Genomic DNA, 55,934 nt, shown 5'->3' with positions numbered 1-55,934 from the left:
CGAGGTGCTCGGCACGGACACGTCGGCCGCCGCCGTCGTCAAGGGCGACGCCCGGATGGCCGAGGTGCTGCGCCGGGCCATCCGTTCACATGTGACGCTGCCGACGGAGCCGGTCATGGTGGTGCGCGGTTCGCGCCGCTGGCGGGTGCCCGCGTACGAACTGGAGGAGATCGTCACCGAACTCCTCGCCCGCAGCATGCGCTACGGCGCCGCCCACGAGGCGCTTCCGCAGCGCATCGCGCACTCCGTCCTGGTCCGGATGGAGGAGGCGGGCGAGGCCCCCGACGACCGGGTGCAGAACGCGGTGGCCCGCACTCCCGCGGTCAAGGCGGCCGTGAAGGCGATGTGGCCCGCCGTCGAACCGGCGAAGCTGGTGCTGCGGCTGCTGTCGGACGCGGAGTTCCTGGCCGCGCACGCGGACGGGCTGCTCACCGAGGACGAGCAGAAGACCATCCTGTGGTCGAAGCCGGCCCGGAGCGTGAAGTCCGCGAAGTGGTCGGCGGCGGACGCGGTGCTGATCGACGAGGCGAGCGATCTGGTGGCGCGTACGCACTCGCTCGGCCATGTCGTCCTCGACGAGGCGCAGGACCTCTCCCCCATGCAGTACCGGGCGGTGGGCCGCCGCTGCACGACCGGTTCGGCGACCGTCCTCGGCGACCTCGCGCAGGGCACGACGCCGTGGTCGACGCAGAGCTGGGCGCAGGCGCTGCACCACCTGGGCAAGTCGGACGCGGTGGTGGAGGAGCTGACGGCGGGCTTCCGTGTGCCGCGCGAGGTGATCGCGTACGCGTCACGGCTGCTGCCGGTGATCTCGCCCGGCCTCGCGGCGGTGGAGTCGGTGCGTGAGTCGCCGGGTTCGCTGGAGGTACGGGAGGTGGGTGATCCGGTCGAGTTGGACGCGGCGGTGCTGGCGGCGTGCGAGGAGTCGCTGACGCGGGAGGGGTCGATCGGCCTGATCGCGGCGGACGCGCGCATTCCGTCGCTGGCAGAGGTGCTGACCGCGGCGGGCCACGCGTATCTGTCCCCCGGCGAGGAGACGACCGCCGAGTCCCGGCTGACCCTGGTCCCGGCGTCGCTGGCGAAGGGTCTGGAGTACGACTACGTGGTGCTGGACGAACCGGCCGCGGTGGTCGACGGCGAACCGGACGAGCGCACGGGGCTGCGCCGGCTGTACGTGGCGCTGACCCGCGCGGTGTCGGGGCTGACGGTGGTTCATGCGGCCGGGGTGCCGGAGGTGTTGGGCTAGAGAGGCGGGGCGGCCCCGAGGACGATGCGCGGGCGGTACGAAGACCGGTCGGCGGAGCCCCCGTAGCCGTCTTCCGGTCCTCTCGACGGACGCGCCAGGATTCGCCACCCCCCGCCAGACTTCTGCGCCAGCGGCCCACGTCCCGGACCTGCGGTGATGTGACCGGCGCAGGAAAATTCGCCACCTGTCGCCAGGTGACGCGACGCCCCGGCGCCATGCTGTGGACCGTAATCCTGACGCCGCACAGCGTCCGCCCGGACAGGCCCTCGGTACAGTGTCACCAACTGCTGCGAAGCACAGAAACTCCCGCGCGGAAGCACGAAAGCCCGGCTCCGGCTGCATCCGGAGCCAGGCCCCTCGCGCGCGGGACCGGTGGGCCCGGCCGACTACTCAGCGGTCGGGCTCACTTCGCCCGATCCATCGTCCGGAACAACCACGGCACGGCACCCGGTTCAGCGCATGAACCGGTCCGCACAGCCCGCGATGGCGGTGACCGCAGCGAGAATTGCCAACACCAACTGCATCCAGTCCCGTGACTGCCTGCGCTGTCGGCGTTTCCCTGAATTCCTCGGTCGTACCATCTGTTCAGAGCTCCATCTCTGTGAGATCCCGATACCTCGGGAGCCGCGCTCGCGCTGAGCGGGCGTCTGGGCAAGACAGAGCTGAACTCCCCAGAACCTATCGCGCGCCATGGCGCGTTGTGTGCTTCGCCAGCGTTCGCCAGCCCCCGCTCAGCGAAGTACCACCCTTGGGTACGAGCCCGTCCCCCGCAGGGATCACGCCCCGCCGCGGGAGCCGCGCAGGAGGCGTCGGACCGTGTCGACGACGAGGTCGTCGGGGTCGTGCGCGGGCGGCAGCGAGCGGCTCGCGGCGAGCGCGGCGATGCCGTGCAGAGTGGCGAGGAGGATCACGCTGAACCGCTCCGGGTCGTCGACCGCCGCCTCACGCCCCGTGAAGAGGCCGAGCAGGATCGCCGCGCACGCGTCCGAGGCCGCGCGCAGCTCGGCCGTCGGCTCGCGGTGCTTGCGCGCGTACATCACATCCAGCAGCACCGAGTGCTGCGTGGCGAACCGGACGTAGACGAGGGCCGCCTCCGTCAGCCGGTCCTCGAACGACTCGCCGCTCGACGCGGCCTTCGCCACCTCGGCACCGAGCCGCCCGAACCCTTCGACCGCGAGAGCGTCGAGCAGCGCCTGACGGTCGGGGAAATGCCGGGCGGGCGCCGCGTGCGAGACCCCGAGGTCCCGCGCCAGCGAGCGCAGCGAGAGCGCCTCGACGCCGCCTTCGGCCAGGACGGTTTCGGCGCGGGCCAGCAGCTCGGCCCGCAGGTTTCCGTGGTGATACGCCATGGCACCACCCTACAAGGCGATGTTGACGATGGCATCATTGTTGTCACTGGCAGCATTGTTGGCATTGACAGCATTGTTGTCGGCGTCTACATTCGCCTCATGAACAGGGCCAGCGCGAACAAGACCCGGTGGACCACTACCGACATCCCCGACCAGACCGGACGCACCGCCGTCATCACGGGCGCCAACACCGGCCTCGGCTTCCGGACCGCCACCGCACTGGCCGAGCACGGCGCACACGTCGTGCTCGCCGTCCGCAATCAGGACAAGGGCAAGGAGGCCGCCGCCCGGATCACCGCCAGGACTCCGGGCGCCGCCGTCACGGTGCAGCCGCTGGACCTGAGCTCGCTCGACTCCGTCCGCACCGCGGCCGGTGAACTGCGCGCCCGCCACGAACGCATCGACCTGCTGATCAACAACGCGGGTGTGATGTGGACCCCGAAGTCCACGACCGCGGACGGGTTCGAGCTGCAGTTCGGTACGAACCACCTCGGCCACTTCGCCCTCACCGGCCTGCTGCTCGACCACATCCTGCGGGTCCCCGGCTCGCGCATCGTCACGGTCAGCAGCGGCGCCCACCGTCTCGGTTCGTCGATCCGCTTCGACGACCTGCAGTCCGAGCGCAGCTACAGCCGGACCGGCGCGTACGGGCAGTCCAAGCTGGCGAACCTGCTGTTCACCTACGAACTGCAGCGTCGGATCGCCGACAGGGGCACGACCGTCTCGGTCGCGGCCCACCCCGGTGGCGCGGCGACCGAGCTGGCGCGGAACTCGAATACGGCCGTGCGGGTGCTCGTCGAGAAGGCCGTCGTCCCCCTCTTCGCCCAGGACGCCGAGCGCGGCGCCCTGCCGTCCCTGCGCGCCGCGACGGATCCGCAGGTGACAGGCGGACAGTTCTACGGCCCCGACGGCATCACCGAAATGCGCGGCTACCCGAAGGTCGTGAAGTCCAACGCGAAATCGCACGACAGGGACGTGCAGCGGCGGCTCTGGACCGTCTCCGAGGAACTGACCGGCGTCATCTACCCGTAAGACGGACACGGACAGACGGACGACCACCCCAGCGAGAGGCGTACAGATGAAGGCCATGGTTTTCGGAGCGACCGGCATGGTCGGCCAGGGCGTGCTGCGCGAGTGCCTGCGGGACGAGGAGGTGAGCGAGGTCCTGGTGGTCGGGCGCGCACCGACCGGCGCCAAGCATCCGAGACTGCGGGAGATCGTCCACCCGGACCTGGAAGAGCTGATGACCGGGGGCGGTGTGGAGGCCGAGCTGTCCGGGTACGACGCCTGCCACATTTCATCCCCGCCCGGCACCACTTCCAGCCCGTCCGGCGATTGAGGACGCAACCGTGCCGGGTGGCCCCGAACCCTCGGCCCTGGGCCACCCACCCCCGCCCCGCTACGCGTCGAGAACCGCCCGCCACTCCCGTACCGCCGCCGCGTCCACCGGGCCCGACCAGCCCGCCGGGCGGGCCGCGCCGCCGATGTGTACGGCGTCGATGCCGGCGGACAGCAGCTCCGGCAGGTGCTCCAGGCGGAGCCCGCCGCCCACCAGAATCTGCGGCTCGTACCCGGGCTCGCCCCTGCGCGCCGCCTCGACGAGCAGCGTCGGGATGCCGTCGTCGACGCCCTTGGGCGAACCCGCGGTGAGGTACGTGTCCAGGCCCGGCATGTCCGCGAGCTGCTTGCGCAGGGTGTCCCGGTCGGCGGCGCGGTCGATCGCACGGTGGAAGGTCCAGCGGCAGCCGTCCAGCTCGGCGACGAGCCGTTCGACCGCGACCAGGTCCGGGTGGCCCTCGGCATCGAGGAAGCCCAGGACGAATTCCTCGGCGCCCGCAGCCCGCAGCTCGTGCGCCCTGGCCACGAGCACCTCGATGTCCCCGGCCGCGAAGCCGTCCGCCAGTCTGAGCATCACGCGCAGCGGAATGTCCACCGCCGCCCGGATCGCCGCGAAGGTCGCACAGGACGGGGTCAGGCCGTCCGCCGCCATGTCGGTGACCAGCTCCAGCCGGTCTGCACCACCCGCCTGGGCCGCGACCGCGTCCTCCGCGTCGAGAGCGATCACCTCCAGGACTGCACGGTTGCTCATGGGATCCCAATCCTCCAGGAAGCGGCAATAGATCGATGGGCCGATAGGTCTAGTCCAATGACCAGCCTACGGGGCGGTCGGCCAGGGGCGCAGCCTCAATGCGACGTGAAGATACGTGAGGTCAGACGCATATCAGGCGATCAGGCGCGCGCACCCCGGGTACAGCGGTGGATCACCCTTGCGTTTAATAGGGGCGGGGGGTATACCTGAATCAGGAATACATACCCCCTAGGGGTATGGCCGTCTCCGCCAGGGAGGACACCGTGTCCACGCACACCGCCCCAACCGGCACAGCCACCGGCACCACCGCCGAGGTCGAGCTAGCGATCGGCGGCATGACCTGCGCCTCCTGCGCGGCCCGCATCGAGAAGAAGCTCAACCGGATGGACGGCGTCGAGGCCACCGTCAATTACGCCACCGAGAAGGCCAAGGTCAGCTACCGGGGCGAGGACATCTCCGTACAGGACCTGATCGCCACCGTCGAGAAGACCGGCTACACCGCGCACGAGCCCGCTCCCCCGGTGCGTACCGGGCAGGAGGCGCACGAGACGGCCGCGGATGCCGATGAGCTGCGGCCCCTACGCCAGCGGCTGCTCACCGCCGTCGTGCTCGCCGTGCCGGTGATCGCCATGTCGATGGTGCCTGCCCTTCAGTTCGACTACTGGCAGTGGCTCTCACTGACCCTGACGGCCCCCGTCGTCACGTACGCCGCCTGGCCCTTCCACCGCGCCGCCTGGACCAACGCCAGGCACGGCGCGGCGACGATGGACACGCTGATCTCGGTCGGCACCTCGGCCGCGTTCCTGTGGTCGGTGTGGGCGCTGTTCTTCGGCACGGCGGGCATGGTCGGCATGACCCACCCGTTCGAGCTGACCATCGGCCGCAGCGACGGAGCCGGGAACATCTATCTGGAGGCCGCCGCCGGAGTCACCGCCTTCATCCTGGCCGGGCGCTACTTCGAGGCCCGCTCCAAGCGGAAGGCGGGCGCGGCCCTCAAGGCGCTCCTGGAGCTCGGGGCCAAGGAGGTGACCGTGCTGCGCGGCGGCCGCGAGGTCACCGTGCCGACCGCCGGCCTCCAGGTCGGGGACCGGTTCCTGGTCCGCCCCGGCGAGAAGATCGCCACCGACGGCACGGTCGTCGAGGGCGCCTCGGCCGTCGACGCGTCGATGCTCACCGGCGAGTCCGTACCCGTCGAGGTCGGCGTCGGCGACTCCGTCACCGGGGCCACCCTCAACGCGGGCGGCCGGCTCGTCGTCGAGGCCACCCGGATCGGCGCCGACACCCAGCTCGCCCGGATGGCCCGGCTCGTCGAGGACGCCCAGAACGGCAAGGCGGCCGCCCAGCGCCTCGCCGACCGGATCTCCGCCGTCTTCGTACCCGTCGTCATCGCCCTCGCGCTCGGCACGCTCGGCTTCTGGCTCGGCAACGGCGCGGGTCTGACCGCCGCGTTCACCGCCGCCGTCGCCGTACTGATCATCGCCTGCCCCTGCGCCCTGGGCCTGGCCACCCCCACCGCCCTCATGGTCGGTACGGGGCGCGGCGCCCAGCTCGGCATCCTGATCAAGGGCCCGGAGGTCTTGGAGACCACCCGCCGCGTCGACACGATCGTCCTCGACAAGACCGGCACGGTCACCACCGGCCGGATGACCCTCCTCGACGTGCACACTGCGGACGGTACGGACGAGGGCGATGTGCTGCGGCTGGCGGGCGCCCTGGAGCACTCCTCCGAGCACCCCATCGCCCAGGCCGTCGCCGCCGGAGCGACCGCGCGCACCGGCGGCCCCCTCCCCACTCCCGAGGACTTCGCCAACATCGCGGGCCTCGGAGTCCAGGGCGTCGTCGAGGGCCACGCCGTCCTCGTCGGCCGTGAGCAGTTGCTCGCCGAGTGGGAGATCCACCTGCCGGTGGAACTGGCCCGGCGCAAGACCGTGGCGGAGGCCGCCGGACGGACGGCCGTCGCGGTCGCCTGGGACGGCGAGGCGCGGGCGGTCCTCGAAGTCGCCGACGCGGTGAAGGACACCAGCGCCGAGGCCGTCGAGCGGCTGCGGGCCCTCGGCCTGACCCCGATCCTGCTCACCGGCGACAACCGCGCTGTGGCCGAGGCGGTCGCGGCCGAGGTCGGGATCGAGAAGGTGTACGCGGAGGTCATGCCGGAGGACAAGGTCGATGTCGTCAAGGGCCTCCAGGCGGAGGGCCGTTCGGTCGCCATGGTCGGTGACGGTGTCAACGACGCGGCCGCCCTCGCCCAGGCAGACCTGGGCCTGGCGATGGGCACGGGCACGGACGCCGCGATCGAGGCCGGTGACCTGACGCTGGTACGCGGGGACCTGCGAGCCGCGGCGGACGCCATCCGGCTCTCGCGCAGGACGCTGGGCACCATCCGTACGAACCTGTTCTGGGCCTTCGCCTACAACGTCGCCGCTCTGCCGCTCGCCGCGGCCGGACTGCTCAACCCGATGATCGCGGGCGCGGCGATGGCGTTCTCGTCGGTCTTCGTGGTCGGCAACTCGCTGCGGCTGCGGGGCTTCAGGGCCACGGCGTAGACGCAACACCGCAGCGCACGACACCCTAGGGTCAAGTCCCATGACCGACAGCTCTCACGGCAGCAGCAGCGCCCACGAAGGCAATGTCCACACCTCCCTCCGCAACCGCTGGCAGGAGGCGCTCCTCGGCGCCCGGGGCGGGGCGGCGGACCCCGATCCCCTGCCGTACGCCGAGAATCTGCTGGTGCGCTGGGCCGAGCCGCAGCGGCGCTACCACACCACCGCGCACCTGGTCGCCGTGCTCGACCGCATCGACACGCTCGCCGGGTACGCCGCCGACGCGGATGCCGTACGTCTCGCCGCCTGGTTCCACGATGCGGTCTACCGGCCCGACCGGTCCGAGAACGAGGAACGCAGCGCCGCCCTCGCCGAGCGCGCCCTGCCGGAGGCCGGCGTACCGGACGGGGTCACGGCCGAGGTCGCCCGGCTCGTCCGGCTCACCGTCACCCACGATCCGGCGGACGACGACACCAACGGCGAGGTGCTGTGCGACGCGGACCTCGCGATCCTCGCGGCGGCCCCGAAGGAGTACGCGGCCTACGCGGCGCAGGTGCGTGAGGAGTACGGCTTCGTGCCCGACGACGCGTTCCGGGAGGGGCGGGCGGCGGTCCTGCGTCAACTGCTCGGACTGCCGAGGCTGTTCCGTACGCCGTACGGGGTGGAGCAGTGGGAACCGCGGGCGCGGCAGAACCTGCTGACCGAGCTGGAACTGCTCTCGTCCTGAACACGCAGGGCAGCGGCGTCCGCGGAAATGTACGGGAATGTAATGGCCTCGATCGCTGTTGGCAGCTGTCATGCCCGACTCCGCCGCTCGCCGCTCACGCATGCCCCTTGCCGTCTACATCCTGGGCCTCTCGGTCTTCGCGCTGGGCACCAGCGAGTTCATGCTCTCCGGGCTGCTGCCACCCATCGCCGACGACATGGACGTGTCCATCCCCCGGGCCGGACTCCTCATATCCGCCTTCGCGATCGGCATGGTGATCGGCGCCCCGCTGCTCGCCGTGGCCACGCTCCGGCTGCCTCGCCGGACGACGCTGATCGCCCTGATCTCCGTCTTCGGCCTCGGCCAGGTCGCAGGCGCGCTGGCTCCGACGTACGAGGTGCTCTTCGTCTCCCGCGTCGTGAGCGCCTTCGCCTGCGCCGGGTTCTGGGCGGTGGGTGCGGCGGTCGCCATCGCGATGGTGCCGGTGAATGCGCGGGCCCGTGCGATGGCCGTGATGATCGGCGGTCTGTCGATCGCCAATGTGCTGGGCGTGCCGCTCGGTGCCTTCCTGGGTGAGAACCTCGGCTGGCGGTCGGCGTTCTGGGCCGTGGGCGCGGCGTCGGCCGTGGCGCTGGTCGGGGTGTCGACGCTGATTCCGCGCATTCCGCTGCCGGAGCAGAGGCCGCGGCTCAGGCAGGAGATCAGCATCTACCGGGACCGACAGATGTGGCTGTCGATCGTGATCACCGCGCTCGCGGCGGGCGGTGTCTTCTGCGCGTTCAGCTATCTGGCCCCGCTGCTGACGGATGTCGCCGGGCTGGACTCGGGCTGGGTGCCGACGGTGCTGGCGCTGTTCGGGATCGGTGCGCTGGTCGGTACGACGATCGGCGGCCGGGTCGCGGACGCGCATCTCTTCGGGGTGCTGATGAGCGGCATCGCGGCCTCGACGGTCTTCCTGGTCGCCCTGGCTCTGTTCGCCTCGAACCAGGCCGCCGCGGTCGGGCTCTCGTTCCTGCTGGGCCTGTCGGCGTTCTACACGGCTCCGGCACTCAACGCCCGGATGTTCAATGTGGCGGGCGCCGCTCCGACCCTGGCCGGTGCGACGACGACGGCCGCGTTCAACCTGGGCAACACGGGCGGCCCCCGGCTCGGCGGCACGGTGATCGACGCGGACTTCGGTTTCGCGTCGACCGCGTGGGCAGGCGCGGCGATGACGGTGCTGGCGCTGGTGGCCGTGGTGTTCTCGCTGCGGCTGCAGAGCGGGGTCAAGTCGCGCCGGGTGACGGGTTCGCCCGCCGCAGCGGTGTCAAAGGCGCCCTCGGAGGCGTGCAGTCCCGCGGTGTGACGGGCACGGCGGCGCGCGCCCCCTCAGCCACCCGGTGCCGGGCGTCCCTTCGGCCGACGCAGACCGGCCTGCGTGATCCGGCGGACGAGTTCCTTCGAGCCGATCTGCCGGGCCCCGGCCCGTACCGCGTCCTCGTACCGCGATTCCGGTACGTCGTAGTGGTCCCGTTCGAACGCTCGCGGCGGGCAGCCGATCGATGCCGCGAAGGCATGCAGTTCCTCGAAGGACACATCGCTGACCAGGTGCGACCAGAGGCGCCCGTGTCCGGGCCAGTCCGGCGGGTCGATGTAGACCGTCACCGCCGCAGTATCCCGCTCAGCGAACCGACCGGTGCCACGGCCACGGCGACCTTGGTGCACACCCAGTGCGGATCCGGGCCCATCTCCGGCTCGACGTCCAGGGCGTGCGGGTCGCCCGCGTCACAGACCGGGCAGAGCGGCCACCGACCGTACCGTTCGAGCAGGGCGTCCTGTACGTCCTGAGCGACGAGCCCGACGACGAACGAGGCGCCGTCGGGCCACTGCTCCACCCACCAGCGGCGGTGGGTCACCGCGTCCTCGACCAGCGAGACGATCCCGGCCTCGGCGACGTCACCTGCGGCGAGATCGGCCATGACCAGCGCGCGGGCCGTGTGCAACGCCTGTTCCAAGGGGTTCATCTCCATGCGCTCCATTGTCACCCGCCCCACAGACCGCTTCTCGCGCCGGTCCCCGGTATTTCCGCGCTGTCGGAAGCCGTGTCCGAAACCGTGTCGGCGGTGCCGCCAAAGGTAGGGGCCAAAGGGGGGTTGACGGGCAACCGGGTTGAAAATATCTTTCAAAGGTGACCAATGACCTGAAGGAAAGTTTCAGCACTGATTCACCGCCCGCCCCGGCAGCTCTCGCAGCCAAGGTGCGCACGCTCGCGCCGTCCATGACCCGCTCCATGCAGCGCGTCGCCGAGGCCGTCGCCGGTGACCCCGCAGGCTGTGCCGCCCTCACGGTCACGGGTCTCGCCGAGCTCACCGGCACCAGCGAGGCGACCGTGGTCCGCACGGCCCGTCTCCTCGGTTATCCCGGCTACCGCGATCTTCGCCTGGCCCTCGCCGGGCTCGCCGCGCACCAGCAGTCGGGCCGGGCGCCCTCCGTCACGGCGGACATAGCGGTCGACGACCCGATCGCCGATGTGGTCGCCAAGCTGGCCTACGACGAGCAGCAGACCCTCGCCGACACGGCCGCGGGGCTCGACACCGTCCAGCTCGGTGCCGCGGTGGCCGCCGCCGCCACCGCCCGGCGCATCGACATCTACGGCGTGGGCGCCTCCTCCCTCGTCGGCCAGGACCTGGCGCAGAAGCTGGCCCGTATCGGCCTGATCGCGCACTCGCACACGGACCCGCACCTCGCGGTGACCAACGCCGTGCAGCTCCGCTCCGGCGATGTGGCCATCGCGATCACGCACTCCGGCTCGACCGTCGACGTCATAGAGCCGCTGCGGGTCGCCTTCGACCGCGGTGCGACGACGATCGCGATCACCGGCCGCCCCGACGGCCCGGTCACGCAGTACGCCGACCACGTGCTGACGACGTCCACCGCCCGGGAGAGCGAGCTGCGGCCCGCCGCCATGTCGAGCCGTACGAGCCAGCTGCTCGTCGTCGACTGCCTGTTCATAGGCGTCGCGCAGCGCACATACGAAACGGCCGCACCGGCGCTGGCCGCCTCCTACGAGGCGCTGGCCCACCGCCACACCCCAAGACCGCGCTGACCCGAGCCGCACCGCCCTTCACCCCCGCACCCGCACCCGCACCCGCTGAACCGTACGAGATCGAGAAAGCAGAGCCGCTCTCCATGACCTCCACCACCGAAGCCGACACCACCACCCCCGACGGATACGGGGAGCTGCGCGCCCAGCTCGAAACGCTCACGACCGAGGCGTTCCGGCCCGAGCTCGCCGAGATCGACCGCCTGGACACGCTTGAGATCGCCCGGATCATGAACGGCGAGGACCAGTCGGTCCCGGCCGCGGTCGCCGCCCGGCTGCCCGAGATCGCCGCCGCCATCGACGGCACCGCCGAGCGCATGGCCCGCGGCGGCCGGCTGATCTACGCGGGCGCGGGCACGGCGGGCCGGCTCGGCGTGCTGGACGCCAGCGAGTGCCCGCCCACCTTCAACACCGACCCCTCCGAGGTCGTCGGCCTGATCGCGGGCGGCCCGTCCGCGATGGTCAAGGCCGTCGAAGGCGCCGAGGACAGCAAGGAGCTGGCCGCCGCCGACCTCGACGCCCTGGACCTCACCGCAAACGACACCGTGGTCGGCATCTCCGCCTCCGGCCGTACGCCGTACGCGATCGGAGCCGTGGAGCACGCCCGTACCAGGGGCGCGCTGACCATCGGGCTCTCCTGCAACGCGGACTCCGCACTGGCCGCCGCGGCCGAGCACGGCATCGAGGTCGTCGTCGGCCCGGAGCTGCTCACCGGCTCCACCCGGCTCAAGGCAGGCACGGCACAGAAGCTCGTCCTCAACATGCTCTCGACGATCACGATGATCCGGCTCGGCAAGACGTACGGGAATCTGATGGTCGACGTCCGCGCTTCCAACGAGAAACTGCGCGCCCGCTCCCGCCGGATCGTCTCGCTCGCCACCGGAGCGTCCGACGAGGAGATCGAGGCCGCCCTCGCCGCCACCGACGGCGAGGTGAAGAACGCCATCCTCACGATCCTCGGCCGGGTCGACGGCCCCACCGCCGCCACCCTGCTGACCGCGTCCGACGGCCACCTCCGTGCCGCCCTCGCCGCAGCCCCCCGTACCACCTGACCCATCTGCTCCACCCCGTCCCCCGCACAGCAAGGCACCACGCACATGGCAACAGAAGACAAGAACCGCGCCACCGCCGCCGCGATCCTTCCGCTCGTCGGTGGCGCCGAGAACATCAGCTCCATCGCCCACTGCATGACCCGGCTCCGGCTGGGCCTGCACGACCGCTCGCTCGTCGACGAGGAGGCCCTGAAGGCGATACCCGCCGTCATGGGCGTCGTCGACGACGACACGTACCAGATCGTCCTCGGCCCGGGCACGGTCGCCCGGGTCACGCCGGAGTTCGAACAGCTGGTGGAGGAGTCCAGGGCAGCGGCCCCCGAAGCGGCGGCCCCCACCTCCACTCCCGCCTCCGCCTCCGCCTCCGCCTCCGCCTCCGCGGACGAGCTGGCCGCTCAGGGCGCGGCGATGAGGGCGGCGCGGAAGGCGAAGAACGCCACCCCGTTCAAGCTCTTCCTGCGCCGGATCGCGAACATCTTCGTCCCGCTGATCCCGGCGCTCATCGGCTGCGGCATCATCGCCGGTCTCAACGGCCTGCTGGTGAACCTGGGCTGGCTGACGTCGGTCACGCCCGCGCTGGCCGCGATGGCATCCGGCTTCATGGCACTGATCGCCGTGTTCGTCGGCTTCAACACGGCGAAGGAGTTCGGCGGTACGCCGATCCTGGGCGGTGCGGTCGCCGCGATCATCGTCTTCCCGGGCGTCGCGAACATCGAGGCGTTCGGCCAGAAGCTCTCCCCGGGCCAGGGCGGTGTGCTGGGCGCCCTCGGCGCGGCGGTGCTCGCGGTGTACGTGGAGAAGTGGTGCCGCCGCTGGGTGCCCGAGGCGCTGGACGTACTGCTCACGCCGACGCTAACGGTCCTGGTCTCCGGCCTGGTGACGATCTTCGGTCTGATGTACGTGGCCGGTGAGGTCTCCACCGCCATCGGTACGTTCGCCGACTGGCTGCTCTCCAACGGCGGTGCGGGCGCGGGCTTCGTTCTCGGCGGTTTCTTCCTGCCCCTGGTGATGCTGGGCCTGCACCAGGCGCTCATCCCGATCCACACCACCCTGATCGAGCAGCAGGGCTACACGGTCCTGCTCCCGATCCTCGCGATGGCGGGCGCCGGCCAGGTCGGCGCGGCGGCGGCGGTCTACTTCCGTCTCCCCCGCAACGAGTCGATCCGCCGCACCATCAAGTCCGCCCTCCCGGCCGGTCTGCTGGGCGTCGGCGAACCGCTGATCTACGGCGTCTCGCTCCCGCTGGGCCGGCCGTTCATCACGGCGTGCGTGGGCGGTGCGTTCGGCGGCGGCTTCGTCGGCCTGTTCAACCAGCTCGGCGACAAGGTCGGCTCCACGGCCATCGGCCCGTCCGGCTGGGCCCTGTTCCCCCTCCTCGACGGCAACCACGGCCTGGGCACCACGATCGCCATCTACGCGGGCGGCCTCCTGGTCGGCTACGTCGCCGGGTTCGTCGCGACGTACTTCTTCGGCTTCAGCAAGGACCTGCTGGCGGAGTTCAACGTCTCCCAGGAACCGGCGGCCTCCCCGATCGCCGCCACGGGCGGCCCGACGACCGGCCCCGACACCCCGGCAAGGGAACCGGCCGGAGTCTGATCCCGACACACGGCCACGTATGAGGGGCGGCACCCGACAACCCGGGTGCCGCCCCTCATCCATGCCCCCTCAGACCGGGAACTCCTCCGTGAGCAGCGTCGTACCGAAGGGCTCCGGCAACGTGAGCGGCTTACCGAACGGCACCGGGTCGGACTGCTTGTACGTCCCGTCCTCGTTCGGCTCCGTGAACAGGGTGGCCATCGCCCCACGCGTGTCGAACCGGTCGATCAGCAAATACATCGGCACACCCGCGCGCGCATAGGCCCGGTACTTCTTCGTGCGGTCCTCCCGGGCGTTCCCCTTCGACGTGATCTCGACGATGAGCAGGGCCTCCGACGCGTCCATCGGATCGCTGGTGTCCGGATCGGCGGCGTCGATGATCTCCGAGGGCATGACCACAAGATCCGGCACGTAGAGCTTGTCGAGCGGGGCCACGTGAATACCGAGGGTCTGGTAGATCTCCAGTTCATCGGGAAGATCTTTGTAGAGCCTGCGCTGCACTCTGGCGGCGATGCCGTTGTGATGCGCATGAGGCGGAGGTACCAAGACGATCTGCCCTTCGTCGATCTCGGCGCGCCACCCCTCGGGCACGTCCAGTTCACGCCATGTCTGCAGCAGGTAGTCCCACGGGCGGCCCTCAGAGGCCTGGTCGTTCTCGACCATCGCGGCGGTCATCGCGCGTCCCTTCTCCTGTGGCCTGTCAGCGGAGCGTAGATCGACGGTTCTGTGGCGGTCTGCCAACTCCCTCAGCGTCCCACGATCGTGTGACGTGCGCACCAACCCTCGGCCACCCCGCCCGGTCGTGGCTTGCCCTCCGGACCGAACAGGGGCTCCTTCTACACGTGCCGCCGGGACCGGTCGCCGCTCAGGTGGTCGTTGATCTGCCGGAGGCGCTCCCAGGCGGCGGGATTCGTTCCGTCGCCGAGCGCATAGTGCAGCAGTGTGCGGGCGGGGAACGTGAGCCGGGTGCCGGGCGGGGTGACGATGTGCAGCTCGCGCCCGGTGCGGACCGTGTTGCGCACCACGTGGGTCAGCCAGGTCGTGGCGGCGACGACGGGACGGCCCTGGATGACGACGGTGGCTCTGTCGGTGAGCATGTCGACTCCCATGGGAGCCGCTGCCGTGCCGGCGTCGACGAGATCGACCACGACATCGGTACGACCCGCCCCGCGCGGCCAGACGCTGCCCCCGAGTACGGCCGTCAGGCGTCCGGCGATGGCCCCGGCCAGCCGCCCGGCCTCCTCCACAGCCGTGATGGCCCGCGCCTCGGTCCACCAGACGGGCGACTCCGCATCCACCGCCGGCCCGAACAACCGGGCCGCCTCGCCCGGCACTTGGACGTACCGTGGCGCTTCGAGCGAAACCAGAGCCTGCCCATTGGCGGTGCACAACTGAGCAACAGCCCCACCCCCCGCCGCATTCACCCGCAACTCGGGACCACCGGCGTGGAGCCCGGCCAACAGCGTCTTGCTATCCGGCGTCTGCGGGGTGAGGGCGATGACGTCCTGGGTCATTGGCTGCTTCCTGGCACACGAGATGAGAGGCGGAGACAGGTGTCAGTACCGACCGGACAGCTCTTTCAAGTCGTCCAAGGACGGCGCCTCCCGAGGAGTGTCCTCAGCGATCACACCGATCCCCGGCCGAGCCGGGCACTTGGCCAGCCAGTCCAGCGCCGCAAGCGGGGACAGCCCATGTCCGTGTGCTTCTCGCAGGCTCAGCAGCCATGCCGCTCCCGCGTCGAATGCCTCGTCTCCGGCTGCGGTCCGAGGTACATGACAGGCCGCGGCATCGCCGACGGCAGCCCAGACAAAGTCGAGCGTCCTCCCGTCCCGCTGAACGGTGAAGTACCGGACCGGGTACTCGGTGATCTGCTCATAATCGTCCTCGGCCTGCGGAATGCGGGAGTCCAGCAGGCTTGCCCGGTTGAGCCCTTCGAACGTCCCCCAGGAATCGTCGTAGGCGGGACCTTCGCTCCGCAGGTCCTTGAAACCAGTCTCGCTCGGTGCCGCGTGACGGTTCTCGTCGCCCGGTGCGGGCGCACTGCCGAGCAGTGTCGAGCAGTGTCGAGATGCCCTGCAGGGCGGCGGCAAGCCTGGGTGCGTTCGCCGCGTACACCTCGGGCTGCTCTCGGTCGCGTGTGTCCATCGTCAGCCACGCGTCGGAGTACGTCTCCAGCGTCACCACGAGCAGGTTGCCGCCCCAGACCTCCAAGTGGATGGCGAACAGCTTCTCCGCGCGGTACGTGAACCCCGGCTCCAACCACAGGCCAGGGCATTCGAGCCGGACGACGACGATGAAGTCCCCATCGAGTGCCTCGGCCTGTGCCACCGCTTGCGCGAGGGCCGATCCGGGAGCCAGAGGGGCCGTCCCCGTACGTAGACCGCTTGCATCGACGCGTACATCACGCGGGTCGTTCCGGTTGCAGACCCGAACGGTGGCCTTCCCCCCGGGCACAGCGAGATCCCGTTCCGCCAGTTCGTTCCAGACTGCCACGGCGGTCTGTGCGGCACGGGTGGGCCGGATCTCACCACCGTCCGTCGTGAGTTCCCACGTCCATTCACCAACGGGGGTCGAGGTGATCACAGCATGTCCTTGGGGTCGGTTTTGCTGCACGGCTCCACCCACAACCCGGAGGCGCCGCTCCGGTGCATTTGCGAGCACATCGCACCTGGTCACCCCGTGTACGACGGTTGTAGCTGCAATCGAATTGTTGTGCCACGGTGGGGTCATGGAGGCGAACCGGCACACCCGCCCACACTCCCATCACCACAGTCACGGAACGGCACGTTCCCGGATTTCCCGACTGCGGCACCAGTTCGCCCACCTGGTCACGCCTCACAGCCATGAGGCGAAGGACAAGGTCGACACGGCGATGGCGACCTCCCGGGAGGGTATGCGGACGCTGTGGCTCTCGCTGGCCGTCCTGGGAGTGACCACGGTCGTCCAGGCTGTGATCGTCTCCCTCTCGGGATCGGTGGCGTTGCTGGGCGACACCATTCACAACGCCGGTGATGCACTCACCGCGATCCCGCTGGGGATTGCGTTCGTGCTCGGGCGGCGGGTTGCGAACCGCCGCTACACCTACGGGTACGGCCGCGCCGAGGATCTGGCCGGCGTCGTCATCGTCGGGACGATCGCGGTCTCCGCGGTGCTGGCCGCATATACGGCCGTCGACCGGCTGCTCAACCCTCGCGACGTCACGCACCTATGGGCAGTCGCCGGGGCTGCGCTGGCCGGGTTCGCCGGCAACGAATGGGTGGCCCGGTACCGCATCCGCACCGGTCGGAGAATCGGCTCCGCGGCCCTGGTCGCCGACGGACTGCATGCTCGTACCGACGGCTTCACCTCCCTCGCCGTCCTCCTCGGTGCCGGCGGGGCCTCGCTCGGCTGGCAGGCCGCCGACCCGATCGTCGGCCTGCTGATCACCATCGCCATTCTGTTCGTCCTCCGGGACGCTGCCCGTGAGGTCTACCGGCGACTGATGGACTCCGTCGACCCAGGCCTCGTCGAGCTGGCCGAGACCGCGTTGCGCTCCGTACCAGGAGTACGCGGTGTGGGCCAGGTGCGTATGCGCTGGATCGGGCACTCGCTGCGTGCGGAGGCCGACATCGTCGTCGATCCGCACCTGACCGTGGTGGCCGCGCACAAGATGGCGGTCGCCTCCGAGCACGCCCTGATCCACGCCGTACCGCGGCTGACCGCTGCCACAGTCCACACCGACCACACCCCTCTCCACGACGGCGACCCGCACGCGGCCCTCGCCCACCACAACAGCTGACGCACGAGCGGACAGGCGGCCAGGGCCCTTCCCCGAACTAACGATTATGACTTTACGTACACGTTCATTTACATTGCGTCACGAGCGGCCATGATCATCACGGCCTGCCATGCACCTATGGAGAACCTCGTGCGACACATGTTCACCAAGCTCGGAAGCCTCGCCGCCGTCGCGATGCTCGCCTTCACCGTGGCCCAGCCCGCCCAGGCCACCCAGCACAGCGAAGGCGCACAGCGGGCCGCCGCGGTCGAGCCCGCGTACTTCGAGATGACCGACATCACCCGGAGCACGTTCGTCGTGAAGCTGGTGGAGGAGCGCGAGATCCAGCACGCCAGGGACCTGGTGAGCGGCGCCACCGACGACGAACCGCACGTCGTCGGCAGGATCAAGAAGTACCCGGCCCCGTACAACACGGGCTGGAGCTACCACTTCGACCCGACGTCGGTGCACTTCTTCAACTACGCCATCGAGGTCTGCGACGCGACGGTGCCGTACGTCGAGGACCACCTCGACGAGGCCGGCGGCGCCTTCCTGCCCGGCCTCTACTTCTGCCCCTGGACCTCGAAGCTCGTACGTGAAGTTCCCGCCCCGTAAGGGCGGTTGACCGGCTCGATCGAAGGGCGGCACCCCGGCCGGGGTGCCGCCCTTCCCCATCACGGCAGCCGCCCCTCCCGGTTGACCTCCCTGACCCGGGCCCTCAGCACCTCCCCCAGCGGGGCCGGGCGCACGGACTCCGGCGGGCAGTCCCACTCCGCCCCACCGCCCGGCGGCCTCAGCTGTACGTACGGCCCGACGTGCCCCATCACGCGTCCCACCCGCCCGTCCCGGGTGTCCACCGCGAACGACCCGGGCTCGGGCGCGCACGGCTGGAGCCCCTCACCCGCCATGACCGGCCGGCCCCTGCGCCTCCAGCACCGCACTCAGCCGCAGCGCCGTGTCGATGTTGCACCGGCCGAGGTCGACCAGCGGCGACACCGGGTCGCTCCCCGCGCACGACACGGGGTCGATCCGCAGCGACGGCAGCGTGATCCCGACGCCCGCGAAACCCTCCCTCAGCCGCGCCACCGCATCCTCCGCCGCCCGCACTCTGCCCTCCGCCGCCCTGCGCCGTTCCTTGATCGTCATGATCCATTCCTTTCCACGCTGAGTAATGACAATGCATACTCAGCGTGGCCAAAGCGCGGCTAGCCTGGAAGAGGCGCAGAACCAACAACCGCACGTGTGTCACAGGGAGTTGCCATGCCGGGCCCCAAGAAACTCGATCCCTCCTCCTCCCCGCGCGCGCTACTCGGCGCCGAACTCCGCCACAGGAGGGAGCACGAAGGCCTCTCCCAGGAGGAGCTGGGCCTCCCACTGTTCGTCAGCGGCTCCTTCATCGGACAGCTGGAGTCCGGTACGCGCCGGATGCAGGTGGATCAGGCCCAGAAGCTGGACGAGATCCTCAGGGCGGACGGGTTCTTCGTACGCAACTGCGCCGCTCTGAAGAAGTCGAAGTACCCGGACCACTTCGCGGAAGCGGCCGACGCGGAGGCCGTTGCGAAGAGGATCAAGGAGTACGCGCCCCAGCTGATCCCGGGGCTGTTGCAGACGGAGGCATACGCGCGAGCGGTGTTCAGGGCGTACCAGCCGACCGCCCCGAAAGACGTCATCAACGATCTGGTCGGACCGCGACTGGAACGAGCGCAGCTCCTGGACGATCCAACAACGCCGTTGTTTTGGGCGGTTCTGGACGAGGCAGTGTTACGTCGACAGGTCGGCGGCGCGGCAGTGATGGCCGAGCAACTCCGGCACATCCTGAAGCTGGCACGCGAACACCGGATCATCGTGCAGGTGCTGCCGTTCAGCGTGGGCGCCCATATGGCCATGGAAGGTCAGCTCAAGCTGATGTCCTTCGAGGACGCGCCACCGCTTGCCTACATTCAGGGCGTGGGCACAGGGACGTTGCACGATGAACCGGCCACCGTCAGGCACTACGAACTGACTTACGATCTGGTGGTGGCCGACGCATTGTCACCGGAATTGTCGCTGGCTCTGATCGAGTCGGTGGCGGAGGATTACGCCCATGAAGATCAGCAGCTCTGACTACGACCTGTCCACAGCGACTTGGCACAAGTCGTCCTACAGCGGCGGCAGTGGCGGAGACTGCCTGGAAGTCGCGACCTGGCGGAAGTCCACCCACAGCGGCGGCGACGGAGGCGACTGCCTCGAAGTGGCCGACGGCCACCCCGGCATCGTTCCCGTGCGTGACTCCAAGGTGGCCGAGGGCCCGACGCTCGTGTTCCGGGCCCCGGCCTGGGCCTCGTTCATCGCGGACCTCAAGCGCGCCTAGCGAGAAGGGGGCTGAAACCCCTTCACGCCCAACTGGTCGGTCAAGGACGACCTTGAGCAGGTGCTCGGCGACCCGACATGCGTCGTGGAACGCCAAGCACCGCCGTCCACGCACTCGATCGGGTGGACGTTTCCGGCCATAAATGCGGTTTGGGTGAAAAATGCCCCACCCGAACGCGATCATTCGGCAGTGATCTCCTCAATTCGGACGGCCCACCGTCCCAAGTCACTGCTCCCGGCCGGACTCGGCCTGCTCACCGTGCTGTCCTTGCTGCCCGCGGTCCCGGCCGCGGCCGCCACCGCACCCGCCGCAGCGCCCGTCAAGGCTGATGTGTCGCCGCGTGCGGTGACCACTGCCGAGCGCAGGACCGCCGCGCACCTCGACTCGCTGCGGAACAGGCCCGCGCGGCTGAAGGCCTTCTTCAAGGCCCTGCCGAAGGGAGGTGACCTCCACAACCACCTGTCGGGCGCGGCCGCGACCGAGTATCTGATCAAGCTCGCGGTCGAGAAGGGGCTGTGCATCGACGCAACGATGACGGCTGTTGCACCACCGTGCGGACCGGGCACCAGGCCCGCCGCCGACTCGCAGACGGACGCCGCGTTCCGGCAGGAGATCATCCGGGCCTGGTCCATGCAGGACTTCCCGGCCGATCAGTCCGGGCACGACCACTTCTTCGACACGTTCAACAAGTTCGGCCTGGCGACCTGGGACCGCGGCAAGCTCCTCGCCAATGTGGCCGACACCGTGGTGAAGCAGAACCAGTTCTATCTGGAGACCATGGTCACCCCCGCGTCGGACAGCGCCAGGGCGCTTGCCGAAGCCGTGGGTTACGACCCCGACTTCGCCGCCTTCCACCGCAAGCTCCTGGCCGGCGGGAAGCTCGACCGGGTCGTGGACGAGGCGGTCGAGGAGGCCGACGACTCCAACGCCCAGTTCCGCGCGACCGCGCACTGCGACACCACGCACCCCGCCCCGGGCTGCCGGCTCCCCGTCAGGTGGATCTCCCAGGTGTCCCGGGGCAGCACCCCGGCACGGGTGTTCACCCAGATCGCGGTCGGCATGCGGCTGGCCGAGCGCGACCCGAGGTTCGTCGCGGTCAACCTCGTACAGCCCGAGGACTGGGACAGCTCGCTGGCCAACTACAGCCTCCAGATGCGGATGCTGAAGTACCTGCGCGGGCAGTACCCCGGCGCCCACCTCACCCTGCACGCCGGTGAGCTGGCCCCCGGCCTGGTCAAGCCCGAGGACCTCACCTTCCACATCCGCGAGGCCGTACTCGTCGCCGGAGCCCAGCGCATCGGACACGGCGTGGACCTGGTCCACGAGGACGACTGGCGGCAGCTCGCCCGGACGATGGCGCGGCGCCACATCGCGGTCGAGGTGCCCTTCTCCAGCAACAAGCAGATCCTCGGCATCTCGGGTGCCGAGCACCCGTTCAACGCCTACCGCCGCTACGGGGTTCCCATCGTCCTGTCCACCGACGACCCGGGCGTCTCGCGGATCGACATCAGCCACGAGTACCAGTACGCCGCGAAGACGTACGACCTCGGCTACACCGAGTTGAAGGACCTCGCGCGCGCCTCGCTGGAGTACGCGTTCCGTAACGGCCGCAGCCTGTGGGCCACCGACTCCTCCCGCTCCGGCTACCGCCTGGTCGCCGCCTGCCGGGGCAACCGGCCGGGCACCGCCCACCCGACCGCGCGCTGCGCCGACTACCTCTCCGACAACCCGAAGGCCGCCACGCAGTGGCGCCAGGAGACGGCGTTCGCCACCTTCGAGAGCCGTCACCGGTAACTGCACAAGCACGCGTACGGGCCCGGGGCTTGAGCCCCGGGCCGTACGTACGCCTGCCGTCCGGCTACCGGGCAGAATCGGCGTCGTAGTCGTGCCGGGCCACCTCGACCTTGTCGAGGTTGGTGGAGGCCCATTCCGCGAGGCTCGCGAAGAGCGGAGCGAGGCTGCGGCCGAGCTCGCTGATCTCGTACTCGACCCGAGGGGGGACCTCCGGGTAGTAGGTGCGCACGACCATGCCGTCGCGTTCGAGTTGCCGCAGCCGCTGGGTCAGCACCTTCGGCGTGATCCTGGCGATCCGTCGTTCCAGCTCGACGAACCGCTGCCGGCCGTGCATGTTGAGCGTCCACAGGATCGGTGTGGTCCACCGGCTGAACACGATGTCCACGACCGGGGCGATCGGACAGGCGAGTTCCGGATCGGTCGGCGCGGACTTCATCCAGGTTGCACTGTCAGTCATACGGATCCCCCGGCATAGTCACTTTCCTATAGGTACCTACTATACCGGCGGTGTTAGCTTCAGCGGGTCGCAGCGAGGTCACCCCGCCCCGCGACGTTCTCGCCCACTCGGGCGTGAACAACCACCCTGAAATGACACGGGAGTTAGGCATGATCGTAGTGACCGGACCGACCGGCAACGTTGGCCGACCGCTCATACAGGCACTCACAGAGGCCGGTGAGCAGGTGACGGCGGTGTCCCGAAGCGTCTCGGACACGGCCGTACCGAAGGGCGTACGGCACCGCCAGGCCGACTTGGCCGATCCCGAGAGCCTGCGCCCCGCTTTCGACGGCGCTGACGCACTGTTCCTGCACGACACCGGCGCCGGTGCTCACCTGCTGAGCCCACGGGACATCCTCGACGTCGCGAAGGCCGGCGGAGTGGGGCGGGTCGTGCTGCTGTCCTCCCAAGGGGTGGCAACCCGACCTGAGTCGGCCTCCCACGGAAGCGTGGGGCTGTCCATCGAGGACGCCGTACGGCAGTCGGGCATGGACTGGACGATCCTTCGGCCCGGCGGCTTCGCCTCCAACGCGTACGCCTGGGCCGAGTCGGCCCGCGCCCGGCGGACCGTCACCGCGCCGTTCGGTGACGTCGGCCTGCCGGTCGTCGATCCGGCCGACATCGCCGAGGTGGCCGCCATGGCCCTGCGCGCGGACGGTCACGCCGGGAAGGTCTACGAGTTGACCGGACCCGCCCTCAGCACGCCCCGCCAGCGGGCCGAGGCGCTCGGCGCCGCGCTCGGCGAGCCGGTCCGGTTCATCGAGCAGACCCGCGACGAAGCCCGTGCGCAGATGCTGCAGTTCATGCCCGAGCCCGTGGTCGAGACCACCCTTGCCATCCTCGGCGAGCCCAAGCCCGCCGAGCAGCGGATCAGCCCCGACGTCGAGCAGGTTCTCGGCCGGGCGCCCCGCGCCTTCGCCGACTGGGCCCGGCGCAACATCGCCGCCTTCCGGTAGGGCGCGCGCAAGGCCCCCGACCGAAGAAACCGCCCCGTGCCGGAAAGGACGTTCCCGGCACGGGGCGGCTGCTCGACCGGCCGAAGTGCCCCTAGCCGAGCCGCTCCAGAATCCACTGGGAGGGGCCCGCGTCGGGGGTGAGGACCGCGCGGCTGCCCTCCGTGGTCAGGAAGGCCGCCCCTCCCCGGCCGAGCGCGATGGGGGCCGGTCCTCCTCCGGGTTCACCCAGGACCGCCCACTCGTCGGGCCGGTTGCCGCACTGCTCGACGTACACGGCCGGCGGGTAGATCCGGACCGGCGAGAGCGCCAGGCAGCGCTCCTCTCCGCGCGCCTCGACGATCCGGACCAAGCCGTCGCCCAGGTTGCGGATCTCCCAGACGGTGCCGGGGTTGCAGGGCTCGATGTGGCCGCCCAGCGGACCTTCACCGCCCGCCAGACACGCGCCGGAACGCGCGTCACGGATGAAGTACGCACCGTCATCGGCCGCCTGGGCGGGGGTCGCCAGCGCCGCCACGGCGACGGCCGACACGGCGAGGGAGAGGAACGAACGAATACGCACGGGACTCCTCGTACGAGAGAAAGAGTGGGGGGACGGGCCCGGAGCGGCCCGGCGCCTCAAGATCACAAACATGTGCGTCCGCCCGCACGCTCCCCGGGCTCCCGGCCCGGCTTTCCACCTCAACAGCGGCGGCGCACGCGAATCACGCACGGCGCACTCACACCGCCCCCGCACGCCCCCACCAGGCGGAATTCCCCGGAGCTCAAGCCGCGAAGTCCGAGCGCTCTTTCCGAGGAACGGGAGGTGGGCCACTTCCCACCCACCCTCCCTGCCTGGTGAGTTGACTTTTCGTGACCGACTTGCCACGGATGGTGGCAACGCTCTAGCGTTCCGAATAACGAACAACCCCTGCCGGTGCTGGAACACCGGACAGGGGTCTGACCACTTCGATCGACAGGAGCTCGATCTGTTGGCTGTCAGTCAGCTTAGTGCCGCCCCGTGCGCACCGCACGTACCCCCGCACACACCCCCGCACCCGATGGCCAACCCGGGTTACGGCAAGCGGTCCGCGCCCGCCCAACACCCCCGCAGCGACCGCGATTTCGCGCATCTGCCGCCGCGCGAGGCGTCCATCGCCGCGTACATCGACCGGCTGCCCGACGGTGCCGACATCTCCGTGAAGACGCTGGCGAAGGTCCTCCCGTACGGACAGTGCGCCCTGCGGACCGCCCTCAACCGGCTTCAGGACGCCGGGCATCTGCGGCGCGGCAGCGAGTGCATCGCCAATGACGAGGCCCTGCTCTGGGTGACGCGTACGTTCTTCTCCCGCACCGCGCGCGACGACGCCTGGTGGGCGGCGTTCACCAGGGGCGACGTACCGCCGGAGCGACGGCAGCACCAACACCCCACCCGCTCCCGGGCGTTCGTACTGCTGGCCGCACTGGGCCGTACCGTACCCGCCCTCACCCTCTCGGCGGCGGACTGCGCGGCGCTGGAACCGCAGGTCACCGACTGGTTCGAGCGCGGCGCCACGGAGGCGGAAGTCCTGCACGCCCTCACCGACGGCCTCCCCACCCCCGTCCACCACGCCGCCGCCCTCCTGCGCAGGCGGCTGACCGACAAGATGCCACCCGAACGGGTCGCTCCAGCCCCACAGCGCACGGTGTTGCGCGCCCTGGAATGCAGCGAATGCCGCGCACCCGGCAGCCCGGAGGCCCTGATCGGCGGCCGCTGCGGACCATGCCGGGGCAACCCGGCCGAGGCACCCGCCGGGCCGGACGGAACCATCCCGTCCACCGGCGTACGCACCCGCATGAGCGAGGTACGGGCGGCGATGATCCCCCGGACCGAGCGGAAACACCGCTGACCGGCAAACTCATCCGGCATGTCCGAAACCGGCTCCCACCAGGGAGTGGTTTGATCCGCTCCCCCCTTCAGGTCAGCTACTCCACGTGCTCTTCTGGGCGCTCACCGTAACTAACCCACTCAAAGGGGAGTGCCCATGTCCGAACCCACCCACGAGCAGATCGTCTCGGAGCTTCTCAGCAAGCCGCCCATCGCTCTCGCCCCCGGACCCCGTCTGGACGCCGAGCCGCACGGTGAACTCCCGCTGCCGCCCAGCACCGTGTGGGACCTGCCGGGCGGTACCGCCTGGGTGTACTACGGCGAGGGGCACACGGGTCTCACGCGGCCCGTGATCTTCGCCGACGGGTTCAACACCGGGCCGAGCAGCCTGGACTTCTCCTGGGAGATCATGGAGTTCGGCGACTACGCGCTCATCAGCGAACTCCGCCGCCGCGGACACGACGTCATCCTTCTCGGCTTCCATGAGCGCAGTGCGTCGATTCTGGACAACTCCAGGACCGCTCAGGCCGCGATCCTGCACGCCATCGCGGAGCGGCAGAGCAACACACCGCTGGCCGTCGGCGGGTTCAGCATGGGCGGGCTCGTGACCCGGCACGCGCTGGCCAAGATGGAGAGCCAGGGCATCGACCACCAGACCTCGCTCTACTTCTCGTACGACAGCCCGCACCGGGGCGCCTGGATCCCCATCGCGCTCCAGGCGTTCGCGCACTACATCAAGGATCTGGACAGCCGGTTCTCCGACCAGATCAACAGCCCGGCCGCGCGTCAGCTGCTGTGGCGGCACATCGACAGGTGGGACGGGACGCCGGACCAGAGCGACGAGCGCGCCGCGTTCCTCGCGGAGATGCGGGCCGTCGGCGAATGGCCGCACCGGCCGCGGCTGATCGGTGTCGCCAACGGCGTGGCCAATGGCACCGGCACCGATGTGCAGCCCGGTGAACTGGCCCTGGAGGGCAAGGGCCTGTCGGTCGTGGGCACCAAGCTCTACACCCAGGCCCCGGGCGACCACGAACTCGTGGCGAAGCTGCGGGTGGTGACGCTGAAGACCAACGAGGTGCACACGTCCGGACTCCCGTCGATCGACGGCGCGCCCGGCGGCTCGCTGGAAGGGTTCGGCATCCTCGCCGACGGGCTCAACGCCCTGAACCCCTTCCTCGGTTTCAAGACCGATGTGCGCATCCGCTCGCACTGTTTCGTACCGGCCGTCAGCGCGGTCGACGTCGGCGATCCGGACACGGACGAGGAGCTGTACAAGGACATCTCCGCACTCCCGCCGAATGCCAGTGGGCTCGACGACTTCAAACTCGCGTCCCGGAACGAGGGCCACACCCTCGTGACCGAGGAGCTCTGCACCTGGCTCCTCGACCGGCTCCCGTAGGGCGTCCCGCGCGCAGAACGACATCGGCCCCCGGGACCAGCTGGTCGGGGGCCGATGCGGCAAAGCTGTACAGGAACTACCGATCCGTCAGGATCAGAAGTCCATGTCACCGCCCGGCATGCCGCCCGGAGCGGCCGCAGAGGCCTTCTCCGGCTTGTCGGCGATGACGGCCTCGGTGGTGAGGAAGAGCGCGGCGATGGACGCGGCGTTCTGCAGGGCGGAGCGCGTGACCTTCGCCGGGTCGAGAATGCCCTCGGTGATCATGTCGACGTACTCGCCGGTCGCGGCGTTCAGACCGTGACCGATCGGCAGGTTGCGCACCTTCTCGACGACGACGCCGCCCTCAAGACCACCGTTGACGGCGATCTGCTTCAGCGGGGCCTCCAGCGCCAGCTTGACGGCGTTGGCGCCGGTCGCCTCGTCACCCGAGAGCTCCAGCTTCTCGAAGACGGCCGAGGCCTGGAGCAGAGCCACGCCACCACCGGCGACGATGCCCTCCTCGACGGCGGCCTTGGCGTTGCGCACCGCGTCCTCGATGCGGTGCTTGCGCTCCTTGAGCTCGACCTCGGTCGCGGCACCGGCCTTGATGACGGCCACGCCGCCGGCCAGCTTCGCGAGGCGCTCCTGGAGCTTCTCGCGGTCGTAGTCCGAGTCGGAGTTCTCGATCTCGGCACGGATCTGGTTGACGCGACCCTGGACCTGGTCGCTGTCACCGGCACCGTCGACGATCGTGGTCTCGTCCTTGGTGATGACGACCTTGCGGGCGCGGCCGAGCAGGTCGAGACCGGCGTTCTCCAGCTTGAGGCCGACCTCCTCGGAGATGACGGTGCCACCGGTGAGGATGGCGATGTCGCCGAGCATGGCCTTGCGGCGGTCACCGAAGCCCGGGGCCTTGACGGCGACGGACTTGAAGGTGCCACGGATCTTGTTGACGACCAGGGTCGACAGGGCCTCGCCCTCGACGTCCTCGGCGATGATCAGCAGCGGCTTGCCGGACTGCATGACCTTCTCCAGCAGCGGAAGGAGGTCCTTCACGTTGCTGACCTTGGAGTTGACGATCAGGATGTACGGGTCGTCGAGGGACGACTCCATGCGCTCCATGTCGGTGGCGAAGTACGCCGAGATGTAGCCCTTGTCGAAGCGCATACCCTCGGTGAGCTCCAGCTCCAGACCGAAGGTCTGGGACTCCTCGACGGTGATGACGCCTTCCTTGCCGACCTTGTCCATGGCCTCGGCGATGAGCTCGCCGATCTGGGTGTCGGCGGCGGAGATGGAGGCGGTCGAAGCGATCTGCTCCTTGGTCTCCACGTCCTTGGCCTGCTCCAGGAGGGCGGCGGAGACGGCCTCGACGGCCTTCTCGATGCCCCGCTTGAGAGCCATCGGGTTGGCGCCCGCGGCGACGTTGCGAAGGCCCTCGCGGACGAGAGCCTGGGCGAGAACGGTGGCGGTGGTCGTACCGTCGCCGGCGACGTCGTCCGTCTTCTTGGCGACCTCCTTGACCAGCTCCGCACCGATCTTCTCGTACGGGTCCTCCAGCTCGATCTCCTTGGCGATGGACACACCATCGTTGGTGATCGTGGGGGCGCCCCACTTCTTCTCAAGGACGACGTTGCGACCCTTGGGGCCAAGGGTGACCTTGACGGCGTCAGCGAGCTGGTTCATGCCGCGCTCGAGACCGCGCCGGGCCTCCTCGTCGAACGCGATGATCTTGGCCATGTGAAGTGGTCCTCCCGGACAGGGGTGGATTGCTCCGGACCGAGTGGCGCCCGCGACGGACGGCCTGCGTGCCCGGCGGTTCCTTGCCCCACCGGACCTGCGGGCCTCACCGGCCCGGTCCAAGTTCTGTCACTCTCACCTGGAGAGTGCTAACGCCAATGATTAGCACTCGACCCCCGAGAGTGCAAGCGCCTTCGAAGAAGGCTCGATGAGGGGCGGCGGTCGGGTGACGGGAGGGCGCAAGCGTCGGCCTCGGGGTGTGGACAACGAGAACCGCTCGCGGGCGGGCCCGGACTCGGACGCGCGGAGGGCCCGTACCCCTGGGCAGATTCTCGGGGTCCTCGCAACACCTGATGGCTTACGTGGTCGTCAGTAGATCACGCAGACGCTCGGCTGGAGTTTTCCAGCCGAGCGTTTTGCGTGGGCGGCCGTTGAGTTGCTGAGCGACGTGTTCGAGGTCTTCGGGGCTGTGCACGGACAGGTCGGTGCCCTTGGGGAAGTACTGCCGTAGCAGGCCGTTGGTGTTCTCGTTCGATCCGCGCTGCCAGGGTGAGTGCGGGTCGCAGAAGTAGACCGGAACACCGGTGGACACGGTGAACTGCTTGTGCGCGGCCATCTCGCAGCCCTGGTCCCAGGTCAGCGAGCCGCGCAGGTGCTCGGGAAGGGTCTGGATCAGGGGCACCAGCACGTCACGGACTTCCTCGGCGGTGTGCCCGCCGGGCAGGTGGCCGAGCATGACATAGCGGGTGGAGCGCTCGACCAGGGTGACGATCGCGCTCTCGTTGCGGGTGCCGACGATCAGGTCGCCTTCCCAGTGGCCGGGAACCGCCCGGTCTGCGACCTCGGGCGGCCGCTCGGAGATCATCACCATCTCGTCGACGAACCGGCGCGTTCGCTGGTCCGGGCTGCGGTGCGGCTTGCGGCGGGTGCGCCCGGTGCGCAGCGCTGCCGCGACTTCACGGCGCAGTCCGCCACGGGCCTGCACGTAGATCGCCTGGTAGATCGTCTCCGGACTCACGCGCATGCTCTCGTCGTCGGGGAACTCGGTGACCAGAGCGTGACAGATCTGCTCAGGTGACCACTGCTGCTGCAGCTTGTGGGCGACGTAATCACGCAGCGGACCGTCCGTAGCGAGCTTGGACGCCTTGGGCCTCGGACGGCTCTTCGCCCACGCCCGCTGTGCCCGGTGCGGCTGATAGACGCCCTCGACCGAATGGGCGTCGATCTCCCGCTTGACCGTGGAGGCCGGTCGGCTCAGCGCTCGCCCGATCGCCCGCAGCGATTGACCCTCACGACGCAAGTCAGCGATCAACTCCCGCTCCGCCACCGTCAGGAACCGGTGGTGCAGCTCGGCCTCGACCGCCGCAACGGACGGCTCCCGCGATGCGGCACTGGTGGTTGTCACACCGGTCTTGTAATCGATCCGGCGCCCGTCCGGGTGCAGGCGCGCGCCGTTGCTCTTCCTGATACCACGGTCCCAGTCCCGCGCAGTGCGTTCATGGACCCCGACCAGTGCCGCGGCCTCCCGCTGCCGGACCCCGGACGCGCGAAGCCTGTCGTACTCCACTCGCCCCGGATGCCCGGCCGCGCCCGGCTTCCCACGCCCACGCACGCCGGCTTTCCGCGCCCACCCGGCCGCCGTGTGACGGCTCACCCCGACCACCCGAGCAGCCCCCGCGACACTGCCGTTCTCCCGGTCCAGCGCCTCGAAGAACCTCACCTTCAAGCCCTCAAAATCCACGATCCCCGCAACTCCCTGAAGACCAGGGTGTTGCGGGGATCGCTAGAACCCGCCCTGGGGTACAGGCCCTCCGTGCGTGAGTAGTGTCGTTGGCCGACCGCGTCGAGCTCAGCCGACGGCGAGCTTGACCATGTCCGCCTGCGGCCCCTTCTGGCCCTGCGAGATCTCGAATTCAACTCGCTGACCCTCTTCGAGGGTGCGGTACCCGTCCATCTGGATCGCGCTGTAGTGGACGAAAACATCCGCACCACCGTCGACCGCGATGAAGCCGTACCCCTTCTCCGCGTTGAACCACTTGACGGTGCCCTGAGCCATGCCTAACTCCCCTATTACTGGCCCTTGCACAGGACCGCACTTCGCGGACCCGGGTCAGAACTCACCCCCCGACAGGAGAGGGTGCGTGCGCCGGAACGCGTCGACCGCGGCCGAATGTATCTGCCCAACTGCCCTCTGCAACAGGTCAATCGGACGAGAATTCTGGGAAGCACCGAACGCCCGAATATGAGGAATTCATGAGGTTCCTGGGCAAGTCGGGCCGGGCAAAGGCGACTTATGGCGCAAGGTGATGGAACACTTTGGCTGCTTCTTGTCGCGGCCGGGCGCATTCTCATATGCGGGCAGCACGGGCAGCTGGGGGGACTTCCCTCACTCTACCGCGCTCAACCATGCAGAATTGCCCCCTCCGCTTCTCTCGCAGAGGGGGCAATTCCGGTGACGCTGTGAAGTCGGCCGCCGATCGGCCGCGGGGTCAGCAGCCGCCCGCGACGGCCGGGATGATCGAGATGCCGGCGCCGTCCGGCGTGGCCGTCTCCAGCCCGCCCTCGAAGCGCACGTCGTCGTCGTTGACGTACACGTTCACGAAGCGGCGCAGCTTGCCCTGGTCGTCCAGGACGCGGGCGGCGATGCCCGGGTGGTTCCGCTCCAGGGACTCGATGACCTGGGAGAGGGTCGAGCCCTCGGCCGGGACCTCGGCCTGGCCGCCCGTGTAGGTGCGGAGGATGGTGGGGATGCGGACCTTGACGCTCATGGTGGGTGCCCTTCCTGAAGTCTCGGGTGGTCAGCTGGTGGCGAGGCCGGCGGCGCGGAACGCGTCCAGGCTCGGACGGATCGTCGCGGTCGCCTGCGAGGTGGCGGCCACCGCGTCCAGGGTCTTGAGGCCGTCGCCGGTGTTGAGGACGACGGTGGTCAGCGTCGGGTCGAGCAGACCGGCCTCGATCAGCTTCTTCGTCACGCCGACCGTCACCCCGCCCGCCGTCTCGGCGAAGATGCCCTCGGTGCGCGCCAGCAGCTTGATCGCGTCGACGACCTGCTCGTCGTCGACGTCCTCGACGGCGCCGCCGGTGCGGCGGGCGATGTCCAGGACGTACGGGCCGTCGGCCGGGTTGCCGATCGCCAGGGACTTGGCGATGGTGTTCGGCTTCTGGGGGCGTACGACGTCGTGACCGGCCTTGAAGGCGGTGGAGACCGGGGAGCAGCCCTCGGCCTGGGCACCGAAGATCTTGTACGGCCTGTCCTCGACGAGACCGAGCTTGATCAGCTCCTGGAGGCCCTTGTCGATCTTCGTGAGCTGCGAGCCGGATGCGATCGGGATGACGATCTGGTCGGGCAGCCGCCAGCCGAGCTGCTCGCAGATCTCGTACGCCAGGGTCTTGGAGCCCTCGCCGTAGTACGGGCGCAGGTTGACGTTGACGAAGCCCCAGCCCTCGCCGAGCGGGTCGCCGATGAGCTCCGAGCAGAAGCGGTTGACGTCGTCGTAGTTGCCCTCGATGCCGACCAGCTCACCGCCGTACACCGCGGCCATGACGACCTTGCCCTGCTCCAGGTCGTGCGGGATGAACACGCAGGAGCGGAAGCCGGCGCGGGCGGCGGCTGCGCCCACCGCACCGGCGAGGTTGCCGGTGGAGGAGCAGGAGAGGGTGGTGAAACCGAAGGCGCGGGCGGCCTCGACGGCGATGGCGACGACGCGGTCCTTGAAGGAGTGCGTCGGGTTGCCGGAGTCGTCCTTGACGTACAGGCCGCCGGTGACGCCCAGTTCGCGGGCGAGGTTGTCGGCCTTGACCAGCTTGGTGAAGCCGGGGTTGATGTTGGGCTTGTCCGCGACATCGGCGGGGACCGGCAGCAGCGGCGCGTAACGCCAGATGTTGTCGGGCCCGGCCTCGATGCGCTTCTTCAGCTCTTCGGGGGAGCCGCTCGGCAGGTCGTACGCCACTTCGAGCGGCCCGAAACATGACGCGCAGGCGAAAATGGGGCCGAGCTCGAAACGCTCGCCGCACTCGCGGCAGGAAAGCGCCGCGGCGGCACCGAGGTCGACGGTTTCGGCAGTGGCGTCTGCGGCGGATTCGGCATCGGCGGAAGCAGCCGCGTTCGCTGCGACGGTCTGGACAGCCATGATGGCGGAGGCCCTTTCTCCTCATCTTCCTTGCGGCGCATTTCGCCACAAGACGGAATTGGCACCTTCCCCACCGTGACCTCGCGGTCGGCGGGAGGGTTGCCGGGACTTCAACGGGCCGTTCCCTCAGTCCCTCTGGATGAGCGCTGTGGCACTGGATCATCGATCCAGGCATTTATTGGCGGACTGACCCCGACATGCGACGGCCATCCGCGTTGTTCAAGACTGTAACCGAAGCACCGGACAGTTGAGATAGTCGTCCGAACCGCGAGATGGATCACATACAGGGAGTATCGACCGTGCTGGAAGAGGTCGAGCGCTGGCTGACCAGGCGTTCCTGGTCGGCGGCCGACCGCCCGCTGGACCGCCTCCTGGCCGCCAAGGCCAGGGACCGGCGGCGCGGGAGCGTGAGCGTCGTACTGCCCGCGCTGAACGAGGAGGCGACGGTCGGCGAGATCGTCGCGACGATCCGGCGCGAGCTGATGGAGAAGGTCCGGCTGGTCGATGAACTCGTGGTGATCGATTCCGGTTCCACCGACGCCACCGCACGCGTGGCCCGGGAGGCCGGCGCCCGGGTGGTGCACCGGGACGCGATACTCCCCCGGATACCCGCCGTACCCGGCAAGGGCGAGGTGTTGTGGCGCTCGCTCCTGGTGACCGGAGGTGACATCGTCTGTTTCATCGACGCCGATCTGAAGGACTTCTCGGCGGACTTCGTCTCCGGCATCGTCGGGCCGCTGCTGACCGACCCGGACGTGCAGTTCGTGAAGGCGATGTACGACCGGCCGCTGGGCACTGATCCCGATGGGCTCGCCTCCGGCAGGACCGCAGGCCAGGGCGGTCGTGTCACCGAGCTGGTGGCCCGTCCGCTGCTCAATCTGCACTGGCCGCAGCTGGCCGGTTTCGTCCAGCCGCTGGGCGGGGAGTACGCGGTGCGCCGCTCGCTGCTGGAGCGGCTGCCCTTCCCCGTCGGTTACGGGGTGGAGCTGGGCCTCCTGGTCGACGCGCTGCACACGGTGGGTCTGGACGCGCTGGCCCAGGTCGACGTCGGGGTGCGCAAGCACCGCCACCAGGACGAACAGGCGCTCGGCCGGATGGCGGCGGCGATCTACCGGACCGCTCAACTCCGCTTGTCCCGCGGGCATTTGGTACGGCCTTCGCTCACCCAGTTCGAACGCGGCGAGGACGGCTTCGTCCCGCGCACCCATGCGGTGGACACCGAGGAGCGGCCCCCGATGCGCGAGATCGAGGAGTACGTTTCGCGCCGCGCGGCTTGACGTGGCCTGACTCGCACGTTTGGGCGGTTCGTGATCTGGCTAGATTCCGCAACATGGTCTCCGAGCACGAAGCCCAGTCCGATGCCCCGTCCCCTGTCGAGTCCGACGCCCAGGTTCTCGTCGCGTCCAACCGCGGCCCCGTGTCGTACACCCTCGCCACGGACGGAACGCTCGACACGAAGCGGGGCGGCGGCGGCCTCGTCTCCGGGCTGAGCGCCGTCAAGGACAAGCTGTGGGTGTGCGCCGCGCTCGGCGACGGGGACCGGGAGGCGGTGCGGCGCGGGGTCGGTGAGCAGGGTGTACGGATGCTCGACATCGACGCGGCCGTGCACGCCGACGCGTACAACGGCATCGCGAATTCGGTGCTCTGGTTCGTCCACCACATGCTGTACCAGACCCCGCTGGAGCCGGTCTTCGACGCGGAGTTCCGACGGCAGTGGGCATCGTTCGAGACGTACAACCGGGCCTTCGCCGAGGCGCTCGCCGAGGAGGCGGGGCGGGGCGCGGCGGTGCTGGTGCAGGACTACCACCTGGCGCTGGTGCCCGGCATGCTCCGCGAGCTCCGCCCCGACCTGCGGATCGGCCACTTCTCGCACACCCCGTGGGCGCCCGTGGACTACTTCCGCCTGCTCCCCGACGACATCGCCGAGCAGCTGCTGCGCGGCATCCTGGGCGCCGACCGGGCGGCCTTCCTGACCCGGCGCTGGGCGGACGCCTTCGTCGGCTGCTGTACGGAGATCCTGGGCGGCACCGGCCGGACCAGGGTCGGGGTGCACGGGCTCGGCGCGGACGAGGGCTTCCTGCGCGGACGGGCGCACGAGGCGGATGTCGACGAGCGGATGGCGGCGCTGCGGGAGCAGATCGGACCCGGGCGGAGGACAATCGTGCGGGTGGACCGGACGGAGCTGTCCAAGAACATCGTGCGCGGGCTGCTGGCGTACCGCGCGCTTCTCGAAGAGCGCCCCGAATGGCGCGAGCGCGTCGTCCATGTCGCCTTCGCGTACCCCTCGCGGCAGGACCTGGCGGTGTACCGGGACTACACGGCCGAGGTGCAGCGGGTCGCCGACGAGATCAACGCCGTGTACGGGACGGCGGGCTGGACGCCGGTCGTGCTCCACGTCAAGGACGACTTCGCCCGCTCGCTCGCGGCGTACCGGCTGGCCGACGTAGCGCTCGTCAACCCGATCCGTGACGGTATGAACCTGGTCGCCAAGGAGATCCCGGTCGTCTCCGACCACGGCTGCGCGCTGGTGCTGTCGCGGGAGGCGGGGGCGTACGAGGAGCTGGGCAGCGACGCGGTCGTGGTGAATCCGTACGACGTGTCGGCGACGGCGGCGGCGCTGCACGAGGCGCTGACGATGGCGGACGACGAGCGGGCCGAGCGTACGCAGCGGCTGGCCGCGGCGGCGGTGGCGCTGCCGCCGCAGCAGTGGTTCCTGGACCAGCTGGACGCGTTGCGGCGGGAGTGAGCGGGGCCGGAGCCGTACGGCCGGAGCCGCTCGGTCAGAGCCGCTCGGCCAGAGCTGCGAGGAAGCCGACGACGGCTGCCGGGCCGTTCAGCAGCAGATCGGCCCGTTCGGCCAGTTCGGGCACTTCCGCACTGCCGCTGCAGACCAGCAGGCCGGGGATGCCGTCTGGGCCCTCGGTGCGGAGCTTCTCCACGGCGGCGTACGCGGCGAGGTCGCCGAGGTCGTCGCCCGCGTACAGGACGGACCCGGCACCCGTCTCCCGTACGTACCGGGCGAGCGCCACGCCCTTGTCCATGCCGGGCGGGCGCAACTCCAGGACCAGGCGGCCCGGTTCGACGATCAGCCCGTGCCGGGCGGCGAGCTCGCCGAGAGGGCCGCGCAGGGCCTCGAACGCGGCCTGCGGGTCGGCGGCGCGGCGGGTGTGGACGGCGAGGGCCTGGCCCTTCTCCTCTATCCACGTGCCGTGCCATGAGTCGAACTTGTCGAGCACGCCCGGGAGTTCCGCGCGGACCGCGGCGATACCGGGGTGCGGGGCGGGGGCATGGACGGTGCCGGAGACGGCGTCCCAGCGTTCGGCGCCGTAGTGGCCGAGGACGACGAGGTGGTCGAGCCCCCGCACCCCGGCGAACCCGCCGTGCCGGACCGCGACGCCGGCCGGGCGGCCGGTGATCACCGCGACGGAGGCCACTTTCGGCGCGAGCGCGGCGAGTGCCTCCACGGCGCCGGGGTAGGCGCGGGCCTGTTCCGGGTCCGGCACGATATCGGCGAGCGTCCCGTCGAAATCGAGCGCGATGACGGCCCGGTCGGGGTGCGCGAGGATCGCGGCGAGGGCTTCTTGGCCGGGTGGGGTGGTGGGGGTCGGGAGCGCGGACGAGGGGGTGGACGGGGGGTCGCTCGGTGCGGGTGCTTCCGGGTTGCTGCCCATGAATGGAGCCTATAGCGGGGGCCGGGGATTGGGGGGGGCGCCTGCGGCGGGCCTGTTCCCCACCCCGCCCCTTCCCGTAACCGGGGCTCCGCCCCGGACCCCGCGCCTCAAACGCCGGCGAGGCTGGAATTCACGCCGCACTCGGCACAATTCATGCCGCCCCGGGCACGATCAAGCCCCTCCGGCGATTGAGGAGCGGGGGTGCGGGGGCAGAGCCCCCGGAAACGCCCGCCGCGCGGGGGGCACCCCTCAGCGGCGTCCCCGCCTCGCGTCCCGCACTCGACGCAGGCGGTTCACCGTGACCGGGTCCTCCTCCAGCGCGCGGCGGTCGTCCAGGAGCGCGTTGAGGAGTTGGTAGTAGCGCGTGGGCGAGATGCCGAGCTGCTCGCGGATCGCCCGCTCCTTCGCCCCTGGCCCGGCCCACGACTGCCGTTCGACGGCGAGCACGGCACGGTCGCGGTCGGAGAGGCCGTCGGGGCCATTCGGGGGAGCGGTCATATCAGCCAACATAACGCCCCCGCGCGCGTCCTACTCCGCGTCCTCCGCCGCCGTCGCATCCTGCGCGATCCGCCCCAGCACACTCTCGGGGCTCCCGCTCGGCGCGACCGCGTCGCCGATGTTCTCCTTGATCGACTCGCTGGCCCGGGCCCAGGACGTCTTGCCGAACGGGTAGAACTCCGAGTTCGGCAGCGCGTCCAGGAACTTCCACAGCGGCTTGTACTCGGGGTCCGACTCCATCGCCGCGGAGGCGCTGTCGGTGACCGGCAGCAGGCCGTACTCGTCGGCGAAGGCGATGACGTTCTTGTCGGTGAACAGATAGTCGAAGAACTTGCCCGTCTCCACCCGGTGGCCGCGCTGCTTGAATCCCATGATCCAGTCGGCGACGCCCATCGACCCCTTCGTGGGACCGCTGATGCCCGGCAGCGGAACCATGCCGACGGAGACGCCCTTCTCCTCGGCCTCCTGCATCAGCGTCGGGTGGCCGTTCAGCATGCCGACCTCGCCGCGCGTGAACGCGTCGAACGCCTTGGCCCGGTCGAGCTTTCCGGGGGCGACGGGGCCCACGAGGCCCTTGTCGACCAGGTTCGTCTTCAGCCAGTCGAACGTCTTGATGTTCTCGGCCGAGTCGATCTCGTACGAACCGACGTCATCGATGTAGCCGCCGTCCCCGCTGAGCATCCACATCAGGGTCTCGGCCTGGGACTCCTCCGGACCGAGCGGCAGCGCAAACGGATACTTCACACCGCGCTGCTTGAGCACCGACGCGTCGGCGCGTATGTCGTCCCAGGTCTGCGGGGCGTCGAGGCCCGCCTGGGTGAAGTACTTCTTGTTGTAGAAGAGCAGCCGGGTGCTGGCGACGAACGGCAGTCCGTACTGGGTCTGGTCCACGCTGCCCGCGTCGGCCAGGCGCGGCAGGAAGTTCGCCTGGGTGGGGATGGTCAGCATCTCGTCGGCCCGGTAGAGCTTGCCGGCCCTGGCGTAGTCGGCGTACGCGCCGATCTGGGCGACGTCGGGGGCCTGCCCCGCCTTCACCATCTCGGCGACCTTGCGGTCGACGTCCTTCCACGAATAGACGCTGACGTCGACCTTGATGCCGGGGTGGGACGCCTCGAAGCCCTCCGCGAGCGTGGCCCAGTACTTCTTGGAGCTGTTGGCCGCGCTGCTGCCGTAGTCGGCCGCGACGACCTTGAGGGTGACATCACCCGACCCGCTCCCGTCGCTGCTGCCGCAGCCCGACAACGTTGCCGTCAATCCCAGTGCGGCAACCGCCGCAGTCAGTCCCAAGTAGCGCCGCTGCACAGCCCAGTCCGTCCTCGTCCTTTGCGTCATCCGTGCCGGCCACGTCCTCGTGGGGTCCACCGGATGAGCTGTGATCCTCCCCCGAGTGTTCATCGGAGGTCTACACCACCGATGTATCGCTTTTGCAACGTCACCGGAAACCGCAGCCGGTTCGCGGGCGGCAGCATTGCCCTTGACCTGCGCCGACCGCTAAGTCAGCCTCGGGGCAAGGGACTTGATGGTCCAGACCTTCGCCCCGTCAGCACACCCTATCTTCCACATCGTTACCGTTCCCCGCCGACCCCCGCCGTTCCCCGCCACCCCTCGCCGTTCCTCGCCGTTTTTCGTCGCAAGGAGCCGTCCAGCACATCCCGTACCGCATCGCAGATTGCCACCCGGCCCGGCCGCCGACGGCGTTCCGCAGAAGCGGGGGCGGTGTTCGACGGGCGACCCGGACCACCCGCGCCACCTTTCGCGCAGCATGATCCTTTTCGCCCCGAGTCCGCCCGGACGGTTGGCCGAATCCACCATTGCGGGTCGCGGGCCCGATTTTGTATGGGTGCGCAACAAACCGCGATAGTGGACTAGACCTTTTGAGTTCCGCGGGCGAAACTGTTTCCCGTGAAACACGTCATCGCCCTCGATGTGGGCGGCACCGGAATGAAGGCCGCACTGGTCGGGGCCGATGGCGCCCTGCTGTACGAGGCGCGGCGGGCGACCGGCAGAGAGCGCGGCCCCGACGCCGTCGTGGAGTCGATACTGACGTTCGCCGCGGATCTGCGGGCGTACGGCGAGGAGCACCTCGGCGAGAGCGCCGTCGCGGCCGGTGTCGCCGTGCCCGGCATCGTCGACGCCGAGAACGGGATCGCGGTCTACGCCTCGAACCTGGGCTGGCGCGACGTGCCGATGCGGGAGCTGCTCGGCGAGCGGCTCGGCGGTGTCCCCGTCGCACTCGGCCACGACGTACGCACCGGCGGGCTCGCCGAGGGCCGGATCGGCGCGGGCAGGGGCGCCGACCGATTCCTCTTCGTGCCGCTCGGCACCGGGATCGCCGGGGCGATCGGCATCGCGGGCACCATCGAGTCCGGCGCGCACGGGTACGCGGGCGAGATCGGCCACATCGTGGTCCGCCCGGACGGCCCGGAGTGCGGCTGCGGTCAGCGCGGCTGTCTGGAGACCCTGGCGTCCGCGTCCGCGGTGACCCGGGCCTGGGCCGCCGCGTCCGGCGATCCGACAGCGGACGCCGCGGACTGCGCGAAGGCCGTGGAGTCGGGCGACCCGGCGGCCGTCGAGGTCTGGCGCAACGCGGTCGACGCGCTCGCCGCCGGGCTGGTCACCGCACTGACCCTGCTCGACCCCGGCACGCTCATCATCGGTGGCGGACTCGCCGAAGCAGGGGAAACGTTGTTCACACCACTCCGTGCGGCCGTCGAGGAACGCGTCACGTTCCAGAAAGTGCCCCACATCGTCCCGGCGGCCCTCGGGGACACCGCCGGATGCCTGGGCGCAGGGCTGCTCGCCTGGGATCTACTCTCCACGGAGGTATCCGCCTGATGGCCGGACGCGCAGACAGCACAGTTCTCGCAGGTGCCCGGGTGGTTCTTCCCACCGGGACCATCGAGAACGGCCGGGTGATCGTCGAGGGCACCCGGATCGCGGGCAGTGCGGCGGAGAGCGCCAGGACCGTCGACCTGAGCGGCCACTGGGTGGTCCCGGGCTTCGTCGACATGCACAACCACGGCGGTGGCGGCGCATCCTTCACCTCCGGCACCGTGGACGAGGTCCTCACCGGCATCCGCACCCACCGTGAGCACGGCACCACCACCCTGGTCGCCTCCACCGTCACCGGCGAGATGGACTTCCTCGCCCACCGGGCCGGCGTCCTGTCCGAGCTGGTCGAGCAGGGCGACCTGGCCGGCATCCACTTCGAGGGGCCGTTCATCTCGCCGTGCCGCAAGGGCGCGCACAGCGAGGACCTGCTGCGCCACCCGGACCCGGCCGAGGTCCGCAAGCTGATGGACGCGGCGCGCGGCACGGCGAAGATGTTCACGCTCGCCACCGAACTCCCGGGCGGCATCGAGTCCGTACGACTGCTCGCCGAGCACGGGGTGATCGCCGCGATCGGGCACACCGACGCGACGTACGAGCAGACCGTCGAGGCCATCGAGGCGGGCGCCACAGTCGCCACCCACCTCTACAACGCGATGCCCGGCCTCGGCCACCGCACGCCCGGCCCGATCGCGGCCCTGCTGGAGGACGAGCGGATCACCGTCGAGCTGATCAACGACGGTACGCATCTGCACCCCGCCGCCCTGGAGCTGGCCTACCACCACGCGGGCGCCCACCGCGTCGCGCTGATCACCGACGCCATGGACGCGGCCGGCTTCGGCGACGGCCGGTACCAGCTCGGCCCGCTCGCGGTCGAGGTCAAGGACGGCGTCGCGCGGCTGGTCGAGGGCGGCTCGATCGCGGGCTCCACGCTCACCCTGGACACCGCGTTCCACCGGGCCGTGACCATCGACCGGATTCCGGTCGTCGATGTCGTGCAGTCCATCTCCGCCAACCCGGCACGGCTGCTCGGCGTGTACGACAAGGTCGGCTCGCTGGAGCCGGGCAAGGACGCGGACCTGGTGGTCCTGGACGCGGACTTCGCGCTCAAGGGCGTCATGCGCAAGGGCGACTGGATCGTCGAGCCCCGGATCGGCTGATCCCCGGATCGGCTGGTACGACCCGTTATTGACGGTGGGTCGCATGCGTAACGAAGAGACGGCGGTTGGTCCGGAGGTCTGGGCCGATCGCCGCCTCTTTGGCATGATCGCCTGGGAAAGAGGCAGAGAAAGCGCATTCCCTCCAAGGATTCGCGCTTCGGAGCAGGGATCGAGGGAGCGGCCGCGGTGATCCTCACGGTCACACTGAATACGGCACTCGACCTGACGTACGGCGTCCCGAAGCTCGTCCCGCACGCCGGCCACCGCGTCAGCGACATGGCCGAGCGGCCCGGCGGCAAGGGTCTGAACGTGGCCAGGGTGCTCTCCGCCCTCGGCCACGAAACGACGGTCACGGGGTTCGCCGGAGGCTCCACCGGGTCGGCACTGCGCGAACTGCTGGCGACGCTGTCGCCGGGGGCGGCGGATCCCGCCCGGCGCACGGCAGCCCGTGTCGCCGGTGCCACACCCGAACACCCACCCACCACCGCCACCGCCCCCGCCCCCGCCCCGGTCACCGACGCTCTCGTCACCGTCGCCGGGAACACCCGGCGCACGGTCGCCGTCGTCGACCGGTCCACGGGTGACACCACTCAGCTCAACGAACCCGGCCCGCTCGTCACCGCCGACGAATGGGCCGCCCTCCTCGGCCGGTACGAGGAGCTTCTCGCCGGGGCCGATGCCGTCGCCCTCTGCGGCAGCCTGCCACCCGGCATCCACGTCGGCGCCTACGCCGAACTGGTCCGCCTGGCCCGCACCGCCGGCGTCCCCGTGCTCCTGGACACCAGCGGCGAACCTCTGCGCCGCGGCATCGCCGCCCGCCCCGACCTGATCAAGCCCAACGCCGACGAACTCGCCCAGCTCACCGGGTCCCGCGAACCCCTGCGCGCCACTCTCAACGCCCGCCGCCGCGGCGCGCACGGGGTCGTCGCGTCCCTGGGCCCGGACGGCCTGCTGGCGGTCACCCCCGACGGCATCTGGCAGGCGTCCCCGCCCGCGAAGGTCCTGGGCAATCCGACCGGAGCGGGCGACTCCGCGGTGGCCGGGCTGCTGTCCGGCCTCGTCGAGGGCCTGAGCTGGCCGGACCGGCTGCGACGGGCGGTGGCACTGTCGACGGCGACCGTGCTCTCCCCGACGGCCGGTGACTTCGACCGCGCGGCGTACGAGGAGCTGCTGCCGCGCGTCGGCATCGAGGAACACACAACGGCGGCCTGAGGCCGCGCCCGTCCCGGACCTGCCTGTTCAGCCGGTCCGAAGAAGCAGCAAGAGGTCAGCATGCCGCTCGTCAGCACCGGTGAACTCGTCTCGGCCGCCCAGGCCGAGGGACGCGGGATCGCCGCCTTCAACGTCATCACGCTGGAGCACGCGGAGGCCATCGCGGCCGGCGCGGAGCGGGCCGGCGCGCCCGCGATCCTGCAGATCTCCGAGAACGCCGTGAAGTTCCACGGCGGACGGCTCTCCGCCGTCGCCGCCGCGGCCGCCGCCGTCGCCCGCACGTCCGGCGTCCCCCTCGCGCTGCACCTCGACCATGTCGAGTCCGTGGAGCTGCTGCACCAGGCGCACACGGAGGGTTTCGGCTCGGTGATGTTCGACGCCTCCAAGCTGCCGTACGAGGAGAACGTGCGGGCCACGGCCGAGGCAGTGGCCTGGGGCCACGAGCGCGGCATCTGGATCGAGGCCGAGCTCGGCAAGGTCGGCGGCAAGGAGGGCGAGGCCCCGCTCGACGCCCACGCCCCCGGCGTCCGCACCGACCCGGCCGAGGCCGCCGCGTACGTCCGCGACACCGGGGTGGACGCGCTGGCCGTCGCGGTCGGCTCCTCGCACGCGATGACCGAGCGCACCGCCGCCCTGGACCACGCCCTGATCGGCAGGCTGCGCGACGCGGTCCCGGTCCCTCTGGTGCTGCACGGCTCCAGCGGTGTCCCGGACGACGAGATCCGCCGGGCCGTCGTCTCGTCCGGCATGGTCAAGATCAACGTCGGCACGGCGCTGAACACGGCGTTCACCGGTGCGGTACGGGCGTACCTGGCCGAGAACACCACGGGCGTGGACCCGCGCAAGTACATCGCACCGGGCCGCGAGGCGATGGCCGCGACGGTGGCCGGGTTCCTCGCCCTGATGGGCTGAGCACACCGGCCCGAACACACCCGGCAGCACGGCGGAAACGAACCGGCCCCCTCGCCTTCCCGAGGCGAGGGGGCCGGACCGCGTCCGCGGCGCGCTCAGCGGGTCTGGTGGCCCGCCTTCAGCGACAGCTGGTCGAGATTGGCGTCGCACTGGTCGCCCTCGTTGCAGGAGATCATGATCGTGTTCGATCCCTTGTTGAGGTTGACGTAGGCGTACGTCGTCGTCCAGCCCTTCTCCAGATCACCCTCCGGCGCCTGAGCGAAGTTCTTCATGTTGATGGACCGGGGGGCCTCGGCATTGACGGTGAGCGAGGTCTTCGCGTCCTTGCCCGGCACGCCGTACGTGACGAACAGCGTGTACTCACCGGCCTCCGGCACCTCGACCGACCAGGTCGCCGACCTGCCGACCTCGTTGAGGTTGATGTACTGGCCGCTGGCGCTCTTCGCGCCCTTGACCGTGTTGTCCAGCTGGGCCGTGCCGCCGAGCTTCAGCGTCGCCGCGTCCTGCTCGGGCAGCTCGGCCGGGGCCTCGGAGCTCGCGGACTCCTGCGGCTTCGGGGAGTCCTCGACCTGGCCGCCGGGTCCGGCGGACGAGGTGGCCTCGTTCTTCTTCTTGTCCTTGTCGTCGTCGCCCGTGATCAGCGCGGCGCCGATGCCGATGAGCACGACCAGGACCACCGCGACCGCGCCGATCAGCAGACCCTTGGTGTTCGGGCCGCCCTTGCCGGAACCGCCGCCGCCGGTGCGGCCGTGGCCGCCCTGCTGCGGGACGTGCGCGGTGGGGGCGCCGGGGTACGTCTCCGGGGCGGCGTACTGCGCGCTCGGCTGGCCGTACGGCTGCTGGTACTGCGCCTGCTGCCCGTACTGGCGCTCGCCGACGGTCCGCACCTGGTTGTACGAGGTGCGGGGCACACCGGGCTGCGGGGCCGGACCGGGGTAGCCGTAGCCGCCCTGCCGCGGCGGCTGGGCACCTGCCGCCTGTCCGTCCTCGTACAGGTAGCCGAACGGATCGTCGTCCTCGGGCGTTCCCGCGCCGTTGTTCCCGGCCGTCATCCCTGGGTCACTCCTCACCATGTCGCCAGCCGTCGCCGTGTTTCGCCAGCCGTGGCCGACCGGCCGAGCCTACCCCGAACGGACCACACCAAGAATTGCCGTCGCACGTCCTGGGACAGGGACGGGACATGGGAACGGCACTGTCCTGAACGTCAGCCGGCCCTGCGGTGAACCTTCGACCGGGACCGCTTCTCCACGTACATCCGCTGGTCCGCGGAGCGCAGCACCTCTTCGGCGGTCATGCCGCAGGCGGCCCAGCCGATGCCGAAGCTCGCCCCGACGCGCACCGCCCGGCCGTCGACCCGAATGGGCGGAATGATGGCGTTTCGTAGGCGTACGGCCAGGTCCGCGGCGTCTGCGGCGCCGAGCCCGTCGGCGAGGACGACGAATTCGTCACCCCCGAGCCGGGCGACGGTGTCGCCGTCGCGGACACAGGTGGTGAGGCGGCGGGCGACCTCGATCAGCACGGCGTCTCCGGTGTGGTGGCCGAAACGGTCGTTGATCGACTTGAAGCCGTCGAGGTCGCAGAAGAGGACCGCGGGGCCCTTGGATCCGTCGTCGTGCTCGGTGTCGGGTGCGACGGAATGGACATGGTGGTCGTACGGCCCGCCGGGCGCCGTGTCCACGTCGTAGCCGTGCGTGCGCGTGTCCTGATCGTCGAGGGCGCCGTAGGCCGCGTCCAGCGCCTCGACCGCGGTGGTGGCCACCGAGTGCGGGCGCTCGCAGAGCCGCGCACTGAGCCGCGCGCGCAGCTCGGCGCTGTTGGGCAGGCCGGTGAGCGCGTCGTGCGAGGCGCGGTGCGCGAGATGCAGCTCGTGGCGCTTGCGCTCCTCTATGTCCTCGACGTGGGTGAGCAGGAAGCGCGGGCCGTCCGCGGTGTCGGCGACGACGGAGTTGCGCAGCGAGACCCAGAGGTACGTGCCGTCCCTGCGCCCCAGCCGCAGCTCGGCGCGGCCGCCCTCGGCGGAGGTGCGCAGCAGGGTGCCGACGTCCTCGGGGTGGACGAGGTCGGCGAAGGAGTAGCGGCGCAGTACGGAGGCGGGGCGGCCGAGCAGCCGGCACAGGGCGTCGTTGGTGCGCAGCAGCCGGCCGTGCTGGTCGCCGCCCATCTCGGCTATGGCCATGCCGCTGGGGGCGTACTCGAAGGCCTGGCGGAAGGACTCCTCGCTGGCCCGCAGCGCCTGCTGTTCGCGCTCCAGCCGGACCAGGGCGCGCTGCATGTTTGCTCGCAGCCGGGCGTTGCTGATCGCAATGGCCGCCTGCGATGCGTACATCTGGAGCGCCTCACGGCCCCAGGCGCCGGGGCGGCGGCCGTTGCGCGGGCGGTCGACGGATATGACGCCCAGAAGATCGCGGCCGCAGCCCGACGCGTACATCGGGGCGTAGAGGCGGTCCTCGGGGTGCCACTCGTCCTCGAAGCGGGGTTCGGGGCCCTCGGTGTGCCACTGCGGTACGTCGTCGTCGAGGAGGACCCAGCCGTCGGTGTGCGGTATGAAGCGCAGGTCGTCCCAGGCCTCACCCATCAAAAGCCTGCGGTCCCAGGAGGTGCGCGAGCCGACACGGCCGGTGATGAGGGCTTCCGCGGCGGTGTTTCCGGCGAAGGCGGCGACGACGAGATCGCCGTCGGGACGGACCAGGTTCACGCAGGCAAGCTCATAGCCGAGGCCGGCGACGATTCCGTCGGCCACGGTCTGCAGTGTGTCGGCCAGGCTCCGCGCCGTGTTGAGATCGGCGACGGCCTGGTGCAGCTGCCGCATCGTCGCAAGACGGACGTACGGCTCCGACTCGGCCTCCATTGCTCGCACTCCCCGAGACCTCGACAGCACTCCAGGTTTCATATCGACGTACTTGCTTCAGTGTCACGGCCACTGAATCACAGTGAGCTGTGCAGCCGGTACACAGGGTCAGCAAATATTGCACTCTGTGACTCAAGTCACAACAGATGATGAAGGGGCTCAAGTGCCGTGCAGGTGCGGTCCGTCCTTTTCTTGAACGCAAATCCGTACGTTGCAGTGCCGGGCCGCGGGACGGGCTTCGGCGGACCGTGGTCGCCGTGGACCGCGGGTCCTAGGACCCGGCTGGTCCCCTGGCCCGATGCGACGGCATGCCGCGCGCGGCTAGCGTGCCCGATGTGTTGCAGACAAAGCCACCCTCCCCGCGTTCCGAGCCCATCCCCCATGCTGAGGGGGTGAGCAACGATGAGTTCCGAGGCGCCCTCGCCCGGCTGGCCGCCGGAGTCGTGCTGATCACCGCCGAGGAGCCGCCGCTGGACGAGAACGGGCGCGGTGAGGACGTCGGCATGACGGCGACCGCCTTCATGTCGGTGTCGCTGGACCCGCCCCTGGTCATGGTCAGTCTGCGCAACGACTCACGGATGGACGACCTGCTGTCGGAACAGCCGCTGTGGGCGGTCTCCGTACTCGCCGAGAGCCAGCGGCACATCGCCGGACGCTTCGCGATGAAGGGCCGGATCAGCGACCGACTGCTGTTCGAGGACATCCCTTACACGCGGGGCGAGATCAGCCACGCCCCACTGGTCGGAGGCGCACTGGCCACACTGGAGTGCCGCACCGAGCAACGCGTTCTGGCGGGCGACCACACACTGGTGGTCGCCCGGGTGCTGAGCGCGTCCCTGCCGAGCGGCGACGGCTCACCGCTGACGTACTTCCGGGGCCGGTACCGGCAACTGGGGTGAGGCACGCGGCTTCGCGCGGGGGCACGTACAGGGAGTGCGCGGGGTTACCAGTCGCGGCCTGTGCGGCCGCGTTTCGTTTCGCCGCGTTGCTTCTTTTCGCGCAGGCGGCGCTCGTTGATGCCGCGCGGGATCCGGGTCTTGCGGCGCGGCCTGGGCGGCGGCGCCGTGGCCTCGGCCAGGAGGGAGGCGAGACGGACCAGGGCCGTCTCGCGGTTGCGCCACTGGGAGCGGTGCTCGGACGCCCGTACCGCGATCACGCCGCCCACGAGCCTGCTCTCCAGGCGCTGGAGAGCCCGCTCCTTCCACACCTCGGGCAGCGACTCGGTCGCCGCGAGGTCGAAGCGGAGCTCCACCTGGGAGTCGCTGGTGTTGACGTGCTGCCCGCCGGGCCCGGAGGACCGCGAGAAACGCCACATGAGCTCGGCCTCCGGCAGGGAGACCGAACCGCGGATGACATAGGGCCCGGACATGACACCCATGTTCCCCGGCCCACACCGTGTTCGTCACCTTGTTTTGCGTATCCGTGCGCCCGTCCGACCGGGGGATTTCGGTAAAGAAAGTAAAGGGACCAGGAACCTCCCGGTCCCCTGCCCGCGTTATGACGTGTGACGGTAGCTTCGTGATGACATGAAGCCCGCACCCGACGATGAAAGGGACTTCCCATGGCTGTAAGCCTGTCCAAGGGCGGCAACGTCTCGCTCACCAAGGAGGCCCCGGGCCTGACCGCCGTCACGGTCGGCCTCGGCTGGGACGTCCGCACCACCACCGGCACCGACTTCGACCTCGACGCCTCGGCGATCGCGGTCAACCCGGCCGGCAAGGTCGTCTCCGACGGCCACTTCGTCTTCTTCAACAACAAGTCGACGCCGGACCAGACCATCGTCCACACCGGTGACAACGTCACGGGCCAGGGCGAGGGTGACGACGAGCAGATCAACGTCAACCTGGCGGGCCTGCCGGCCGACGTCGACAAGATCGTCTTCCCGGTCTCGATCTACGACGCCGAGACCCGCAGCCAGAACTTCGGCCAGGTGCGCAACGCGTTCATCCGCATCATCAACCAGGCCGGCGGCACCGAGCTCGCCCGCTACGACCTGAGCGAGGACGCCGCCACCGAGACCGCCATGGTCTTCGGCGAGCTCTACCGCAACGGCGCGGAGTGGAAGTTCCGCGCGGTCGGCCAGGGTTACGCCTCGGGCCTGCGCGGCATCGCGCAGGACTTCGGCGTCAACCTCTGACGTCAACTCCCGCACACCGGGAGCCCCCGACCGCATCTCCTGCGGCCGGGGGCTCCCGGCTGTCTGCCGCCCGTCGTCTTCGCGCCGCCGAATAGCGGACATAAGCGCATCCCATTCGGACAAGAAGTGGTCAAAAAAATGTGAGGCATTTGTTAGTACACCGTCAATTTCATTCATCCGGTGGCACGCTCTCCGCTCGTAACCCCCCACGGAACGAGCAACGGAGAACGCATGACCCCCCACATGAACACCCGTCGCGCCGCAGCCCTGGCCGCCGTGGCCGCGATGGTCGTCGTCGGTGTCCAGAGCGGTGCGGCAAACGCCGCCCCCGACCATGGAACTGACGGTTCCTCCGCCAATCGCAGCGCCGTGTCCTTCGGCGCGAACAGCGCCCCGCAGCGCACCGCCGCCATCAAGTCGGCACAGTCCGACGCCTCTTCGACCGCCGAGGCCCTCGGGCTCGGCAGCCGGGAGAAGCTGATCGCCCGCGATGTGATCAAGGACGCCGACGGCACCGTCCACACCCGCTACGAGCGCACCTACGCCGGACTCCCGGTCATCGGCGGCGACCTCGTCACCCACACCGCCCGCGGCGGAAAACTCAAGAGCGTCACCAGGGCGGCGAAGGCCCGGATATCCGTGCCGTCGACGACGGCGAGGATCAAAACCGCGGCAAGCGGCCGCAAGGTGATCTGGGCGGGCGGCAAAAAGCCCGCCCTCGCCATCGAGACGGTGAAGACCGGGGTGCAGCAGGACGGCACGCCCAGCAGGCTGCACATCATCACCGACGCGATCACCGGCAGGAAGCTCCAGAGCTACGAGGCGATCGAGACCGGCGTCGGCCACAGCCAGTACAGCGGCCAGGTCGACCTCACGACCACAGCGGCCGGGTCCGGATTCGAGCTGACCGACGGCGACCGCGGCGGCCACAGGACCTACGACCTCAACCAGGGCGAGAGCGGCACCGGCGACCTCGTCACGGACGACGACGACACCTGGGGCGACGGCACCGGCGACGACCGCCAGACCGCCGCGGTCGACGCCGCCTACGGCGCCGCGAAGACCTGGGACTTCTACAAGTCGGCGTTCGGCCGCGACGGCATCGCCGGTGACGGCAAAGCCGCGTACTCGCGGGTCCACTACGGCGACGCGTACGTCAACGCGTTCTGGGACGACAGCTGCTTCTGCATGACGTACGGCGACGGCGCCGACAACAAGAGCGCGCTGACCGCGCTCGACGTCGCGGGCCACGAGATGAGCCACGGCCTGACCGCTTCCACCGCCGACCTCGACTACGTCGGCGAGTCCGGCGGCCTCAACGAGGCGACCAGCGACATCCTCGGCACCTCCGTGGAGTTCGCCGCCGACAACAGCACGGACGCCGGCGACTACCTCATCGGCGAGAAGATCGACATCAACGGCGACGGCACTCCGCTGCGCTACATGGACCGGCCGAGCAAGGACGGCGGCTCCGCGGACTACTGGGACAGCAGCGTCGGCGACCTCGATGTGCACTACTCCTCCGGCGTCGCCAACCACTTCTTCTACCTGCTGTCGGAGGGCAGCGGCGCGAAGACGATCAACGGCGTCGACTACGACTCCCCGACCATCGACGGCTCCACGGTCACCGGCATCGGCCGGGACAAGGCCGTCCAGATCTGGTACAAGGCACTGTCCGAGTACATGACATCGACCACCGACTACGCGGCCGCCCGCACGGCGACCGAGCAGGCGGCGACCGACCTGTACGGGGCGGACAGCGCCGAGCTCGCGGCCGTCGACGCGGCCTGGAGCGGCGTCAACGTGAAGTAGTCCCGGCAGCGGGGCCTGCGGGAGCCGGTCAGCCCTCCGGGGCGGGCCGGCTCCCGCCGTACAGCCAGGTGTCCCACAGCTCCGTCAGATCCTGACCGGTCGCCTTCTCCACATAGGCGGTGAAGTCGGCGGTCGACGCGTTGCCGTGCCGGTGGGCCTTCGTCCAGCCCCTGACGATCGCGAAGAAACGCTCGTCGTCGTCCACAGCCTGCCTGATCCTGTGGATGACCATCGCCCCGCGCGCGTACACCGGGGCCTTTGAGATGTCCGCGGCCGTCGGCGGATCTGCGGGCGGAAAGGCCCAGTTGTCGTCGTCGGCGAAGGCGGCGTCGAAGTGGTCCTGGACCGGACTGCCCTCCTGGTCGTCCTCCCACAGCCACTCCGCATAGGTCGCGAAGCCCTCGTTGAGCCACATGTCCCGCCAGCTCTCGGGCGTGACGGAGTCGCCGAACCACTGGTGGGCCATCTCGTGGACGAGCAGCACGGCATCCGGGGTCCCGGGGAAGAACGGCCGGTTCTGGGTCTCCAGCGCATACCCGGCGTCTCCGGGGCGCCCGATGATCGCACCCGTGGTGGAGAAGGGGTACGGGCCGAAACGTTCCGCCTCCCAGGCCACGATCTCGGGGACCCGGGCGAGAATCCGCGCGCTGTCCGCCGCCACCTGCGGGTCCGCGGCGGTGAACACCGTGATGCCGTCCGGGGTCTTTGACTCCTTCGACGCCTCTGACGCCCTTGACGCCCTTGATGCCTCTGACGCCTTCGATGCCTTCGATGCCTTCGTGTCGAAGCGGCCGATGGCGACCGTCGCCAGATAGCTCGCCATCGGTTCGGCGGTGTGCCAGTGGTACGTGGTGGTGTCGCCCGCGGTCGTGCGGGATGCCAGCTCGCCGTTGGAGACGGCTGTCAGGCCCTTGGGAACGGTGACGGTGATGTCGTACGACGCCTTGTCGCTCGGGTGGTTGTTGCCGGGGAACCAGGTCATGGAGCCGGTCGGTTCACCGAGCGCGACCGATCCGTCCGCGGTCCTCAGCCAGCCCTCCTTCGACTTGTCGGGGTCGGTGAGGGTCTGCGGGAAGCCGGAGTAGCTGACGACCGTACGGAACGTCCTGCCCTTGTGGAGCCGGTTCTCGATCCCGGCGTCGGGGCGCAGCGTCAGCTCGTGGCCCGCCCGGTTGACGGCGGCCGGGCGGTCCTCGACGCTCGCCGAGCGCACCGTGAGCCCGGCGAGGTCGAGGTTGAAGGAGCTGAGGTCCTGGGTGGCGCGCGCGGTGATCGTGGCGGTGGCGCGCAGGTGGTGGGCGGCCGGGTCGACGTCGAGGGCGAGGTCGTAGTGCGTGACGTCGTAACCGCCGTTGCCGAGCCTGGGGAAGTACGGATCGCGCAGACCGGCGGCGCCGGGGGTGCCCTCGACGCCGCCGGTGTCGCCGGTGCAGCCGGTGGAGGCCGTCAGGACCAGCAGGGCGAGGGCGGCAGCGCGGGTCGTGCGGGCCATGTGGCGTACGGGTGTTCGCTGATCCACACCGGTGATTCTAGGCGCGAAATGTCCCGATGCGCTGGTGCCGGCCCGCCGGGGGCTACTTCGCGAGAGCGGCGATGCCGGCCTTCGCGAACTTCTCGTCGAGGTCGCCGCTGGGGGCTCCGGCCACGCCGATGCCCGCCACCGGGGCGCCCTTGACCTGCACAGGGGCGCCGCCCGCGAGGAACAGGGTGCCGGGGATGTCCTTGAGGTTCGGGGCCTGCTCCAGGCGCTCGGCCAGCTCGGAGGTGGGGGCGTTCCAGGAGACGGCGGTGTACGCCTTCTTCACGGCCGACTCGTACGCCTGCGGTCCCGCGCCGTCGCCGCGCAGCGTCACAAGGGTGTTGCCGTTGCGGTCGACGACGGCGACCGAGACGCGCTGGTTCTCCTTCTTCGCTGCGTCGAGCGCGGCCTGCGCGGCCCTGGTGGCGGCGCCCACGGTCAGGTGGGTGGACTGCTGGAGGTTACGGTTCGCGGCGTCGGCCCTGACGGCTGCGGCGGGTGCGGCGGCCGGGGCGGAGGCGCTGGCGGACATGGCGCCGAAGGTTCCGGCGCCGAGGGCGGCAACGGCAACGGCACCGGTCAGGACGCGGGTGCGCAGCGACGGCTTCTTCATGGTGGGCTCCTTCAGGTGAACTCGTTCGGCTCTGTCATCGATCCTCCGGCCGTGCCCGGCGCCGTACGGTCGACGAACCGGCCCGACGCGGCGCGCGGGACGGACGACGGCCCCATCGGCCGATCGGTTGATGCGGGGGTGGTCGTCCGGGGCGACGACGGATGTGTCCGTGCAGGTCAGCAGCGCCGCTGACGGTGAGGAGCGAGGGGTACGAGGTGGAGCACCGAACCCGACCGGCGCCCGGCGCGGTCCCGGGCCGGACCGGCGGGGCCGGCGCGCCGGACCGGGCAGGCGACCGGGACGGGGCAGGCGGCCCGGATGCCCGATGGCTCGCACTCCTGATGCACGCCGCGTTATTCCTGCTGCTCGGCGCCTCGCTCGCCCGCTTCCTGCTGCGGCACCCCGGCGAGGCCCGCACCCCGTGGATCATCGCGCTGTCCGTCGCCCTTGCGGTGCTGTACGCACTGGGGCCCGTGCTCGGTTCGCGCCCGACGCCGCGCAGCCCGGTGTGGCTGGGGGTGCTCGTCGCGGTGTGGATGGTGCTGGTCGTCCTCGCGCCGAGCTTCGCGTGGTGCGCGGTCCCGCTGTTCTACACCGGGCTGCGGATCCTTCCGCCGCGCGCCGCACTCGCGCTCGTCGCCCTGCTCACCGTGTTCGTCGTCGCCGCGCAGCTGCGGCTGGCCGAGGGTTTCGACCCGAATCTGGTGCTCGCCCCGCCCGCGGTGGCGGCGGTCGCGACGGCGGTCTTCGTCCATATGCGGCGTCACCACCCGCCCCGAAGGACCCCGCATGAACGCGACACCGCGCGTACGCGCCCTGCTCTGCGACGACCACGCCGTCGTACGCGCCGGACTGCTCGCCCTCCTCGGCAGCGAGCCGGACATCGAGGTCGTCGGCGAGGCCGGCAGCGGCGAGGAGGCCGTCGCCCTGGCCGCCAAGCTCGCCCCGGACGTCGTCCTGATGGACCTCCAGCTCGGCGAGGGCATCGACGGCGTCGAGGCCACCCGCCGCATCGCCACCACCGGCGTCCATGTGCTGGTCCTCACCACGTACGACACGGACGCCGACATCACCCGCGCCATCGAGGCGGGCGCCACGGGCTATCTGCTGAAGGCCGAACGCCCGGAGGAACTGTTCGCCGCGATCCGCTCGGCCGCCCGGGGCCGCACGACGCTCTTCCCGCCCGTGGCCGACCGCGTCATGGCCCGGATGCGCAGCCCCCGGCCCACCCTCACCGAGCGTGAACTCGACATCCTGGCCCAGCTCTCCCAGGGCCTGGGCAACCGGGGCATCGCCCGCGCCCTGTTCATCAGCGAGGCCACGGTCAAGACCCACCTGGGCCGCATCTACGACAAACTCGGCGTCGACACCCGCGCGGGCGCCGTCGCCGTGGCAAAGGAACAGCGGCTGCTGCCATAGACCAGCAGATCGCATGACACCATCGAACTGTGCTCGACATCGGCTACTCCCTCTCCCGACGCTTCCCCGATCCCCCGCAGACCGACTACCGCCGCGCGGACGTCCACGCGCTGCGGCACGATCTGTTCTCCGGGGACGTCTACCTCGCGGACACCAAGGCGGACCGTGAGGTGTCCACAGCCTGGGGATGGGTGCCGGTGCTCGACTTCGCGTGGGCGTTGTGCGACATCGTCGAGCAGATCGACCGGGATCCGCGCGGCAACCGCTCGCACCGGCAGCAGTTCGCCGAGCTGGACTTCACCGAGTCGTCCGACCGGATGCTCTTCGAGCGCCGCTTCGGCTGGGTCGACGTCGAGGCCGACTGGATGCCCGGCGACGAGCCCCCGCTCACCTTCAGCCACTCGCTGCTGCGCCGCGAGGCCCGCGACTTCCTGCACGATCTGATCGCCGACCTCGCCGACCTGCACGAAGGGCTCGCCGACAACCCCGTGATCTGGGACCTCCAGGCCCGCTTCCCCCGTATCTGACCCGGCCCCGGCCAGGCGTCTACGCCTCCACCCGCACCCCGATCTGCGCCGCGAACGCCGGAGCCAGCTCCATCAGCTGTGACGGGCTGATCACCGCACCCGCCAGCCGCTCCACCCCGCGGGCGATGTCCAGCTCCGCGACCGTACGCAGATCCACCGACTCCATCCGTACGGAGCTGAAGTCGGCCCGCTTCAGCACACAGTCGCGGAACTCCACCCGCACCAGATGCGCTTCCCCGAAATCCGGCTCGGACAGCACACAGCCCTCGAAGACCACGTCCTTCAGCCGCGCCTTCCGCAGATTCAGGTAGTCGATCTTCCCGCCGCGCACCAGCACCCGCTCCAGCACCGCGCCGTGCAGCTGCACCCCGCCCAGCCGGGCGTCCACCACCTCCACATCACGCAGCGACGCCCCCGCGAGGTCGGTGCCCACCCCCCGTACCCCCGTCAGCACGGAGTCGATGAAGCGGGCCCTGAGCAACTCCGTACGGTCCAGTCCGCAGCCGTCCAGCGCGCAGTCCATGAACCGGGCCCCCGGACCCGACTCGTCGCCCAGATCCGTCCCCTCGAACCGCACGCCGTCGTAGTCCCCGTCCGGCTCCAGTCCTTCCCCGTCGTACGGAACGAGCGGCGGCAGCCGCACCTCCGGGCGCCGTGCCGCTGCGATGGTGTCCGTCTTCCTGCTGCTGCGTGCCATGCCCCCCATCGTGACCCACCCCACTGACAACGCCCCCTCGCCGATGTCACAAACGGGCTCCGCGAACCGTCCCGTACACAGCAGCGCCCTTCAGCGAAGGAGACCGGGACCATGCAGCGCATCCACATCGTCGGCGGCGGCCTCGCCGGGTTCACCGCGGCGATCACCGCCGCCGAGTCCGGCGCCCTGGTGACCGTCCACGAGGCCCACCACACCCTCGGCGGACGGGCCAGGACCGCCGAGGGCCCGTACCGCACCACCGAAGGACCCCACGCCCTCTACCGCCGCGGACCGCACTGGACCTGGCTCGACCGCCGCAACCTCCTGGGGCCCGTCGCCATCCTCCCGCCCCTGGAAGGAGCCCGGCTCCGCTTCCGCCTCGGCGGCACCCTGCGCCGCACCCCGCCCCTCGCCCTCCTGCGCCTCACCCGTCGCCGCGCCGAACAGGCCCCCGTCGACACCGACTTCCGCACCTGGGCCACCGGGCAGGCCGGCGAGGCGGGCGCCCGCGCCGCCGCGCACTACGCCGCCGTCGCGCTCTACCACCACGACCCCGGCGCGCTCTCCGCCGCGTTCGTCCAGGAACGGCTGCGCCGCGCCGCCGCACTGCCGCCCGAGGCCCGCTACCCCGTCGGGGGCTGGGCCCAGGTCGTCGACCGGATGGCGGCCCGTGCCTGGAACCTCAGCGTCCGGATCGAGACGGCGGCCCGCGTCGACGCCGACACCCTCGACGCGCTGGCCCGGAAGGGCCCGGTGATCGTCGCCACCTCCCTCGACGCGGCCCGCACCCTGCTCCGCGACCCCTCACTGACCTGGGACAGCGGCAGAACCGCGCTGATCGATCTGGCCGTACGCACCCGGCGCGGCGACGCCTTCGCCGTGTCCGACCTGGACGCCCCCGGCTGGATCGAACGCTTCAGCGCCCAGGACCGCACCCTCGCACCTGCCGGACAGCAGCTCGTCCAGGGACAGTTCCCGCTCGCCCCCGGCGAGTCCAGGGCCGTCGGCATCACCCGCGCCGAGGAGCTGCTCGACCTCGGTTTCCCGGGCTGGCGCGAGCGCACCGTATGGCGGCGCGAGGCCCTCGCCGCCGGCCGCACCGGGGCGGTCGACCGGCCCAGCACCACCTGGCGCGACCGGCCCGCCATCGACCGCGGCCACGGCATCTACCTCGCGGGCGACCAGGTCGCAGCGCCCGGACTGCTCAGCGAGGTGTCGTTCAACAGCGGAATGGAGGCGGCGCTGCTCGCCCTCAGGGCATCGGAGCACCGGACGGGCACAGGGCTTGACCTCAAGCGGACTTGAGGTCGGAGGGTGGTTGCACGGGGCCACACGTCAACAACCCCACAGGCCACAACAACCGATTCCGACGGGGAGTCCACCGTGCATGCCATCCGCCTCCACACCTTCGGCCCGGCCGAGAACCTCAGCTACGAGCGGACCGACGACCCCGTGCCCGGCCCCGGCCAGGTCCGTATCGCCGTCGCCGCAGCGGGCGTGCACCTTCTCGACACGGCCCTGCGCGAAGGAATGACGGGCCCCTATCCGGCCCCCACCGAGCTGCCGACCATCCCCGGCCGCGAGATCGCGGGCCGGGTCGAGTCGCTCGGCGAGGGCACCGACCCCGACTGGCTCGGCAGGCGCGTCGTCGCCCACATCGGCATGGCCCCGGGCGGCTACGCCGAACTCACCGTCGTCGACGCAGAGAAGCTGCACACCGCCCCGGACGGTCTCGACGAAGCCGAAGCCGTCGCCATGATCGGCACCGGCCGCACCACTCTGGGCATCCTGCAGTACACCGACCTCGGCCCCGGCTCCACCGTGATCGTCCCCGCCGCCGCGGGCGGCATCGGCACCCTGATCGTGCAGTACGCCAAGAACGCCGGGGCCACCGTCATCGGCCTCGCGGGCGGCCCCGCCAAGGTCGCCGCCGTCCGGGCGAACGGCGCCGACCTCGCCGTCGACTACACGCTCCCCGA

General features: G+C 70.3%; 55 protein-coding genes, 1 pseudogene and 1 riboswitch (2 of these 57 running past the window's edge). Of the genes and pseudogenes, 31 read left to right on the top strand and 25 right to left on the bottom strand.

Features of this window, described 5'->3' with window-relative positions; genetic code table 11:
• Positions 1–1,246, top strand: partial view of a HelD family protein gene (locus tag OG507_RS23035; RefSeq protein ID WP_327369081.1) — the 3' portion only. The gene continues 875 nt to the left of window position 1, outside the view; 1,246 of the gene's 2,121 nt are visible here — the last part of the coding sequence; its start codon lies beyond the left edge, outside the window; its stop codon occupies positions 1,244–1,246.
• A 776-nt stretch (positions 1,247–2,022) separates the two neighbouring features.
• Here OG507_RS23035 and OG507_RS23030 read toward each other — a convergent pair.
• Positions 2,023–2,595 (bottom strand): TetR/AcrR family transcriptional regulator, encoded by a 573-nt coding sequence (locus tag OG507_RS23030; RefSeq protein WP_327369080.1) that lies wholly within the window; start codon positions 2,593–2,595, stop codon positions 2,023–2,025.
• A gap of 99 nt (positions 2,596–2,694) precedes the next feature.
• Between OG507_RS23030 and OG507_RS23025 the strand changes: the two genes are divergently transcribed.
• Positions 2,695–3,627 carry an SDR family NAD(P)-dependent oxidoreductase gene (locus OG507_RS23025; RefSeq protein WP_327369079.1) on the top strand — a complete coding sequence of 311 codons (933 nt, stop codon included), beginning with the start codon at positions 2,695–2,697 and terminating at the stop codon, positions 3,625–3,627.
• A gap of 46 nt (positions 3,628–3,673) precedes the next feature.
• A complete protein-coding gene (locus OG507_RS23020) occupies positions 3,674–3,934 on the top strand; it encodes a hypothetical protein (RefSeq protein WP_327369078.1) in 261 nt (86 codons plus the stop codon).
• A 60-nt stretch (positions 3,935–3,994) separates the two neighbouring features.
• On the opposite strand, the gene OG507_RS23015 is transcribed toward OG507_RS23020, so the two are convergent.
• Positions 3,995–4,684 (bottom strand): copper homeostasis protein CutC, encoded by a 690-nt coding sequence (locus tag OG507_RS23015; protein WP_327369077.1) that lies wholly within the window; start codon positions 4,682–4,684, stop codon positions 3,995–3,997.
• A 263-nt stretch (positions 4,685–4,947) separates the two neighbouring features.
• On the opposite strand from OG507_RS23015, the gene OG507_RS23010 reads away from it, so the two are divergent.
• From OG507_RS23010 to OG507_RS23000, 3 genes are all read left to right on the top strand, one after another.
• Positions 4,948–7,227 carry a heavy metal translocating P-type ATPase gene (locus tag OG507_RS23010; RefSeq protein ID WP_327369076.1) on the top strand — a complete coding sequence of 760 codons (2,280 nt, stop codon included), beginning with the start codon at positions 4,948–4,950 and terminating at the stop codon, positions 7,225–7,227.
• A 40-nt stretch (positions 7,228–7,267) separates the two neighbouring features.
• Positions 7,268–7,951: an HD domain-containing protein gene (locus OG507_RS23005; RefSeq protein WP_327369075.1), complete on the top strand. Its 684-nt coding sequence runs from the start codon at positions 7,268–7,270 to the stop codon at positions 7,949–7,951.
• A 100-nt stretch (positions 7,952–8,051) separates the two neighbouring features.
• A complete protein-coding gene (locus OG507_RS23000) occupies positions 8,052–9,275 on the top strand; it encodes a Cmx/CmrA family chloramphenicol efflux MFS transporter (protein WP_327372057.1) in 1,224 nt (407 codons plus the stop codon).
• 23 nt (positions 9,276–9,298) lie between these two features.
• Here the strand turns inward: OG507_RS23000 and OG507_RS22995 are convergent, their stop codons facing one another.
• Positions 9,299–9,574 (bottom strand): DUF4031 domain-containing protein, encoded by a 276-nt coding sequence (locus OG507_RS22995; protein WP_327369074.1) that lies wholly within the window; start codon positions 9,572–9,574, stop codon positions 9,299–9,301.
• Positions 9,571–9,939, bottom strand: a complete 369-nt coding sequence (locus tag OG507_RS22990; protein ID WP_327369073.1) for a hypothetical protein — start codon at positions 9,937–9,939, stop codon at positions 9,571–9,573. Before OG507_RS22990 ends, OG507_RS22995 begins: the two co-directional genes overlap by 4 nt.
• Before the next feature lie 158 nt (positions 9,940–10,097).
• On the opposite strand from OG507_RS22990, the gene OG507_RS22985 reads away from it, so the two are divergent.
• The 3 genes from OG507_RS22985 to OG507_RS22975 all read left to right on the top strand — a co-directional run bounded on the left by OG507_RS22985 (position 10,098) and on the right by OG507_RS22975 (position 13,660).
• Complete coding sequence (locus tag OG507_RS22985) at positions 10,098–11,015, top strand: MurR/RpiR family transcriptional regulator (protein WP_327369072.1); 918 nt, start codon at positions 10,098–10,100, stop codon at positions 11,013–11,015.
• Positions 11,016–11,098: 83 nt separating this feature from the next.
• Positions 11,099–12,064 carry an N-acetylmuramic acid 6-phosphate etherase gene (murQ, locus tag OG507_RS22980; RefSeq protein WP_327369071.1) on the top strand — a complete coding sequence of 322 codons (966 nt, stop codon included), beginning with the start codon at positions 11,099–11,101 and terminating at the stop codon, positions 12,062–12,064.
• Between the two features lie 45 nt (positions 12,065–12,109).
• Positions 12,110–13,660 carry a PTS transporter subunit EIIC gene (locus OG507_RS22975; protein ID WP_327369070.1) on the top strand — a complete coding sequence of 517 codons (1,551 nt, stop codon included), beginning with the start codon at positions 12,110–12,112 and terminating at the stop codon, positions 13,658–13,660.
• A 69-nt stretch (positions 13,661–13,729) separates the two neighbouring features.
• Here OG507_RS22975 and OG507_RS22970 read toward each other — a convergent pair whose 3' ends face one another.
• From OG507_RS22970 to OG507_RS22960, 3 genes are all read right to left on the bottom strand, one after another.
• Positions 13,730–14,335: a Uma2 family endonuclease gene (locus OG507_RS22970; protein ID WP_327369069.1), complete on the bottom strand. Its 606-nt coding sequence runs from the start codon at positions 14,333–14,335 to the stop codon at positions 13,730–13,732.
• A 161-nt stretch (positions 14,336–14,496) separates the two neighbouring features.
• Entirely contained in the window at positions 14,497–15,174 is a 678-nt protein-coding gene (locus tag OG507_RS22965; protein WP_327369068.1) for a DUF6177 family protein, read from the bottom strand.
• Between the two features lie 42 nt (positions 15,175–15,216).
• Positions 15,217–15,750, bottom strand: a complete 534-nt coding sequence (locus tag OG507_RS22960; RefSeq protein ID WP_327369067.1) for a hypothetical protein — start codon at positions 15,748–15,750, stop codon at positions 15,217–15,219.
• Between the two features lie 638 nt (positions 15,751–16,388).
• Between OG507_RS22960 and OG507_RS22955 the strand changes: the two genes are divergently transcribed.
• Positions 16,389–17,438, top strand: a complete 1,050-nt coding sequence (locus OG507_RS22955; protein ID WP_327369066.1) for a cation diffusion facilitator family transporter — start codon at positions 16,389–16,391, stop codon at positions 17,436–17,438.
• A 138-nt stretch (positions 17,439–17,576) separates the two neighbouring features.
• Entirely contained in the window at positions 17,577–18,032 is a 456-nt protein-coding gene (locus tag OG507_RS22950; RefSeq protein ID WP_327372056.1) for a BP74-related protein, read from the top strand.
• Positions 18,033–18,091: 59 nt separating this feature from the next.
• Here the strand turns inward: OG507_RS22950 and OG507_RS22945 are convergent, their stop codons facing one another.
• Positions 18,092–18,325 (bottom strand): hypothetical protein, encoded by a 234-nt coding sequence (locus OG507_RS22945; RefSeq protein WP_327369065.1) that lies wholly within the window; start codon positions 18,323–18,325, stop codon positions 18,092–18,094.
• A complete protein-coding gene (locus OG507_RS22940; protein ID WP_442811004.1) occupies positions 18,315–18,563 on the bottom strand; it encodes a hypothetical protein in 249 nt (82 codons plus the stop codon). The genes OG507_RS22945 and OG507_RS22940 overlap by 11 nt, the downstream gene beginning before the upstream one ends.
• A 114-nt stretch (positions 18,564–18,677) precedes the next feature.
• On the opposite strand from OG507_RS22940, the gene OG507_RS22935 reads away from it, so the two are divergent.
• From OG507_RS22935 to OG507_RS22925, 3 genes are all read left to right on the top strand, one after another.
• Entirely contained in the window at positions 18,678–19,520 is an 843-nt protein-coding gene (locus tag OG507_RS22935) for a helix-turn-helix domain-containing protein (RefSeq protein ID WP_327369064.1), read from the top strand.
• Positions 19,501–19,767: a DUF397 domain-containing protein gene (locus tag OG507_RS22930; RefSeq protein WP_327369063.1), complete on the top strand. Its 267-nt coding sequence runs from the start codon at positions 19,501–19,503 to the stop codon at positions 19,765–19,767. The genes OG507_RS22935 and OG507_RS22930 overlap by 20 nt, the downstream gene beginning before the upstream one ends.
• 189 nt (positions 19,768–19,956) lie before the next feature.
• Positions 19,957–21,561 (top strand): adenosine deaminase family protein, encoded by a 1,605-nt coding sequence (locus OG507_RS22925; protein ID WP_327369062.1) that lies wholly within the window; start codon positions 19,957–19,959, stop codon positions 21,559–21,561.
• 64 nt (positions 21,562–21,625) lie between these two features.
• Here the strand turns inward: OG507_RS22925 and OG507_RS22920 are convergent, their stop codons facing one another.
• Positions 21,626–22,018, bottom strand: coding sequence for a winged helix-turn-helix transcriptional regulator (locus tag OG507_RS22920; protein WP_327369061.1), 393 nt, complete (start codon positions 22,016–22,018; stop codon positions 21,626–21,628).
• A 149-nt stretch (positions 22,019–22,167) separates the two neighbouring features.
• On the opposite strand from OG507_RS22920, the gene OG507_RS22915 reads away from it, so the two are divergent.
• Positions 22,168–23,013, top strand: a complete 846-nt coding sequence (locus OG507_RS22915; protein WP_327369060.1) for an NAD(P)H-binding protein — start codon at positions 22,168–22,170, stop codon at positions 23,011–23,013.
• A gap of 91 nt (positions 23,014–23,104) precedes the next feature.
• Here OG507_RS22915 and OG507_RS22910 read toward each other — a convergent pair whose 3' ends face one another.
• Complete coding sequence (locus tag OG507_RS22910) at positions 23,105–23,572, bottom strand: RICIN domain-containing protein (protein ID WP_327369059.1); 468 nt, start codon at positions 23,570–23,572, stop codon at positions 23,105–23,107.
• A gap of 478 nt (positions 23,573–24,050) precedes the next feature.
• On the opposite strand from OG507_RS22910, the gene OG507_RS22905 reads away from it, so the two are divergent.
• Both OG507_RS22905 and OG507_RS22900 read left to right on the top strand, forming a co-directional pair.
• Positions 24,051–24,878: a hypothetical protein gene (locus OG507_RS22905; protein WP_327369058.1), complete on the top strand. Its 828-nt coding sequence runs from the start codon at positions 24,051–24,053 to the stop codon at positions 24,876–24,878.
• A 135-nt stretch (positions 24,879–25,013) separates the two neighbouring features.
• Positions 25,014–26,255, top strand: a complete 1,242-nt coding sequence (locus tag OG507_RS22900) for a hypothetical protein (protein WP_327369057.1) — start codon at positions 25,014–25,016, stop codon at positions 26,253–26,255.
• A 93-nt stretch (positions 26,256–26,348) separates the two neighbouring features.
• On the opposite strand, the gene groL is transcribed toward OG507_RS22900, so the two are convergent.
• The 5 genes from groL to thrC all read right to left on the bottom strand — a co-directional run bounded on the left by groL (position 26,349) and on the right by thrC (position 32,101).
• A complete protein-coding gene (groL, locus tag OG507_RS22895; protein ID WP_327369056.1) occupies positions 26,349–27,971 on the bottom strand; it encodes a chaperonin GroEL in 1,623 nt (540 codons plus the stop codon).
• Positions 27,972–28,329: 358 nt separating this feature from the next.
• The gene (locus tag OG507_RS22890) at positions 28,330–29,538 is read right to left on the bottom strand and encodes an IS30 family transposase (protein ID WP_442811097.1); all 1,209 of its coding nucleotides are present in this window, start codon (positions 29,536–29,538) and stop codon (positions 28,330–28,332) included.
• Between the two features lie 282 nt (positions 29,539–29,820).
• Positions 29,821–30,027, bottom strand: a complete 207-nt coding sequence (locus tag OG507_RS22885) for a cold-shock protein (protein ID WP_003967346.1) — start codon at positions 30,025–30,027, stop codon at positions 29,821–29,823.
• Positions 30,028–30,460: 433 nt separating this feature from the next.
• Positions 30,461–30,739, bottom strand: coding sequence for a MoaD/ThiS family protein (locus OG507_RS22880; RefSeq protein ID WP_266730791.1), 279 nt, complete (start codon positions 30,737–30,739; stop codon positions 30,461–30,463).
• Positions 30,740–30,769: 30 nt separating this feature from the next.
• Positions 30,770–32,101, bottom strand: coding sequence for a threonine synthase (gene thrC, locus OG507_RS22875; protein WP_327369055.1), 1,332 nt, complete (start codon positions 32,099–32,101; stop codon positions 30,770–30,772).
• An 18-nt stretch (positions 32,102–32,119) separates the two neighbouring features.
• Positions 32,120–32,247, bottom strand: a riboswitch (SAM riboswitch).
• A gap of 153 nt (positions 32,248–32,400) precedes the next feature.
• Between thrC and OG507_RS22870 the strand changes: the two genes are divergently transcribed.
• Both OG507_RS22870 and OG507_RS22865 read left to right on the top strand, forming a co-directional pair.
• Positions 32,401–33,378, top strand: coding sequence for a glucosyl-3-phosphoglycerate synthase (locus OG507_RS22870; protein ID WP_327372054.1), 978 nt, complete (start codon positions 32,401–32,403; stop codon positions 33,376–33,378).
• 53 nt (positions 33,379–33,431) lie between these two features.
• Positions 33,432–34,847, top strand: coding sequence for an alpha,alpha-trehalose-phosphate synthase (UDP-forming) (locus OG507_RS22865; protein ID WP_327369054.1), 1,416 nt, complete (start codon positions 33,432–33,434; stop codon positions 34,845–34,847).
• Between the two features lie 34 nt (positions 34,848–34,881).
• On the opposite strand, the gene otsB is transcribed toward OG507_RS22865, so the two are convergent.
• The 3 genes from otsB to OG507_RS22850 form a co-directional block, all read right to left on the bottom strand.
• Complete coding sequence (otsB, locus tag OG507_RS22860) at positions 34,882–35,772, bottom strand: trehalose-phosphatase (protein ID WP_327369053.1); 891 nt, start codon at positions 35,770–35,772, stop codon at positions 34,882–34,884.
• Between the two features lie 249 nt (positions 35,773–36,021).
• Positions 36,022–36,270, bottom strand: coding sequence for a DUF3263 domain-containing protein (locus OG507_RS22855; RefSeq protein WP_327369052.1), 249 nt, complete (start codon positions 36,268–36,270; stop codon positions 36,022–36,024).
• Between the two features lie 30 nt (positions 36,271–36,300).
• On the bottom strand, positions 36,301–37,602 hold the full coding sequence (locus OG507_RS22850; RefSeq protein WP_327369051.1) for an extracellular solute-binding protein: 1,302 nt from the start codon (positions 37,600–37,602) through the stop codon (positions 36,301–36,303).
• A gap of 609 nt (positions 37,603–38,211) precedes the next feature.
• Between OG507_RS22850 and OG507_RS22845 the strand changes: the two genes are divergently transcribed.
• From OG507_RS22845 to OG507_RS22830, 4 genes are all read left to right on the top strand, one after another.
• Positions 38,212–39,105, top strand: coding sequence for an ROK family protein (locus tag OG507_RS22845; RefSeq protein ID WP_442811113.1), 894 nt, complete (start codon positions 38,212–38,214; stop codon positions 39,103–39,105).
• On the top strand, positions 39,105–40,259 hold the full coding sequence (gene nagA / locus OG507_RS22840) for an N-acetylglucosamine-6-phosphate deacetylase (RefSeq protein ID WP_327369049.1): 1,155 nt from the start codon (positions 39,105–39,107) through the stop codon (positions 40,257–40,259). The genes OG507_RS22845 and nagA overlap by 1 nt, the downstream gene beginning before the upstream one ends.
• Positions 40,260–40,445: 186 nt before the next feature.
• Positions 40,446–41,471 carry a 1-phosphofructokinase family hexose kinase gene (locus tag OG507_RS22835; RefSeq protein WP_327369048.1) on the top strand — a complete coding sequence of 342 codons (1,026 nt, stop codon included), beginning with the start codon at positions 40,446–40,448 and terminating at the stop codon, positions 41,469–41,471.
• Positions 41,472–41,531: 60 nt separating this feature from the next.
• Positions 41,532–42,383, top strand: coding sequence for a class II fructose-bisphosphate aldolase (locus tag OG507_RS22830; RefSeq protein WP_327369047.1), 852 nt, complete (start codon positions 41,532–41,534; stop codon positions 42,381–42,383).
• Positions 42,384–42,478: 95 nt separating this feature from the next.
• On the opposite strand, the gene OG507_RS22825 is transcribed toward OG507_RS22830, so the two are convergent.
• Together OG507_RS22825 and cdgB are read right to left on the bottom strand one after the other, a co-directional pair.
• Positions 42,479–43,435 carry a CBM35 domain-containing protein gene (locus OG507_RS22825; protein WP_327369046.1) on the bottom strand — a complete coding sequence of 319 codons (957 nt, stop codon included), beginning with the start codon at positions 43,433–43,435 and terminating at the stop codon, positions 42,479–42,481.
• Between the two features lie 152 nt (positions 43,436–43,587).
• Positions 43,588–45,231 carry a diguanylate cyclase CdgB gene (gene cdgB / locus OG507_RS22820; RefSeq protein ID WP_327369045.1) on the bottom strand — a complete coding sequence of 548 codons (1,644 nt, stop codon included), beginning with the start codon at positions 45,229–45,231 and terminating at the stop codon, positions 43,588–43,590.
• 392 nt (positions 45,232–45,623) lie between these two features.
• On the opposite strand from cdgB, the gene OG507_RS22815 reads away from it, so the two are divergent.
• Positions 45,624–46,130 carry a flavin reductase family protein gene (locus OG507_RS22815; protein ID WP_327369044.1) on the top strand — a complete coding sequence of 169 codons (507 nt, stop codon included), beginning with the start codon at positions 45,624–45,626 and terminating at the stop codon, positions 46,128–46,130.
• A gap of 44 nt (positions 46,131–46,174) precedes the next feature.
• Here the strand turns inward: OG507_RS22815 and arfB are convergent, their stop codons facing one another.
• On the bottom strand, positions 46,175–46,609 hold the full coding sequence (gene arfB, locus OG507_RS22810; protein WP_327369043.1) for an alternative ribosome rescue aminoacyl-tRNA hydrolase ArfB: 435 nt from the start codon (positions 46,607–46,609) through the stop codon (positions 46,175–46,177).
• Positions 46,610–46,792: 183 nt separating this feature from the next.
• Between arfB and OG507_RS22805 the strand changes: the two genes are divergently transcribed.
• Together OG507_RS22805 and OG507_RS22800 are read left to right on the top strand one after the other, a co-directional pair.
• Complete coding sequence (locus tag OG507_RS22805; protein ID WP_327369042.1) at positions 46,793–47,368, top strand: TerD family protein; 576 nt, start codon at positions 46,793–46,795, stop codon at positions 47,366–47,368.
• Positions 47,369–47,599: 231 nt separating this feature from the next.
• Positions 47,600–49,180, top strand: coding sequence for a M4 family metallopeptidase (locus OG507_RS22800; protein ID WP_327369041.1), 1,581 nt, complete (start codon positions 47,600–47,602; stop codon positions 49,178–49,180).
• A gap of 28 nt (positions 49,181–49,208) precedes the next feature.
• Here OG507_RS22800 and OG507_RS22795 read toward each other — a convergent pair whose 3' ends face one another.
• The gene (locus OG507_RS22795; RefSeq protein WP_327372053.1) at positions 49,209–50,672 is read right to left on the bottom strand and encodes a M1 family metallopeptidase; all 1,464 of its coding nucleotides are present in this window, start codon (positions 50,670–50,672) and stop codon (positions 49,209–49,211) included.
• A gap of 82 nt (positions 50,673–50,754) precedes the next feature.
• Positions 50,755–51,312 (bottom strand): GlcG/HbpS family heme-binding protein, encoded by a 558-nt coding sequence (locus OG507_RS22790; protein ID WP_327369040.1) that lies wholly within the window; start codon positions 51,310–51,312, stop codon positions 50,755–50,757.
• Positions 51,313–51,327: 15 nt separating this feature from the next.
• Here OG507_RS22790 and OG507_RS40435 point away from each other — a divergent pair.
• The 3 genes and pseudogenes from OG507_RS40435 to OG507_RS22775 all read left to right on the top strand — a co-directional run.
• Positions 51,328–52,073, top strand: a pseudogene (locus OG507_RS40435) (sensor histidine kinase); the annotation flags it as partial.
• A gap of 28 nt (positions 52,074–52,101) precedes the next feature.
• Entirely contained in the window at positions 52,102–52,731 is a 630-nt protein-coding gene (locus tag OG507_RS22780; protein WP_327369039.1) for a response regulator transcription factor, read from the top strand.
• A 29-nt stretch (positions 52,732–52,760) separates the two neighbouring features.
• The gene (locus OG507_RS22775) at positions 52,761–53,258 is read left to right on the top strand and encodes a hypothetical protein (protein WP_327369038.1); all 498 of its coding nucleotides are present in this window, start codon (positions 52,761–52,763) and stop codon (positions 53,256–53,258) included.
• Between the two features lie 19 nt (positions 53,259–53,277).
• Here OG507_RS22775 and OG507_RS22770 read toward each other — a convergent pair whose 3' ends face one another.
• Positions 53,278–53,955: a pentapeptide repeat-containing protein gene (locus OG507_RS22770; RefSeq protein WP_327369037.1), complete on the bottom strand. Its 678-nt coding sequence runs from the start codon at positions 53,953–53,955 to the stop codon at positions 53,278–53,280.
• 111 nt (positions 53,956–54,066) lie between these two features.
• On the opposite strand from OG507_RS22770, the gene OG507_RS22765 reads away from it, so the two are divergent.
• Both OG507_RS22765 and OG507_RS22760 read left to right on the top strand, forming a co-directional pair.
• Positions 54,067–55,260 carry an NAD(P)-binding protein gene (locus OG507_RS22765; RefSeq protein WP_327369036.1) on the top strand — a complete coding sequence of 398 codons (1,194 nt, stop codon included), beginning with the start codon at positions 54,067–54,069 and terminating at the stop codon, positions 55,258–55,260.
• Positions 55,261–55,338: 78 nt separating this feature from the next.
• Positions 55,339–55,934, top strand: partial view of a zinc-binding dehydrogenase gene (locus OG507_RS22760; RefSeq protein ID WP_327369035.1) — the 5' portion only. Its footprint extends 406 nt past the window's final position; 596 of the gene's 1,002 nt are visible here — the first part of the coding sequence; the start codon lies at positions 55,339–55,341; its stop codon lies off the right edge, out of view.

Origin of the sequence: Streptomyces sp. NBC_01217, assembly GCF_035994185.1 — a bacterium.
Taxonomy (GTDB): Bacteria; Actinomycetota; Actinomycetes; order Streptomycetales; family Streptomycetaceae; genus Streptomyces.
The sequence above is the reverse complement of the archived record's forward strand: the minus strand, read 5'-3'. Positions and strand labels throughout refer to the sequence as shown.

Coding starts and splice junctions, on each gene's coding strand:
- OG507_RS23030 (WP_327369080.1), bottom strand. CDS start 2,595: ATGGCGTATCACCACGGAAACCTGCGGGCCGAGCTGCTGGCCCGCGCC.
- OG507_RS23025 (WP_327369079.1), top strand. CDS start 2,695: ATGAACAGGGCCAGCGCGAACAAGACCCGGTGGACCACTACCGACATC.
- OG507_RS23020 (WP_327369078.1), top strand. CDS start 3,674: ATGAAGGCCATGGTTTTCGGAGCGACCGGCATGGTCGGCCAGGGCGTG.
- OG507_RS23015 (WP_327369077.1), bottom strand. CDS start 4,684: ATGAGCAACCGTGCAGTCCTGGAGGTGATCGCTCTCGACGCGGAGGAC.
- OG507_RS23005 (WP_327369075.1), top strand. CDS start 7,268: ATGACCGACAGCTCTCACGGCAGCAGCAGCGCCCACGAAGGCAATGTC.
- OG507_RS23000 (WP_327372057.1), top strand. CDS start 8,052: ATGCCCCTTGCCGTCTACATCCTGGGCCTCTCGGTCTTCGCGCTGGGC.
- OG507_RS22990 (WP_327369073.1), bottom strand. CDS start 9,939: ATGGAGATGAACCCCTTGGAACAGGCGTTGCACACGGCCCGCGCGCTG.
- murQ (WP_327369071.1), top strand. CDS start 11,099: ATGACCTCCACCACCGAAGCCGACACCACCACCCCCGACGGATACGGG.
- OG507_RS22975 (WP_327369070.1), top strand. CDS start 12,110: ATGGCAACAGAAGACAAGAACCGCGCCACCGCCGCCGCGATCCTTCCG.
- OG507_RS22970 (WP_327369069.1), bottom strand. CDS start 14,335: ATGACCGCCGCGATGGTCGAGAACGACCAGGCCTCTGAGGGCCGCCCG.
- OG507_RS22965 (WP_327369068.1), bottom strand. CDS start 15,174: ATGACCCAGGACGTCATCGCCCTCACCCCGCAGACGCCGGATAGCAAG.
- OG507_RS22955 (WP_327369066.1), top strand. CDS start 16,389: ATGGAGGCGAACCGGCACACCCGCCCACACTCCCATCACCACAGTCAC.
- OG507_RS22950 (WP_327372056.1), top strand. CDS start 17,577: ATGTTCACCAAGCTCGGAAGCCTCGCCGCCGTCGCGATGCTCGCCTTC.
- OG507_RS22945 (WP_327369065.1), bottom strand. CDS start 18,325: ATGGCGGGTGAGGGGCTCCAGCCGTGCGCGCCCGAGCCCGGGTCGTTC.
- OG507_RS22940 (WP_442811004.1), bottom strand. CDS start 18,563: ATGACGATCAAGGAACGGCGCAGGGCGGCGGAGGGCAGAGTGCGGGCG.
- OG507_RS22935 (WP_327369064.1), top strand. CDS start 18,678: ATGCCGGGCCCCAAGAAACTCGATCCCTCCTCCTCCCCGCGCGCGCTA.
- OG507_RS22930 (WP_327369063.1), top strand. CDS start 19,501: ATGAAGATCAGCAGCTCTGACTACGACCTGTCCACAGCGACTTGGCAC.
- OG507_RS22920 (WP_327369061.1), bottom strand. CDS start 22,018: ATGACTGACAGTGCAACCTGGATGAAGTCCGCGCCGACCGATCCGGAA.
- OG507_RS22915 (WP_327369060.1), top strand. CDS start 22,168: ATGATCGTAGTGACCGGACCGACCGGCAACGTTGGCCGACCGCTCATA.
- OG507_RS22905 (WP_327369058.1), top strand. CDS start 24,051: ATGGCCAACCCGGGTTACGGCAAGCGGTCCGCGCCCGCCCAACACCCC.
- OG507_RS22900 (WP_327369057.1), top strand. CDS start 25,014: ATGTCCGAACCCACCCACGAGCAGATCGTCTCGGAGCTTCTCAGCAAG.
- groL (WP_327369056.1), bottom strand. CDS start 27,971: ATGGCCAAGATCATCGCGTTCGACGAGGAGGCCCGGCGCGGTCTCGAG.
- OG507_RS22885 (WP_003967346.1), bottom strand. CDS start 30,027: ATGGCTCAGGGCACCGTCAAGTGGTTCAACGCGGAGAAGGGGTACGGC.
- OG507_RS22880 (WP_266730791.1), bottom strand. CDS start 30,739: ATGAGCGTCAAGGTCCGCATCCCCACCATCCTCCGCACCTACACGGGC.
- thrC (WP_327369055.1), bottom strand. CDS start 32,101: ATGGCTGTCCAGACCGTCGCAGCGAACGCGGCTGCTTCCGCCGATGCC.
- OG507_RS22865 (WP_327369054.1), top strand. CDS start 33,432: ATGGTCTCCGAGCACGAAGCCCAGTCCGATGCCCCGTCCCCTGTCGAG.
- otsB (WP_327369053.1), bottom strand. CDS start 35,772: ATGGGCAGCAACCCGGAAGCACCCGCACCGAGCGACCCCCCGTCCACC.
- OG507_RS22855 (WP_327369052.1), bottom strand. CDS start 36,270: ATGACCGCTCCCCCGAATGGCCCCGACGGCCTCTCCGACCGCGACCGT.
- OG507_RS22850 (WP_327369051.1), bottom strand. CDS start 37,602: ATGACGCAAAGGACGAGGACGGACTGGGCTGTGCAGCGGCGCTACTTG.
- OG507_RS22845 (WP_442811113.1), top strand. CDS start 38,212: ATGAAGGCCGCACTGGTCGGGGCCGATGGCGCCCTGCTGTACGAGGCG.
- nagA (WP_327369049.1), top strand. CDS start 39,105: ATGGCCGGACGCGCAGACAGCACAGTTCTCGCAGGTGCCCGGGTGGTT.
- OG507_RS22830 (WP_327369047.1), top strand. CDS start 41,532: ATGCCGCTCGTCAGCACCGGTGAACTCGTCTCGGCCGCCCAGGCCGAG.
- OG507_RS22825 (WP_327369046.1), bottom strand. CDS start 43,435: ATGACGGCCGGGAACAACGGCGCGGGAACGCCCGAGGACGACGATCCG.
- cdgB (WP_327369045.1), bottom strand. CDS start 45,231: ATGGAGGCCGAGTCGGAGCCGTACGTCCGTCTTGCGACGATGCGGCAG.
- arfB (WP_327369043.1), bottom strand. CDS start 46,609: ATGGGTGTCATGTCCGGGCCCTATGTCATCCGCGGTTCGGTCTCCCTG.
- OG507_RS22805 (WP_327369042.1), top strand. CDS start 46,793: ATGGCTGTAAGCCTGTCCAAGGGCGGCAACGTCTCGCTCACCAAGGAG.
- OG507_RS22800 (WP_327369041.1), top strand. CDS start 47,600: ATGACCCCCCACATGAACACCCGTCGCGCCGCAGCCCTGGCCGCCGTG.
- OG507_RS22795 (WP_327372053.1), bottom strand. CDS start 50,672: ATGGCCCGCACGACCCGCGCTGCCGCCCTCGCCCTGCTGGTCCTGACG.
- OG507_RS22790 (WP_327369040.1), bottom strand. CDS start 51,312: ATGAAGAAGCCGTCGCTGCGCACCCGCGTCCTGACCGGTGCCGTTGCC.
- OG507_RS22780 (WP_327369039.1), top strand. CDS start 52,102: ATGAACGCGACACCGCGCGTACGCGCCCTGCTCTGCGACGACCACGCC.
- OG507_RS22770 (WP_327369037.1), bottom strand. CDS start 53,955: ATGGCACGCAGCAGCAGGAAGACGGACACCATCGCAGCGGCACGGCGC.
- OG507_RS22765 (WP_327369036.1), top strand. CDS start 54,067: ATGCAGCGCATCCACATCGTCGGCGGCGGCCTCGCCGGGTTCACCGCG.